Genomic DNA, 57,671 nt, shown 5'->3' on the forward strand with positions numbered 1-57,671 from the left:
CGGTCCGCTCTACGCCGTGCTGCACGAGTCGATCTACGGACAGCGCTCGGTCGATCCGGGCCCGACCGGCTGGGCCGCCGAGCAGGTGCGCAAGGAGTTCCCCGAGTTCGACGCGGCACGGTCGCTGGAGGACGGCGCACCGGTGCGCTTCACCGGGGAGATGATCTACTCCTGGATGTTCGAGACCGACCCGGCGCTGCGCCCGCTGCGCGAGACCGCCGAGCTGCTGGCCCAGCGGACCGAGTGGCCCGACCTGTACACACCCGAGGTGCTGGCGGCCAACCAGGTTCCGGTGGCGGCGGCCATCTACCACGACGACATGTACGTCGACACGGCCGACTCGCTGGCGACGGCCGCCGCCGTGCCGGGGATCCGGACCTGGGTGACCAACGAGTGGGAGCACGACGGCTTGCGGGCCAGCGGCGGGCAGGTCCTGGACCGGCTGATCCGGATGGTCCGCGGCCAGCTGTAGCAGCCGCCCACGGCCCCAGCGGCGGGGCGCCCGGTGCCGGGCGCCCCGGTGGCGCCGCCTCCGGTGGCGCCCCCGCGAGCCGCTGCGCAGCATCCGGCGGATCCAGCCCCGGAAGCAGGCCTGCGCCGCAAGGTGCCTCGGTGACGGACTTCGGATCGGCCGAGCGATGCTGCGGGACGCCGTCATGTCAGGCTCCGATCGTTGGCGTACGGGTGCGGTGACCACCCCGGCGACGACCGCGCTGGGCGAGCCGCGCGAAGCGGCCGGGTGCGGTGGACTCGCACGACGCGGCCGGCCCGTCGGAAGGCGGTGCGGCGGACGGGGAAGCGTCGGGGTCGGACGGGAGCTGCGGGCCGGGCTGGAACGGTGCCGGGCCCGGCTCGCCCCGGCGGCGCTGGCGGGGAAACGGGCGCGGGGTTCCCGGGCTCGGCGGATCCGCCGGCGCACCGGAGGCGACGCCGGCCTCGGGGCGCGGGCGACGGCGCCTGCCGCTCCGGGCCGAGCTCGACTTTCGTGCCCGGCCAGCGGTCGGCTCGCCCGGCTTCCCGGGCTCCGGCTCGGTCCGGGGCCGTCGGGCATCACGGCCCGAGGGCTCACCGGGAGCGCCCGGCGGCGGGCCGTCAGGGCCGGGCGCATCGTCCGGCCTCGGCCCCGGCCCCGGCTTCGGCCCCCTTGTCGGCGACCGACGGGCTCCGGCGCGCCGCCGGGCACGCTCAGCACGGACCGCAGCGAGCAGGACGTCCGGTTCCAAGCCGGCGTTGACCGACTCGTGGAGCAGCTCGGCCAGCGTGTAGCCCGGATCGAGGTCGAACACCTTGGCCAGCACGATCCGGGTGATCGCGGTGTCACCGGCCAGCCAGGACGTCCACCCGAGGAGGGTGAGCGGCGCCTTCGCGTGTTCTTCGAAGGGCGCGACGCAGCGGCGCGCCAGGTAACGCCAGAGGCGCTCGGCGGCGGCCAGTTCGTCCGGTTCGGCGTACTCCGCGGCGCGGTCCCGGCTGACCCGATCCTGCAGGCCGAGAATCAGCCGGGCGCAACGGTCCTCGTCCAGTTCGGGTACCGCGACGGCGGACTCGGCCATCGCCTCGGCGATCAACCGGTCCGTCTCCTCACGCATTCGGTCGGGACCGCCGGGCCCGGCGAAGTCCTTGGCCAGCTGGGCCTGCCGGCGGCGCAGAGCCTTCCGCTGGCTGTCGGCGACGGGCCCGTCCACCGGCATCAGCGCGGCCGCGATGGCCTTCCGGCTGCCGCGCGGCGCGAGGCCGGCGAAGGTCGCGGCAGCCACCACGGCACGCGGATCGCGCTCCGCCCGCACCGGCGTGCCGTCAGGGGTGCAGCAGCCGGGATCGGAGCACAGGAACGACCACCAGCTGCCGTCGGAGACGCAGAGCGACTCCTTCACCGGCAGGCCCAGCTCTCGGAAGGCCTGGAGCAGCTGGCCGGCCAGCGGGCGCAGGCCGGCCAGCGCCGGGGGCGCACCGGGCTCGGGATCCCGGCACAGGTAGAGCAGGATCGCCTCCGGACGCTGGTCCCGCTGCTCGGAGAGCTCGACCATCAACCGCGCGGTCTCCGCCGCGATGAGCGGCCACAGGCGCGGATCCTCCGGAATGTCGAGGCGGATGACGCCGCCCTGCCGACCGGCCGGACCGTGCAGGCCGACCGCCACGATGCTGTCGTCCGGATAGAAGCCCAGCAGGTAGGGGAGCATGGCCGCCATGTCGGCGGGGCCTCGCATCCGCAGCCGCGGCTCCTGGGGGAACCGGCTGCGGGACGAGAAGGGCGAGCTGCTGAAGTCGTCGTGAGTCATGGCCGAAGCGTGCGGCCTGTTCCGACCCTGCGGGCGAAAATTCTCTGCGCCTGTGGATAACCCCGCACCTGTGGATAACACGGTGCGCCCGAACGGGTGAACTGGCGCTACCGGAAGCCGAGTTGTCCACAGGACGGGAAGCAGGTTCGCCCGGTGTCGGCCTCGCAGGGTTACATAGGGGCCATGAACCAGCCAACGCCCGCTCCCGCCGCAGTCTCCGGTTCCGGCCACGACGGCACCGGCTCCGCTCACAGCACCGCCGACCGTGCAGCGGTACGTGCCCGCGCCGAAGCCGTACTGCGGGAGCTCGCCGGCCCGAGCGCCCGGCTGCGCGAGGACCAGTGGCTGGCCATCGAGGCGCTGGTCGTCGATCACCGCCGGGCCCTCGTCGTCCAGCGCACCGGCTGGGGCAAGTCCGCCGTCTACTTCATCGCCACCGCGCTGCTGAGGTCCGGCGGTGCCGGGCCGACGGTGATCGTCTCGCCGCTGCTCGCGCTGATGCGCAACCAGGTGGACTCCGCCGCGAAGGCCGGGATCCAGGCCCGCACGATCAACTCCGCCAACCCGCAGGAGTGGGAGGAGATCCAGGCCGAGGTCGCCGCCGGGACGGTGGACATCCTGCTGGTCAGCCCGGAGCGACTGAACAATCCCGACTTCCGCGACCAGGTGCTGCCCAAGCTCGCGGCCTCCACCGGCCTGCTGGTGGTCGACGAGGCGCACTGCATCTCCGACTGGGGCCACGACTTCCGCCCCGACTACCGCCGGCTGCGCACCATGCTCGCCGACCTCTCCCCCGGTGTCCCCGTGCTGGCGACCACCGCCACCGCCAACGCACGGGTAACCGCGGACGTCGCAGAACAGCTCGGCACCGGGGGCTCCGACGAGCGCGCGCTGGTCCTGCGCGGCCCGCTCGACCGGGAGAGCCTCAGCCTGGCCGTCCTCCAGCTCCCCGATCCGGCCCACCGACTCGGCTGGCTCGCCGACCACCTGAACGAGCTGCCGGGCTCGGGCATCGTCTACACGCTGACGGTGGCCGCTGCCGAGGAGGTCACCGACTTCCTGCGCGGGCGCGGCTTCGCGGTCGCCTCGTACTCAGGACGCACCGAGGACGCCGAGCGCCGCACCGCCGAGGCCGATCTGCTGGCGAACCGGGTCAAGGCACTGGTCGCCACCTCGGCCCTCGGCATGGGGTTCGACAAGCCCGACCTCGGCTTCGTCGTTCACCTCGGCTCGCCGGGCTCGCCGATCGCGTACTACCAGCAGGTCGGCCGAGCCGGCCGTGGGGTGGACCGGGCAGAGGTGCTGTTGCTGCCCGGCCGGGAGGACGAAGCGATCTGGCGCTACTTCGCCTCCCTCGGGTTCCCGCCCGAGGAGCAGGTCCGCCGCACCCTGGACGCCCTGGCCGAGGCCGGCCGACCGCTCTCCACCGCCGCGCTGGAGACCCGGGTGGACCTGCGTCGGGCCAGGCTGGAGATCATGCTCAAGGTCCTCGATGTGGACGGCGCCGTCCGTCGGGTGCGCGGCGGTTGGCTCGCCACCGGTGAGAACTGGGCCTACGACGCCGCGCGCTACGCCAAGGTCGCCCAGGCCAGGACCGACGAACAGCAGGCCATGCGCGAGTACGCCACCGGTGCGCAGTGCCGGATGGAGTACCTTCGCCGCCAGCTGGACGACGAGGAGGCAGCCGCATGCGGGCGCTGTGACATCTGCGCCGGCCCCCGGCACAGCGCAGAGGTCTCGGCGGAGGCGCTGGACGCCGCCCGCGCGGCGCTCGGCCGCCCTGGTGTCAGCTTCGAACCGCGCCGACTCTGGCCCACCGGCATGGAAGCCCTCGGGGTGCCACTGAAGGGCAAGATCCCGGCCGGCGAGCAGGCGCAGTCGGGCCGGGCGCTGGGGCGGCTCTCCGACATCGGATGGGGTGGGCGACTGCGCACCATGCTGGCCGAAGGCGCGCCTGACGCCGCCGTGCCGGGGGACGTGCTGGATGCGCTGGTCAGCGTGCTCTCCGACTGGGCACGCGGCGCCGGCGGCTGGGCGGGGAGCAGCCCGGAAACCGGCCGACCGGTCGGGGTCGTCACCATGACATCGGCCTCGCGGCCCCAGCTGGTCGGGAGTCTGGGGGCGAGGATCGCGGAGATCGGTCGGCTGCCGTTGCTCGGCCGGATCGAGTACGCGGGCGGTCAGCCGCCGTACGGCGCGCGGAGCAACAGCGCCCAGCGACTGCACTCGCTCGCCGGGTCGCTGGTGCTACCGCCCGAGCTGGTGGCCGCGTTGAGTGCCAGCCCTGGACCGGTGCTCCTGGTGGACGATCTGGTCGACAGCGGCTGGACGGTCACCGTGGCCGCGAGGCTGTTGCGCACGGCCGGCGCGGAAGCTGTGCTCCCCCTGGTGCTGGCGCTCCAGGCGTGATCGCCGAGGCCCGTACGGACTGAGGAGGACAGGAGAGGACGGAGGAGAACAAAGTGTGGAGGTGAGGCGAAATCGGGTCACCCGCACCTGAAGGAGTCTGCACCGCAGTCTCGGCCATCCGGGGAATATATCCGGCAGATCCCAAGCTTTCGGGCGTTGTTTCTCCTTTCATCGTTGCCGCCCCAGCCATCTGACGTGAGAATTGCAGCGTACCCAGGCATCGGTCCGCAGGACCCGGCTTTCGGCGTACACACGTGCCCGCATGTTCGGCGGGCCGGGGAAGGAGGACCATGATCCACGGTGCAGACCGCGGTCAGCTTTCCTCCGTCACAGGTCGGAGCATCGATCTGGAGAGCTGGTCGAGCGCCGGCGTACCGCTGCTGCGCGACCCGCGCGACCTGATCACCGAGTTGCACCAACGGCATCTGCCGCCGCCGGGCACGAGTGTGATCGCGGTAGTGGACATCGACCACCGCGTGGTCGCCTCCGCCTCCTTCGCGCCGCGACCGCACGTCACGGACGGCTGGCACCATCGCAACGCCCTGCTCGACCAACTGCGCCGAGTCATGCCGCACGACCTGCGGCTGGCCTCGCCACGCCGAACCGCCGTACTGCTGCGCTGTCGCGACGGCGCTGCGGGCTGGACTCCGCAGGACGGGTCCTGGATGTGGGCGCTGCGCGACGCCAGCGCGCTGCACGGGCTGCGCTGCGGCGCGTACGTCGCGCTGACCCCGGTCGGCTGGCAGGTTCTCGGCGAGGGTCGCTCCGGCAGAACACCGCACGCGGCTTCCTGGACCGACCGGCCGGTGCACACCGTGTCCGAGCTCCCGCCCCGTGCGGCCGCGGGTGGGCCGGGGGTCGCCGAGCTCACCCATCCGGTCCGACCGTGGCTCGCGACGACCGCGAGCCCCGTGCAGGCACGCCAAGCCGCCCGCTGACGCACACGCTCGGAGGCCGAGCCGACCAGGAGAACCGGCGGCAGGCGAGCAGGCGAGCAGGGAACGGCCGGTGGGCAGGGAACGGCCGGTGGGCAGGGAACGGCCGGTGGGCAGGGAACGGCCGGTGGGCAGGGAACGGCCGGTGGGCAGGGAACGGCCGGTGGCCCGAAAACCCGAGCACCCGGTCGCCAGGGCGACCGGGGCGGGGCGGCGTGAGGTCAGCAGCCGTGGGGGCGGCTGCCGGCTCGGTGTCAGGCGTGTACCGGCTGCCCGTTGGCGACCCGGGTGACAGCGGGGTCGGCCAGCTGAGCGGTGGAGCCGCAGACCACGAGCAGCGACACCGCGCGGGTGAGTGCCTGCTCGAGAGCCTGTCCGGCACGGTCGGCCATGGCGGCGTCGAGCACCAGGACGACGACGTCGCGGCGGGCCGGGCGGGTCAGCGCCAGGTCGGCGTAGAAGACATCGGTCCCCTCGGCGAGTTGCGCCCAGTAGCGCTCCGCACCGAAGGACAGCTCGTGCTGCTGCCACGGGTGGGGCTCGCCGGTGGTCAGCACCAGGACATCGCCGGGGTTGCGCCCCGACTCGAGCAGCTGGTCCACCGTCTCGTCGGCACGCTCCAGCGCCGTGCCGGGCTCGGCCGACACCAACTGGATCGTCGGTCCGACGGGCGCGGGCCGCGGGCCGGGCTTGGGGATCTGGGTCGGTCGCGGACCGGGACGCGGCGCGGCCGGACGCGGCGGCCCGGGCCGGGGGCCGGGAACCGCGGCGGACGGCGCTGCGGGACGCGCCGGGCCACCCGGCCGGACAGCCGTCTGCACGGCAGCCTGAACGGCAGTCCGGGCAGCGGCCTCGGTGGAGGTGTGAGTGGTGGGGCTGACAGGGGACGCGCTGCGCATGGCAGGCGTGCTGAGGGCTTGTGCGTCCGACTCGCGGGGGAAGGGAACGCCGGGGCCCGGGATGCTTTCGTGAATCTCCGGCTCCTCGGGGATGACAGGCATACCCGGATATCTATCAAATGCCGGTCGGGTGCGCACGGGCGCCCCACCTGTTGGGCATCACGACACCGACCCGATCAGCGGAACGTGCTCCCGAGGAGCACTTGTGATGATCCGTCAGGAATCCGGACAGACACCCCGCCGGATGCCTCGACTACGCCCCGGAAAAACGCGCCGAGACACCGTCGGGAGACCTTTCAGAAGCCGAGCGTGAGCTGTTCGCCGCTGTCCGCAACATCTGCGGATGTGCGCGAGCGCTTCAGATGACTCCATTTCGGTAGCGCATCGAGATACGACCAGGAGAGCCGGTGGTGCTCGGTCGGTCCGAACTCCTCCAGCGCCGCGCGGTGGACCGGCGACGGGTAGCCCGCGTTGTCCTCGAAACCGAAGGCAGGGTAGTCCGGTGCCAACTCGGCCATCTGACCGTCGCGGTGGACCTTGGCGAGTACCGAGGCGGCGGAGACGCAGATGCAGCTCTGGTCTCCCTTGATCACCGTGCGGACCCGCCACGGACCGCCCAGGTAGTCGTGCTTGCCGTCCAGGATCACGGCGTCCGGCTGAACCGGCAGCGCCTCCAACGCACGGATCGCCGCGAGCCGGAGCGCCGCCGTCATGCCGAGCTCGTCGCACTCCAGCGCGGACGCCTCGCCGAGCGCGTAGGCGGTCACCCAGTCGGCCAGCACCGGCGCCAGCTCGGTCCGGCGGCGCGGGGTGAGCAGCTTGGAGTCGGTCAGCCCCTCCGGCGCTCGGCGCAGGCCGGTCACCGCGGCCCCCACGGTCACCGGGCCGGCCCAGGCGCCGCGGCCGACCTCGTCGAGGCCGACGACGAGGGTGGCCCCCGCCCGGCGCAGTGAGCGCTCGACGCTGTGGGTCGGCGGCTGGTACGGCATGCGCGGAGTTCCTTGGTGAAGAGCGAGGGACGGCAGAGGGGCGGCAGGAGGAGGAATCACGGACGCCTCGCCTCCCGCCGGCCGCGCCTCCCACCTTACGGCGGCGCCCGGCCTTGCCCGAACCCCCGCTCAGCCCTTGACCGACCCCGCCAGCAGCCCGCGCACGAAGTACCGCTGAAGCCCGAAGAAGACCAGCAGCGGAATGATGATCGACAGGAACGCCCCCGCCGTGAGCAGCTCCCAGCGGCCACCGAACGAGCCGGAGAGCTGGGCCAGCCGGACCGTCATCGGCGCGACCTCCGGAGTGCCACCGGCGAAGGTCAGCGCCACCAGCAGGTCGTTCCAGACCCAGAGGAACTGGAAGATCGCGAACGAGGCGAGAGCCGGCGCGCACAGCGGCAGCACGATGGACCGGAAGATCTTGAAGTGCGACGCGCCGTCCACCACCGCCGCCTCCATCAGGTCCCGCGGCAGCTGGGAGATGAAGTTGTGCAGCAGGAAGGTGGCCAGTGGCAGCGCGAACATGGTGTGCGCGAGCCAGACGGGGGCGTACGTACCGCTGAGGTGGAACTGCGGGATGATCGTCAGCCCGCCGAGGTGCGCACCACCGGAGAAGAGCTGGAGCAGCGGGATCAGTGCCATCTGCAGCGGCACCACCTGCAGCGCGAAGATCAGGAAGAAGAGCGTGTCGCTGCCCCGGAACGGCACCCAGGCGAGCGCGTACGCGGCCATCGCCGCGAGCACCAGCGGGAAGAGCGTGGCCGGGATGCTGATCGCCAGCGAGTTGACCAGGTAGGGCATCAGCCCCCCGCTGACGCCGAAGCCGCCCTCGAAGAGCACCGTGTGGTAGTTGGAGAGGATCAGATCGGGGTGGGCGAAGACGTTCCACCAACCGCTGGTCGCCACATCCTCCTTGGGGCGCAGCGAGGTGGCCAGCAGGCCGAACGTGGGGATCGTCCAGAGCACGGTGACCACGATGACGAAGAGCGAGCCGAGCGGGCCGCTGAACGACCGCCGCACCGCTTTCGCCGCAGGCAGTGGAGGCCGACCGTCCGAAGGCCCCCTGGAGACGGCCCGGCCAGGGCCGGGCTGGCCAGGTTCGGGCCGGGCGGGGTCCGGCTGTTGCGGTTGGTCGGCGATCTGACGGCTCATCGGGTGGCTCGCTCCCTGCGCAGCTGGACGATGTTGTAGCCGACCAGCGGGAGCACCGCGAGGAAGAGGATCACCGCGAGCGCGCTCCCCCGGCCGACGTTGAACTGCACAAAGGACTGCGAGTACATCTCGTTGGCCAGCACCTGGGTACCGAAGTTCCCCCCGGTCATGGTGCGCACGATGTCGAAGGCCTTCAGCGTGACGATCATGACGGTGGTGAGCACCACCACCAGCGTGGTGCGGATCATCGGGACCGTGACGTACCAGAAGAGCCGCAGGCCGCGCGCGCCGTCCAGCCGGGCCGCCTCGGTCACCTCGTCCGGGATCGCCTTGATCGCCGCGGAGAGCACCACCAGGGCGAACCCGGTCTGCACCCAGACCATCACCGCCATCAGCAGGAAGTTGTTCAGCGGGTGCGAGAGGATCCAGTTCGGTGGGTGCTTCCAGCCGAGCCAGAGCGCCAGTTGGCTGAGCAGGCCGATCTGCCGCTGCGACGGATCACGGGCCTCGTAGACGAACTGCCAGATGATGCTCGCGCCGACCAGCGAGATCGCCATCGGCATGAAGATCAGCGACTTGTAGAGCGCCTGCCACTTCATCCGGTCGACCAGCAGCGCGAGCACCAGGCCCAGGCCGGTGGCCGCCAACGGGGCGATCACCAGCCAGAGCAGCGTGTTGAGCAGCACCTGGTGGATCGAGTCTGTGGTGAACGCCCAGCCGTAGTTCTTGCCGCCGAGGAACCGGCTGCTGTCGTCACTGCGGAAGCTCAGGTAGACCGTCCGGACCAGCGGCACCACCAGCCCCACCAGAAGCAGCAGCACCGCCGGTCCGAGGAAGACCGTGATGGCCAGCGGACGGCCGAAGCGGCCGTTCGCCCGGCCCGCCGCGAAGAAGACCACCAGCAGAATGCCCAGGAAGCCGGCGATCGCGCCGAAGCTGTTGCCGAGCTTGACCGCGGCATCACTCCACTCGGAGCCGGCGAGTTGGGCGCCCATGACGGACATGCGGGCAGCGTCCTTCCTGAGGGCAGAGAGCGGGGAGCCGAAAGTCGGGAGCAAGGGCCAAGGGAGAGCAGTGCGGTGACCGGATGGGCCCCGGGCCTACTGCGGCCAGGCGGCGTCGATGTCCTTGGCCACCTGCTGGATCGACTGCCCCTCCGCGAACCAGGCGGTGAACGACTTCCACTCCTGCCCCGACCCCACCGCGGCCGGCATCATGTCCGAGGCGTCGAAGCGGAAGGTCGCGGTCGGGCTGGTCAGCGCCTTGGCCGACAGCTGGTCGATCGGGTCGGTGTAGAGACTCTGGTCAACCCCCTGGTTGGCCGAGACCCAGCCCGGCGCGACCTTCACCCGGCTGCTGGCCCAGTCCGCGGTGGACAGGTAGTTCTGCACCGCCTGCACCTCGGGCCGGCTGGAGAAGGCGGCCAGGAACTCGCCACCCCCCTCGACCGGTTCGGCGACCGCGGGGTTCACCGCCGGCAGCTGGAAGGCGAAGATGTCGCCGTCCGGGGCCACCTTGGTGCCCTTCGGCCACTGCGCCTCGTAGAACGAAGCCTGTTGCAGCATCCAGCACTTGCCGGTCAGGATCGGTGCGCCGGCGTCCTGGAAGGTGGTGGTGGCGATCGACTTGACGTCACCGATACCGCCGTTGACCCAGGCGGGGTTCTGCATCCAGCCGGCCACGGTGTGCATCGCGTTGATGATCTGCGGGTCGCTGAACTTGATCTGGTGGCTCACCCACTGGTCGTAGACGTCACCGCCCTGACCGCCCAGCACGACCTCCTCCAGCCAGTCGGTGGCCGGCCAGCCGGTCGCGGTGCCCGATGCGATGCCGCCGCACCAGGGCTTGCTGCCGTTGGTGCCCGCCTTGGCGATCTTGTCGCTGAGCGCCATCAGGTCGTTCCAGGTCGTCGGCACGGCGTACCCGGCCTGCTGGAACGCCTTCGGCGAGTACCAGACCAGCGACTTCATGTTCGCGCTCATCGGCGCGGCATAGAACGTCCCGTTGACGGATCCGTATGACTTCCAGACCGGATTCCACTTGTTCTCGTTCTCGACCGTCTGCGCCGGCGGCTTGACGACCTTTCCGGTCTTCACCATCTGCGCCAGCAGACCCGGCTGCGGGATGATCGCGAAGTCGGGGGCATTGCCGCCGCTGACGCGAACCGGCAGCTGCGACTCGAAATCGTTCGAGCCTTCGTACGAGATCTTGATTCCGGTGCAAGAGCTGAACTCGGCCCAGGACTTCTCCAGCGAGTCCGACTCAGGGCTGAGGATGGACGCGAACATCGTGACCGTCGTACCGGCGTGGCCGGCATATGGCTGGTACTTGGCGCAGTTACCGGTCAGCGTCGGCATCGCGGCGCTGCCGCCACCACTGCCGCCACTGCCGCCACTACCCGAGCCGTTGGAACAGGCAGCGGTGAGAGCCAGCCCGAGGACAGCCGGAATGATCAGCAGACGATTCCGGCGGCGGCGGCCTCCGGCGGCGTTCACAACGTTCAACACGTTCAACACGTTCTCCTGCGGCCTGGGACGAACGACATGGCGCTGCGCTGAACCGGAGATCGAAAACGGGCTGCGTGGCTACTGATTTTGAAGACGTTAACGCACCCGCCAACCGGAGCCAAGGGATACGTTCGGCTTTTGTCAGTGGCAATCTCGCCTTCCGCCCACCCTTCCACGGTCCGTTGATCCCTACCCCGAGCGGAAGCCGGAAAAGCCCCGGCCGGATAAGTCGGACTGACCGACCTCCCCACCGGGGCCCACCAGCGGCTAAACCCGAACCGCCGTACCCGAATCGCTGATCCGGGTCCGAAACAGCGCCTCAGCGCAGCCGCACCGGCAACTCCCGAAGGCTGTTGATCACGATCGAGGCGGTCGGCCGCAGCTCCGCATCCGGCACGGCGAGCGCCAGGTCCGGGAAGCGCGCGAAGAGCGCGGGCAGCGCGACCTGTGCCTCCAGCCGGGCCAGCGGCGAACCGGGGCAGACGTGCGGGCCGTGTCCGAAGGAGAGGTGCCGGATCGGGTCACGGGTGACGTCGAAGATCTCCGCGGTGATCCCGTGCTGCGCCGGGTCGCGGCCGATCGCGTTGTACGAGATCAGCACCGGATCGCCGGTCGGCACCACGACCTCGCCGACGGCGATCGGCTCGGTCGCGTACCGGAAGAGGAAGTTGCTGGTCGGCGGCGTCCAGCGGAGCGACTCCTCGACCACCGCCGACCACCCCACCTCCCCCGAACGGACCAGCGCGAGCTGCTCCGGACGCTCCAGCAGCGCCCGCACCGCATTGGTGATCAGGTTGACGGTGGTCTCGTGGCCGGCCGCGATGATCACCCGCAGCGTGGCCGCCGCCTCGACGTCGCTCAGCTCGCTGCCCTCGACGTCGGCGGCCAGCAGCGCGCTGGTCAGGTCGTCACCCGGCTCGGCCCGGCGGCGGCGCACCAGATCCCCGACGAACGCGTTCAGCGCCTTGATGGTCGCCTGGATCCCCGCCGGGTCGGGCACGCTGCTGAAGAACCGCGCGTACAGCTCACGCAGGTACTCGTGATCCGCAGGGTCCACCCCGAGCAGCGAGCCGATCACGGTCATCGGCAGCGGGAAGGCGAACGCGGCCTTCAGGTCCACCTCCGGCTCCCCCGCGGCCAGCGCGTCCAGCAGCCCGGTCGTGATCCGCTCCACCTGCGGCCGCATCAGCTCCACCCGGCGCGGCGTGAACGCCTGCGCGACCAGCGCCCGCAGCCGCCGATGCTCCTCGCCGTCGGTGGTGACCATGCTCGGCCCGGGTACCGCCAGCCCGATCAGCGGCCAGTCGGCGGGTATCTCGCCGCGCTGGTAGGCCGCCCAGTGCCGGGCGTCCTTGACCAGCCGCTGGTCCGTCAACAGCGCCCGAGCGGCCGCGTGCCGAGTGACCGCCCAGGCGCGCACGCCACCCGGCAGCTCCACGGCCGCCACCGGGCCGGCCGCGCGCAGCAGCGCCCCCTCCGCGGCGGTGTCACGGGCGAGCGGGTCGAGCGCCAGAGTGGTGGTCATCCGAATGCTCCTCCGGTAGTGATCGTCGACGGGGTGAAGCCGACCGGCAGCGCCACCAGGGCGCGCACCCAGGCCGACGGCCGCCAGACCAGGGCGTGCTCGGCCACGGCCAGCCGCAGATCGGGCAGCCGGTCCAGCAGCACCTCGATCGCGGTGGCGGCGATCACCTCGGCCGCCTCCTGGGCGGGGAACGGACAGCGGTGCTCGCCGTGCGAGAAGCTCATGTGCGCGTGGTTGCCCTCGGCCGCCTCGCCGTTCGGCTGCCGCACCGCCGGGTCGGCGTTCGCCCCGGCCAGGCCGAGCAGCACCATGTCGCCGGCGGCGAGCTGCTGCCCGGCCAGCTGGGTGTCCCGGGTCAGCCAGCGGCCGGCGAAGATCTGCGTCGGCGTGTCCTCCCAGAGCGCCTCGGTGAGCGCCTGCCCCACGCTGCGGCGGCCACCGGAGAAGGAGGCGGCGAACCGGTCGTCGGTGAGCATCAGCCGCAGCGCGTTGGCGATCCAGTACGCGGTCGGCTGGTGGCCGGCGGCCAGCAGCACCCGCAGGTCGCGGATCACCTCGTCGTCGGTCAGCCCGGCCGGGTGGACCAGCAGTCGCGAGGTGATGTCGGCGCCGGGGCTGTGCCGCTTGGCCTCCACCAGCTCCCCCATCACCCGCAGCAGCGTCTGCGAGCCCTGCTGGGCGTCCGGGCCGCCGTCCATCATGTCCAGCAGGGCCCGGATCAGCACCGGGGCCTGCAGCGAGTCGAGGCCGAGCAGCCAGCAGAGCACCAGCAGCGGCATCCGGTGCGCGTAGTCGGTGACCAGGTCGGCCTCGCCGCGGCCGGCGAACTCGTCGATCAGCCGGTCGGCGACGTGCTCGCAGTACATCTTCAGCTCGTACGGGTCCACCCCGGAGAGCGCGTCGGTGACCGCCGCCGAACGGCGCTGGTGCTCGGCGCCCTCGGTGTAGAGGATCGACGGCACCGGGGTCATCATCGGCCGCAGCGGCCACTCCGGTGGGATCTCCGTCCAGGCCGTCCACCGGCTGGAGTCGCGCCCGAACAGCTTGGGCTGGCTGGTCACCAGCTGGAGTTCGCGATAGCCGATCACCAGCCAGGCCGGCACGCCGCCGGCCAACTCGACCGGCGCGACCGGGCCGTGGGCGGCCCGCAGCTCCCGGTAGACCTGCGCCGGGTCGGTCTGGAAGCGCGGGCCGTACAGCGGGGCCGCCTGGCGGTGCGCCGGGCAGCCTGGCGGTGGGGTGGTCGCCGGCTCGGTCACGAGTCGCTCTCCTTCTCGGCTTCGGTACGGGCGTGCGCGGCGGGGGCGCCTACGACGGCGGGTGCGGGGGCGGCTGCGGCACGGGGTGTCCCGGCCGCCTCGGCGAGGTCGTGCAGGTGACGGACGAGTTCGATCAGCACCTGCTTGCTCGACTCCCGGTCACGCGCGTCGCAGTCCACCAGCGGGACCCCGGGCGCCAGATCGAGCGCCTCGCGCAGCTGCGCCAGGCTGTGCTTGGGCGGCTCGAAGTTGTTGCGGGCCACGATGAACGGCGTGCCGTGGTGCTCCAACCGGTCGATCGCGTACCAGGAGTCGGCCAGCCGCCGGGTGTCCACCAGCACCACCGCGCCGAGCGCGCCGCTGAACAGCCGGTCCCAGAGGAACCAGAACCGCTCCTGCCCGGGTGCGCCGAACAGGTACAGCACGCTCTCGGCCGAGAGCGTGATCCGGCCGAAGTCGAACGCGACCGTGGTGGAGCGCTTCTCCCGGACGGCTGACGGATCGTCGACCCCGACGCCCGCCCGGGTCATCAGCTCCTCGGTGTTGAGCGGCCGGATCTCGCTGACCGAGCCCACCAGGGTGGTCTTGCCCGCGCCGAAGCCGCCGACCACGACGATCTTCAGCGCGTTCGCCGCCGTGCTGCGCAGCGGTGTCCGGGCGGTCACCTCACAGCTGTTGGAGTCCATGCAGTACCTGCTTCAGGGTGTCGAGGTCGGGCAGCTGGGCCCGGGCGGGGACGAACCGTGGGTGGCGCGCCGTGATCCGGCCGGCCTCCAGCAGATCGCCGAGCAGGATCTTGACGATGCTGATCGGCAGCCCCAGCTCGGCCGCCACCTCCACCACCGCGGTCGGCCGCTCGCAGAGCCGCAGGATCCGCACGTGCTCCGACTGCATCCCGGGCACCGGCTCGTGCTCCGAGACGATCAGCGTGACCACGTCGAAGGCGTGCGCAGGCGCTTTGCTGCGCCCACCGGTCACCGTGTACAGCCGGTCCGGGCCGTCGTCCGGACCGGGCCGCCGCGGCGTCGTCATGCCGTCGGGGTGTCGTCCGGATCGGCATCGTCCTCGCGCGGCGGCGCGCTGAGGAACTCGCCGATCTGCTCCACCAGGCCGTGCATGTTGTGGCCGACCAGGCCGACGTCGGTGCTCTCCTCGGTCACCACGGCGAGGTGCGCGCCCTGCCCCGCCTCGACGATGCACAGGATGCCGCCGTGGAACTCGGTCATCGACTGCCGCACCCCGCCGGTGCCGTCGCCGAACTCGATCGAGGCGCCGTGCGCCAGGCTCTGGATGCCGGAGGCGATCGCGGCCAGCTGGTCGGCCTGGTCGGCGTTCAGGCCGGCGCTGTGGCGGAGCTTCAGTCCGTCGGCCGAGAGCACCAGCGCGTGCCGGGAGCCGGGCGTGTCGGCCAGCAGGTTCTCCAGCAGCCAGTCGAGGTCGCGGTCGGTGGTGCTGCTCATCAAGCGTCGTCCTTCGCAGGGTCAGGAGAATCGGCAGGGTCGGTGTGCAGGGGCCGGGGGCCGCGGACGGCCTGCCGGAACGCGCCGAACCGGCCGACCGTGCCGGCCCGGTCAGCGGACCGATCAGCGGGCCGCGCGCGGTCCGCGACGTCGGCGGCGTCATCGGCAAGGTCAGCGGTGGGAGCGAGGTCAGCGGGGTCAGCGGCCGGAGTGGCGTCGGCCGACCGGCCGGTCCGCTCGGCGGCCGCCAGGGTCTGGCCGCGCCGGCGCTTGGGCAGTTCGTCCCCGGTGGCGGCCGCCACCGGCGCGGCCACCGGCGGCCCGGCCGGCACGGACGTGACGGCCGGCGCACGCAGCGCCGTGGCAGGCGCGACGGTCGCGGCGGGTATGCCGGTCGCGGCGGGCGCTGCGGGCGTCGCAGCGAGGTCGTTCGCCTCCCGGGCCGTCGGGTGGGTGATCAGCTGCTCCGGAACGAGCATCACCACCCCGGTGCCGCCACGTGAGGAAGGCCGGAACGAGATCGACAGCCCGTGCTTGCGGGACAGCGCGCCGACCACCGCGAAGCCGAGCCGGGTGCCCGCCGAGAGCGTGGTGAGGTCCAGCGGCTCGCCGGAGACGGCCTGCTCGGCCCGGCGCAGCCAGACCTCGGAGAGCCCGAGCCCACCGTCCTCCACCGTGATCGCCAGCCCGGAGTGCAGCTCCTCGACGTACACGTGCACCTCGGCGGGCGGCGCCGAGAAGTTGGTCGCGTTGTCCAGCAGCTCGGCCAGCGCGTGCATCACGCCCTCGGCCGCGTAGCCCGCGACCGCGACGGTGCTCGCCGAGTGCAGCCGCACCCGCTGGTACGCGCCGATCCGACCGAGCGCACCGCGCAGCACGCTCTCCACCGGGATCGGCCGGGACCAGCGGCGGCCGCTGCGGGCGCCGGTGAGCACCGCGATGCTGTCCGCCAGCCGACCGGCCTGGGCCGTGCTGTGGTCCAGCCGGAGCAGGTCGCCGAGCACCTCCTCGCCGTGCCGGTGCTGCATCTCGCGCAGCTCGGCGTGCATGCTCGTGGCCAGTGCCTGGACGCGGCCGGCCGCGGTCGCACAGACCGCGAGCGCGGCGGCGCGCTGCCGCTCGCCGTGCGCGATCTCCCGGGCCAACAGCCGCAGCAGGTCCTCGTTCGCGGTCTGCCGGTGCTCGACCAGCACGGTGTCCACCGAGGCACCCGCGCGCAGCCGGCGGACCACCTCGGGGATCGCCTGCTCGGTCAGCCGGGCCAACTCGGCCCGTTCGTCGGCGGCCGCGCCCCGGGCGGCGGCCGCCTCGGACCTGGCCTCGACCGCCTCGGAGCGGGCCGCGAGCATCTCGCTCCGGGCCGCCTCCGCCTCGGCGTGGGCGGCCGCGGCCCGTGCCGTGGCCGCCTGGGCCTCGGCCACCGCCTCGGCCGTTCCGGCCTCCGCGCGCAGCACTGCGGCGAGCGCGGCCTCGCCACGGGTCTGTGCCTGTGCCAGCCGGTCGGCCAGTCGCCGGGCCCGGCGGCGCTGCTGGAGCGCCCCGGCCACCACGGCGCACCAGGCCACGGCGGCCACCGAGGACCAGAGTGCGACCACCGAACGATCGGCGGCCGGCGCCCGGTCTACGGCGACCAGTACGGCGCCCGCGGCGGCTGCCACCGCCAGCACGGCGGCGAGCAGCACGGCCGGTCTACCGGAGAGGCGGAGTCGTGCTGTCATGTGCTGGTCCTCGGCGGGCATCGGCGGCAGGGCAGGCGACAGCGCGCCGGCCCCCCGAAGCCGGGACATACATGATCAGTTCACGCGGTCAACAGATCATATCGACTCAGATAAGCCGCTCAAACGGACAGTTGACACTCTGTCCAGCAATCGGAGTGCCGTGATCGGCTATCGGACCACAGCGGCCGGGTCGGCGCCCGGAAACGGCGAAACCGGCGGCGCCGGTGGGCGACCGAAGTCACCCACCGGCGCCGCCGGTTCAAGACGTCAGCGGTGGAGCCTGCCGTCGGCTCAAGACGTCAGCGGCAGTCCCGGCCGTCAGCTGCAACCGCTGGTGGAGCCGCAGCCCTCGCAGAGGTAGCAGCTGCCCGCGCGGCGCATCTTCGTGCCGCAGGAGAAGCAGAGCGGCGCGTCCGCGTTCATGCCGAGCTGGATCTCCAGCAGCTCGGTCGAGTTGTGCGCCTGCGCGATGGCCGGCTTCGGGGCCTCGACCGGCGCCGGCTGCTCGACGGCGCGCGGGGCGGACTGGGCCAGGCCCTCGACGTCCACGTCCTCCTCGAGCGGCTCGTACGAGCCGGTCTCCAGGTGGCGCTGGCGCTCCTCGACCGAGTGGATACCCAGCGCCGAGCGGGTCTCGAACGGCAGGAAGTCCAGCGCGAGGCGGCGGAAGATGTAGTCCACGATCGACTGCGCCATCCGCAGGTCCGGGTCGTCGGTCAGACCGGCCGGCTCGAAGCGCATGTTGGTGAACTTCGAGACGTAGGTCTCCAGCGGGACGCCGTACTGCATGCCGACCGAGACGGCGATCGAGAAGGCGTCCATCATGCCCGCGAGGGTCGAGCCCTGCTTGGACATCTTCAGGAAGACCTCGCCGAGGCCGTCGTCCGGGTAGGAGTTGGCGGTCATGTAGCCCTCGGCGCCACCGACCGTGAAGGAGGTGGTGATGCCCGGACGGCCCTTGGGCAGGCGCTTGCGGACCGGGCGGTACTCGACGACCTTCTCGACCTTGGCGGCCGGCTCGACCGCGGTCGGCTCCACGGCAGCCGGCGTCTTGGCCTTGGCCGACAGCGGCTGGCCGACCTTGCAGTTGTCGCGGTAGATGGCGAGCGCCTTGACGCCGAGCTTCCACGCCTCGAAGTAGATCTCCTCGATCTCCTCGACGGTGGCGACCTCGGGCATGTTGACGGTCTTGGAGATCGCGCCGGAGATCCACGGCTGGATCGCGGCCATCATCCGCACGTGGCCCATCGCGGAGATGACCCGCTCGCCCATCGCGCAGTCGAAGACCTCGTAGTGCTCGGGCTTCAGGCTCGGCGCGTCGAGCACGTTGCCGTGCTCGGCGATGTGGGCGACGATCGCCTCGATCGCCTCACCGTGGTAGCCCAGGCGCTTGAGCGCGCGCGGCACGGTGTTGTTGACGATCTGCATCGAGCCGCCGCCGACCAGCTTCTTGAACTTGACCAGCGCCAGGTCGGGCTCGACGCCGGTGGTGTCGCAGTCCATCATCAGGCCGATGGTGCCGGTGGGGGCGAGCACCGATGCCTGGGCGTTGCGGAAACCGTTCTGCGCACCGATCCGCAGCACGTCCTGCCAGGTCTCGGTGGCGGCGGCCCAGACCGGGGCGTCCAGCTCGTCCACCGCGACGGCGGCGGTGCTGGCGTCGGCGTGCTGCTTCATGACCCGCTGGTGCGGGGCCGCGTTGCGGGCGTAGCCGTCGTACGGGCCAACCACACCGGCCAGCTCGGCACCGCGGCGGTACGCGGTGCCGGTCATCAGCGAGGTGATCGCACCGGCCAGCGCGCGGCCGCCGTCCGAGTCGTAGGCGTGGCCGGTGGCCATCAGCAGCGCGCCGAGGTTGGCGTAGCCGATGCCGAGCTGACGGTAGGCGCGGGTGGTCTCGCCGATCTTCTCGGTCGGGAAGTCGGCGAAGCAGATCGAGATGTCCATCGCGGTGATGACCAGCTCGACGACCTTCGCGAAGGTCTCGGCGTCGAACGTGTCGTCGTCGCGCAGGAACTTCATCAGGTTCAGCGAGGCGAGGTTGCAGCTGGAGTTGTCCAGGTGCATGTACTCGGAGCAGGGGTTGGACGCGTTGATCCGGCCCGACTCGGGGCAGGTGTGCCAGTGGTTGATCGTCGAGTCGTACTGGATGCCCGGGTCGGCGCAGGCCCAGGCCGCCTCGGCCATCTTGCGGAACAGCTTCTTGGCATCGACGGTCTCGATGACCTCGCCGGTCATCCGCGCCCGCAGACCGAAGTCGGTGCCGTTCTCGACGGCCTGCATGAACTCGTCGGAGACCCGGACCGAGTTGTTGGCGTTCTGGTACTGGACGGAGGTGATGTCGTCCCCGCCGAGGTCCATGTCGAAGCCCGCGTCACGCAGCGCGCGGATCTTCTCCTCCTCCTTCACCTTGGTCTCGATGAAGGCCTCGACGTCCGGGTGGTCGACGTCCAGCACGACCATCTTGGCGGCCCGGCGGGTCGCGCCACCGGACTTGATGGTGCCGGCCGACGCGTCGGCGCCGCGCATGAAGGAGACCGGGCCGGAGGCGTTGCCGCCGGAGGAGAGCAGCTCCTTGGAGGAGCGGATCCGGGAGAGGTTCAGGCCGGCGCCGGAGCCGCCCTTGAAGATCATGCCCTCTTCCTTGTACCAGTCGAGGATCGACTCCATGGAGTCGTCGACGGCCAGGATGAAGCACGCGCTGACCTGCTGCGGCTGCTTGGTGCCGACGTTGAACCAGACCGGCGAGTTGAAGCTGAACACCTGGTGGAGGAGGGCGTGGGTCAGCTCGTGCTCGAAGACCTCGGCGTCGGCGGCGGAGGCGAAGTAGCCGTTCTTCTCACCGGCGGCGCGGTAGGTCAGCACCACCCGGTCGATGATCTGCTTGAGGCTCCACTCGCGCTGCTCGCTGCCGACGGCGCCGCGGAAGTACTTCGAGGTGACGATGTTGACCGCGTTCACCGACCAGAAGTCGGGGAACTCGACGCCGCGCTGCTCGAAGTTGATCGAGCCGTCACGCCAGTTGGTCATGACGACGTCGCGCCGCTCCCAGCTGACCTGGTCATAGGGGTGCACCCCGGGGGTGGTGTAGATGCGCTCGATCCGAAGACCGCCCTTGGGAGCCTTGCCGGCCGCCTTGGTCGTCTTGTCGGACTTCGACCCACGTGCGGAACCGCTCGTCGTGTCTGTCACTTCTTCTCCTCCTCCTGGGCAAACGCCCGAAGTGCCCCGTTTAGTTCATCTCTGAACCGCACGCCGAGGGGCACCGCTGTGTCGCTTCTCCTGAGATGCGGGCAGGCCGGGATCGCCGACCGGTTCGCACTGATTGTGGTGGTTTGCGCGCCGTTTTCGGGCACGCGTCAGCCCTGGGAAGGCTGCTGCACTGCCGCCCTAGGGGGCCGCTGCGGGGACCGGGACGACGGCGGAGCCGTCGTCGTCCTCCGCACCGGGGGGCCGCTCGGCGCCACGCAACTCGGCGATGGCGGCCTCGAAGTCGGCCAGTCCGTCGTACGCCTGGTAGACCGAGGCGAACCGCAGGAACGCGACGACGTCCAGGTCCTTGAGCGGACCGAGTATGGCCAGTCCCACGTCGTGCGTGCTCAGCTCCGCACTGCCGCTGGCCCGCAGGCACTCCTCGACCCGCTGGCCGAGCAGCGCGAGAGCGTCCTCGGTGACCGGCCGGCCCTGGCATGCCTTGCGGACACCGGAGATGACCTTCTCCCGACTGAACGGCTCGGTCACCCCGCTGCGCTTGATGACCATCAGCGCCGCGGTCTCCACCGTGGTGAAGCGCCGGCCGCAGTCGGGGCACTGCCGACGACGGCGGATCGAGCTGCCGTCATCGGTGGTCCGACTGTCGACCACGCGGCTGTCTGAGTGCCGGCAGAAGGGGCAGTGCACGGAACGAATCCCTCCTGACGGGCGGTACGCGGGTTGCCGCCCACCAGGCCTGGCCGACCCCGTGAGCAACGTTCAGTCTAGGCGACGCCGCAGTGATCAAAATACCGGGGGACCACAACCTGTGGGCTGTGAACACCAATGTAACCACTAGATCTAGGTTGATGTCGCGATCGGACACACCGTCTTGCGGTATCCCGGGAGTCACCCGCCGCAATCGCCGCTGGTCAGTCCGCGAGGCGTGGGCCCGGCCCACCCGGACGGCCGGAGGGAGACGTTCGCCACGCGCCCGCGACGAGTTCGGCCCTCTTCCGGCGAGGTCGCCGATCGCCCTCTAGAATCAACTCGATCGAACACTTAATCGACTGGCCCATACACCCGAAGCCTTGATCAAGTCAGCAGAATCCCGCGAACTTCACTCGAACGTGTGTTTGGCGCAACCTTTCGATAGGTGCTGCCGTTGGGCTGGGCAGGCAAGGGAGAACGCCCGTCGAGAGGGGCCGCCGTGAGCACCGTAAAGACCAGCACCAGTACGACCGCCATCCGGAACAGCGCAGGCGACAGCCGTGGCATCCCGGGGCAGGACCGTTCCCAGCACCTCGGAGCCCTTCACCCGGGCGATCGTGGCGCCGCGGACCAGCAGAGCATGGACCACAGCATGGATCGCAGTGACAGCCAGCGCCCCGCCGCCGCGCCGGGCATCCTCCCCGAGCAGCCCGTCGAGCACTCCTCGGTCCGGGACGTCCCGATCGGCCTGCCGGACGGCCAGGTCCGCGCGCTGCCGGGCCGCCCGCCCGGGATCCGGACCGACGAGGCCGGCCTGACCGAGCGCCAGCGCCGGGTGATCGACGTGATCCGGGACTCCGTGCAGCGGCGCGGTTACCCGCCGAGCATGCGGGAGATCGGCCAGGCGGTCGGCCTCTCCTCCACCTCCTCGGTGGCGCACCAGCTGATGGCCCTGGAGCGCAAGGGCTTCCTGCGCCGCGACCCGCACCGCCCGCGGGCCTACGAGGTGCGCGGCGTCGAGGTGGCCCGCCCGAACACCGCCGAGGCGGCCGGGCGACCGTCCACCTCCTACGTGCCGCTGGTCGGCCGGATCGCGGCCGGTGGGCCGATCCTCGCCGAGCAGACCGTCGAGGACGTCTTCCCGCTGCCGCGCCAGCTGGTCGGCGAGGGCGAGCTGTTCGCGCTCACGGTCCGCGGCGACTCGATGATCGAGGTCGGCATCTTCGACGGCGACTGGGTCACCGTGCGCCGCCAGCCGGTCGCCGAGAACGGCGACATCGTGGCCGCGATGATCGACGGCGAGGCCACCGTCAAGCGGCTCAAGCGCGAGGACAACCGGATCTGGCTGATGCCGCACAACGCCGCCTACGAGCCGATCCCGGGCGACAACGCGACCATCCTGGGCAAGGTCGTCGCGGTGCTGCGCCGGCTCTGACCGGGCCCGAGCACCGAGCGCCGGGCCGTCGAGCACGGGGCACCGAGCGCTCAGCCGGACTCAAGGTCCCCCCTGCCCAACCGGGCCGGGGGGACCTGGCGCATGCCGTCAGCCGGAACGGCCAGCCGCTCAGCCGCGCTTCGCGACCGGCCGCACCGGCGGCGCCGACTCCGCGATGGCGGCCAGCGAGCGGCGCACCTGGTTGCGGTCGGTGGTGTACCAGAAGTCCGGCATCGAGGACCGGAAGAATCCGCCGTAGCGCGCGGTGGCGAGCCGGGGATCGAGCACCGCGACCACCCCGCGGTCGTCCGCCGCCCGCACCAGCCGCCCGGCTCCCTGCGCCATCAGCAGCGCCGCGTGGGTGGCGGCCACCGCCATGAAGCCGTTCCCGCCGGCCTCCTCGACCGCCTTCTGCCGGGCGCTCATCAGCGGATCGTCCGGACGCGGGAACGGGATCCGGTCCATCACCACGAGCTGGCAGGCCGAGCCCGGCACGTCCACCCCCTGCCAGAGCGAGAGGGTGCCGAAGAGACAGGTCTGCGGATCGCTCGCGAAGTCGCGGATCAGCTCGCCCAGGGTGTCCTCGCCCTGCAGCAGGATCGGCACGTCCAGCCGCTCGCGCAGCTGCTCGGCAGCCGTCTGGGCGGCCCGCATCGAGGAGAAGAGGCCGAGCGTGCGCCCGCCGGCCGCACCGATCAGGTCGGCCAGCTCGTCCAGCATCTGCGGCCGGTCGGCGTCCCGCCCGGGCGGCGGCAGGTGCTTGGCCACGTAGAGGATGCCCTGCTTGGGGTAGCTGAACGGCGAGCCGACGTCCAGCGCGCGCCAGTACGGCGGGGCGTCCTCGCTCTCGGCGCGCGCCGGCTCCTGCTCGCCGCGGACCTCCGGCAGCCGGCCCTCGCCCGGCAGCCCGACCGAGGCGGCCACGCCGTTGAAGTCACCGCCCAGCTTGAGCGTGGCGGAGGTCAGCACGACCGACCGCTCCTTGTAGAGGTTCTCCCGCAGCAGCCCGGAGACGCTCATCGGCGCCACCCGCAGCGAGGCGGTGCCGGGGCCGAAGCGGTCGTTGCGCTCGATCCAGACCACGTCGTACGGCGACTCGGAGAGCAGCCGCTCGGTGGTGTCGTGCAGCGTCTCGGCCGAGGCCATCGCCTGCTTGCGCACCGCGTCCTCGTCGGTGAGCGCCTTGTCCCTGGTCTCACCGAGCGAGGTGATCACCTGGCGGGCGGCGTCCCGGATCGCGGCGACCGCATAGCCGAGGTACTCGGGCAGCTCGTCCAGCTTGCCGGGCTGCGCGGTCTCCATCAGCCCGTGGTAACTCTCCGCGGCGGCCTGCAGCGCGTCCACGGCCTTCTCGTTGGCGAGCCGGGCGGCACGCTTGACCGCCCGGTTGACCGCCCCGACGGTCAGCTCGGCGGTCGCAGCGCCCGTCACCCGGTTCACCAGCTCGTGCGCCTCGTCGATGATCAGCAGCTCGTGCTCGGGCAGCACCGGGGCGCCCTCGATCGCGTCGATCGCCAGCAGCGCGTGGTTGGTGACCACCACGTCGGCGAGTTTGGCGCGCTCCCGGGCCTGCTCGGCGAAGCACTCCTGGCCGTACGGACACCGCGTGGCGCCCAGGCACTCCCGGGAGCTGACCGAGAGCTGGGCCCAGGCCTTGTCGGAGACACCAGGGGTGAGGTCGTCGCGGTCGCCGGTCTCGGTCTCGTCGGCCCACTCGCGCAGCCGGAGCACGTCCCGGCCGAGCTTGCTGCTCGGGCCACCGAGCGCCTCGGCGGGGTCGAACAGGCCCTCGCCCTCCTCGCTCGGAGTGCCCTCGTGCGCGCGGTGCAGGCAGAGGTAGTTGGAGCGGCCCTTGAGCATCGCGAACAGCGGGCGGCGGCGCAGCGTCGGATGCAGCGCCTCCACGGTGCGCGGCAAGTCCCGCTCCACCAGCTGGCGTTGCAGGGCGAGGGTGGCGGTGGCCACCACCACGCGGTCGCCGTGCGCGAGCGCGGGCACCAGGTAGGCGAGGGACTTTCCGGTGCCAGTGCCGGCCTGCACCAGCAGATGCTCGGCGCTGTCGACGGCCTCGGCGACGGCCTCGGCCATCCTGACCTGCCCGGGGCGCTCGACGCCGCCGACCGCGGTGACGGCGGCGTGCAGCAACTCGGGAATGCGGCCGGCGGGAACCTGCGGGTGGTCCTCGGGCAGCAGCTGGGGTGCGGAGTCGTTCGTCATGACCCTCCCAGACTACGGGGCCGGACTGACAGCCCGGTCCCGCGGACCGGGCAGCCGGGACGGGACGGTCGCCAACGGGTTCGCGACCTGCCCGAAGACCGCCGCGTGCGGCCGCTTCGGCCGGTCCCGGTAGCCGTCCAGCAGCAGCCGGTTGCGGTTCAGGCAGAGTCGGTCGATCCGCGGCGTGAGCAGGTCGAAGAGCTCGAACCGGTCGGCGAGTTCGGGGAACCGCGCCTGGTGGCGCAGGATCTCCTCCCGCAGCAGCGCCCAGAACTGCGGCTCCGGCAGGCCGGTGCGCCGCTCCAGCAGCGGCGCGAGGTAGCGGTAGACGCCGATGAAGAGCCCGGCGTGCAGGAACTGGCAGAGCCCGGCGGGTGTTTCGCGCAGCAGCACGCCGGCCACCTCGGCCGGCAGCGCGCGCAGCTCGGGCAGCTCCTGGTCGCTGATGTTGACGTCGTCGACGAAGTCCTTGACCGCGAGCCGGACCGGGACGTCGCGCTCGTCGAAGAGCAGGATCGCGTTCTCGCCGTGCGGCGAGAAGACCGTTCCGTAGCGGTACAGGAAGTGCAGCAGCGGCGGCAGCATCACGGCGAACAGCCGGGCCGTCCAGTCCCGCGCGGAGAGTCCGGACCGGGCGATCAGCTCCTCGGCCAGGCTGCGCCCGTCCGAGCCGGTCTGCAGCAGCGCGGCCAGCGTGCGGCCGCGCTCCCCCGGCTCCAGCTGCGCGCCGAGCGGCTCGCGCCAGATCGCGCCGAGCAGCTCCTGGTACTGGTACGGCGCCTCGGGCAGCTCGGCGTAGTACGGGTGCTCGACGGTGACCGAGGCGACCTCGCCGAGCAGCACCACCCGGCACTCCTCGCGCAGGAACGGGTCCTGGTCGCGGATGCCGTGGATCCAGCCGGTGACGGCCGGCGCGGCCAGCGTCCGCTCGGTCGGCAGGCCGCGCCAGACCAGGGTGTTGAGCACCGAGAGCGGCAGCTTGACGGTCCGCCGGCTCGGCGTCGCGGCGTTGAAGAAGGACCGGACGGACTGCTGCGGCAGCCGCAGGTCGCCGTCGGCGGGCAGCAGGACGATCCGCCCCTGCGCGATCCACGGCGCGAAGAGCGGCAGCACGACCTCGTCCCACTGCCAGGGGTGGACCGGCAGCAGCAGGAAGTCCTGCGGCTGCTCGCCGCGGTCGGCGAGCAGCCGCCGGTAGCCGGCCAGCACCCCGGGGTCGAGCTCGGAGCGGTAGAGCGCCTCGGCGTCGGCCAGCTCGCCGAGGCCGCGGTACCGCGCCAGCTCGCGGTGCACGGCGAGCCAGCCGAGCGCGCGCGGCTCGCGCGCCTCGGGCGCCCACCCGGCCGCGTCACTCGCGGAGAAGCCGATCCGGCCCTTGTTCGGCACGATCCACGGGTGCCCGCCCTGGTGGCCCTCCAGCTCGGTGTGGTCCAGCCCGGCCAGCTCGGCGGCGGCCAGCGCGCCGGCCGCGAGCCGGACGTCGGCCAGCAGCGTGGCGGTCAGCTCGCGGACCAGGTGGCCGCTGGTGTCACCGGAGAGCCCGAGCAGCCGGCGGGCGGCCAGCAGGAAGGCGAACGGGTCCCCGGTCGGCCGGCCGTCCCTGAGCACCGAGTCGGGGGCGACCTGCCAGCTGCCGTAGGCGCCGCGCCGGGCGGTGAAGCGGTACTCCGGACCGCCATCGGGCAAAGCCAGGCGGTACCCGTCCGCCACCGGTTCGGGGTGCAGCAGCTCCTCGTAGCTGAACTCGGCGAGCATCTTGGCGAGCAGGGCCCGGCAGGCCTGCTGCCAGCGTTCGGGGGTGAGCAGCTCATCGGCGGGCGGCTGGGGCACGGTTCCACTCCTCTGGGTCGGCGACGTCGGAGTCGGCAGGGGCAGCGGCGGGTGCGGCGCTCTGCGCGGGCACCGGAGCCGGAGCCGGCGCGAAGCTCGTCCAGGCGGTCCGGGCCGGCAGCCGGTGCACCGTCCGCCCGGTCAGCGCGTTCAGGATCACGGCGGCCCGGTGCGCGCCGAGCCCGAGGTCGGGGGTGCCGACGCCGTGCGTGTGCAGCTCGGCGTTCTGCACGTACAGGCCGCCGGTCAACTCGGGTGCGGTGGCCACCCGGTGGTCCAGGTCGACCCGGAACCGGCCCTGCTCGTCGAAGTCGATCAGCTCGGCCAGCGGCTCCAGGGCGGCCGGGCGGCCGGCCCGGTAGCCGGTGGCCAGCACCACCGCGTCGGTCCGCACCACCCGCCGGGCGCCGGAGTCACGGTGCAGGCAGCGCAGTTCGAGGCCGCCGCACGGACCGGGCAGCGCGGCGGTGACCTCGGAGCCCGGGGTGATCTCGGCGTCCAGCGCGCCGATCGGCCGCCCGATCGTCCGCTCGTACAGCAGGTCGTGGATCTCGGCCAGGGTCTCCGCGCTGGCCGCCTTGTGCAGCTGCCACTGCTCGGCGACCAACCGCTCGCGGACGGCGGCCGGCAGCGCGTGGAAGTACCGGGTGTAATCCGGCGTGAAGTGCTCCAGGCCGAGCTTGGAGTACTCCATCGGCGCGAGCGCGCGGGTCCGGGTCAGCCAGCGCAGCCGGGTACCGGCGCCGGCCCGGGTGCGCAGCAGGTCCAGGAAGATCTCGGCGCCGGACTGGCCCGAGCCGACCACGGTGATGTCCCGGGCACCGGCCAGGTCCGCCACCCGCTCCAGGTACTCACCGGAGTGGAAGACCCCCCGGTGCCCGGCCAGTGCGGCGAAGGCGGCCGGGCGGACCGGCTCGGTACCGACGCCGAGCACCAGGTTGCGGGCCCGCACCCGCCGCTCGGCGCCGCCCGAGCGCAGCACGGCGGTGAACGCGCCGGCCTCCCAGTGCACCGCCGCGACCTCGGTGCCGAACCGGCAGGCCGGCAGCCGCTCGGCGACCCACCGGCAGTAGTGGTCGTACTCCTTGCGCGGCAGCTGGAAGCGCTCGGCGAAGTAGAACGGGTAGAGCCGGTCCTGCGCGCGCAGGTAGTTCAGGAAGGACCACGGGTTGGTCGGGTCCACCAGCGAGACCAGGTCGGCCAGGAACGGCACCTGCATCCTGGCGCCGTCCACCAGCATCCCCGGGTGCCAGCGGAACTCCGGCTTGGCGTCGCAGAACAGCGTCCGCAGGCCGGCCTCCCGGTCGGCCAGCGCGGCCAGCGAGAGGTTGAACGGGCCGATGCCGACGCCCAGCAGATCGAGCGGGCCGTCCATCGGCCGTCCGTCCGTCGACTGGCCGTCGGCCGGCCGGCCGTTCAGCAGGGCGGTATCCATCAGCTCTCCCTCTCACGCATCATCAGCGCCGCGCGCTTCTCCGGCAGCTCGATCTCGCCCGCGGCACTGAAGCCGGCCCGCCGGAACGCCCGCAGCGACGGCGCGTTGCGCACGTCGGGCTCGGCGACCACCCGCGGGCTGGTGCGCAGCAGGTGTTCGGCCATCGCGGCCAGCAGCACGCTGCCCAGGCCCCGCCCGCGGCTCTGCGGCGGGCCGAGCAGCAGGTGCAACCCGATGTCGCCCGGGTCGGCCGGGTAGTACCCGGCCAGCCGGTCGGCCTCGACCCGGTAGACCTCCCAGTAGCTCACCGGCACGCCGTCGAGCAGCCCGAGCTGCGGGACGCTGTGGCTGTCGGCGTCGAGCTGGGGCAGCACGTGCCGTTCGGTCCGCTCACCGGGTCCGGCCAGCTCCCAGAACGCGTCCACCGCCGGGTCGTTCATCCACTCGGTGATCAGCGGCAGGTCGGCGGGCTTGACGACGCGCAGCCGCAGCTCCCCGGCCGGGGTTCGCAGCGCGGTCACCCGGCCGCCACCGGATTGGGAATGCCGACGTAGACGGACTGCGTCTCCACCGGCCCGACCAGTTCGTCCAGCCCGTGCAGCCGGGTCAGCAGGTTCGCCTTGCAACGCAGCATCGGCGCGTCCAGCAGCAGGGCCGGCAGGCCGGAGCGGGTGGCGGTGGCCGCCGGTCCGGTCAGGAAGCGCCGCAGCGCCGCGAGCAGCACCTGCTCGTCGGCCAGCCGCTGCGAGCCGAAGGCGCCGATCAGGCCGAGGATGTGGTTGATCCCCAGGTAGTAGGCGAAGCGCTCGTCGGCGACCGCGTCCTCGACGAAGGTGTCGCTGGCCTTGCCCAGCCCGGGCAGCCGGCGCTCCAGCCGTTCGGCGTGCGAGGCGCGGAAGTAGTAGCCCTGGTTGTCGCGAAACCGGCCACCGCTCGGCCAGCCGTCGGCGTCCAGCAGCACCAGGCTGTTCTGCTGGTGCGCCTCCAGCGCGATCCCGGCCCGGCCGTCCAGCCAGAGCACCGGCAGTACCACGGCGTCCAGGTAGCGCAGGAACCACTCGGCGGCCACCATCGGCAGCGGGCGGCCGTTGCGCCGGGCCAGTGTGCGCAGCACGTCGCCGAGTTCGGACGGCACGCCGGACCCGGGCTCGCCGAGCGGGCGCTCGGCGACCAGTCCGGCCACGCACAGCGCCCGGTCGCCGTCGGCGAACGGCTGGTGGCGCAGCACGGTGTCCAGGCCGCCGGCGCTGTTCTCGTCGACGCCGGGCAGGTCCACGCCGATCCAGGCCGGGTCCCGCACGATGTCGAAGCCGGGGTGCGCTGACTGCCACTCGGCGCCGAGGCCGCCGGCCAGCAGCCGGTGCACCTCCAGGCCCCGGTGCAGCTCCTTGCGCAGGTTCTCTCGGCGGGAGTTGGTGATCCGCAGGCCCAGCGAGAGCTTGAGCATCCACGGGGTGCCGGGGCGGAAGACGGTCCGCACCGAGGAGGTCGGGTGCCAGGGCTCGCCGTGCCGGCCGAGGTCGTGCAGCAGTCCGTCGGCGAGCAGTCCGGCGATCTGCGGGCGCCGCTCCAGCTCCTGGGCCTGCCAGGGGTGCAGCGGCAGCGCCGCGGTGCCGGGCGGCAGCAGCTGCGGGGCGCCGAGCAGCCTGGCGGTCAGCTCGGCGGCGTCCACCGGCAGCGCGGAGCCGGAGGCGAGCAGCTCGCGGCTCACGGCGTACCAGTGCAGTGCGAAGGAGCCGCGCAGCTCGGGCGAGTACACGGCGCTCTGCGCCGGGCCGAGGCCGTCGCGACTCTTCGGGGTCGGGTGCATCGGGTGGCCGAGCAGCAGCGACTGCTCGGCGCGCAGGAACGCGGAGTCGGGCGTGGGGCTCGGGTGGCGCCGGCGGTACGCGAGCAGGTCCGCGGTGCGGCGGACCGAGTCGGCGACCCGGGCGGCCAGGTCGGCGATCTGCTCGGGATCGGGGTGCGCGCCGGCCGCGCGGGCGAGCAGCGCGGCGGCCGTGACCGGGTCAAGTGCGGCACCGTTCGACTCCCGGGCGGGCGCCAGCCGTGCGGGCCCGAACCGGTGCCAGCCGCACGGCGACCAGTACCGGACCTCCGCGACCAGCCTGGCCGCGCCGTCCAGCACCGGGATCCGCAGCACGCCGTCCCGCTCCGGCCGGGCGCCGGTCTCCCGGCACCAGCAGCGCAGCAGTGCCTCGACCGCGGCCTGTTCGGCGGCGACCGCGGGATCCTGGTGCAGTAGCGGGTCGGACTCGCCGGTCTGGCTCAGCTGACGGGGGACGGTGGCCGGGGCTCCGGTCAGGGCGGTGCTCAAGGCTGCTCCTCGATACGCAAGGGGACGCCGGTGCGCCGTTCGGGGCACCTGCCCCCGGTCGATGGCATCCGATTGGTCTAACGAGCCGTCGGCCCGGGAATCACGGTCCCCTCGCGGATCGGGGTCGCCGTCGGTCACGAATCGGTGACCCTTCATCAGCCTGTGCAACCGGGGGGCAAAGCGGGCAGTCCTGGCCACATGGGAGACTCCCTGAGTCCCGGCGGCGCCTCGCGCCGCGGGACGCGATACGCCGACCGGGGGAACTGAAGGAATGTCAGCGAAGGGGAGCACGGGCCGAGCAGGCGTGCGGACCCGGTTCGCGCGCCGTGGCGCACGAGCCGCAGCGGCCGCGCTCCTGCCAGATCCCACGGCGCCCGATCGCTCGGCGCCTGATCCGTTGGCGCCTGAATCCCTGGTCACGCCGACGGTCGCACCGATCGCACGGCTGCGCGTCAACCCTCAACAGATCTTCATACGGGGAACCGAACACATGTCACCTCGCATTTCCACCGCCCGCCGAGCCGGCCTGACCGCCGTCGTCGCCGGAGCCCTGGTGCTGAGCGCCGCCGCCTGCGGGCCGGACGAGACGAAGAGCACCGACGCCTCGTCGCCCGGTGCGAGCGCCGCGGCCTCCACCGGCACGGCCGACGCCACCGGCAAGCCGAACGGCCTGGCCGGCGCCCTCAAGGACCTGAAGGGCTGGAAGGCCGCCGACTGGGCCGACTGGGTCAAGCAGCACGTCTTCAAGAACGAGATCGTGAAGGACTTCTGGACCGTCGACTCGATGAACAAGGCCACCCCGGCCGCGGCGATGAAGCCGACCGACAAGTCGGCCGTCGACGACACCGAGAACGACCCGCTGCCCGCCAGCATCCCGGCCCAGGCCGAGAAGCACCCGTACAACGGCAACATGGCGGTCTTCGGCAAGCTCTTCATGAAGAGCCCGCAGGGCACCTACGTCTGCTCCGGCACCGTGGTCAGCGACCCGCAGCACCCGGGCAAGAGCAACCTGGTGTGGACCGCCAGCCACTGCCTGCACGGTGGCAAGGGCGGCGACTGGCTGAAGAACATCGTCTTCGTCCCGGACTACAACAAGACCGGTGCGGCCAGCGGCAACAAGCAGGTCGCCCTCGACCAGGTCGCGCCGTACGGCCGCTGGTGGGCCGACCACGCGATCGTCGCCCCGCAGTGGGTGGAGGAGGGCGGCGAGACCGGCGGCGCGGTCAGCCAGTACGACTCCGGCATCATCCAGGTTTCCAACCCGGACATGCCCGGCAAGTCGCTGGAGGAGACGGTCGGCGGTTCGGTGCCGGTCTGGTTCGACGCTCCGCGCGACCAGATCAAGGCCGTCACCGCCTACGGGTTCCCGGCCGCCCCACCGTTCAACGGCCAGGAGCTGGAGTACTGCGACGGCAACAAGCCGAGCCGGCTCTCCTTCGACTCGACCCGGCCGACCATGCTGACCATCGGCTGCACCATGACCGGCGGCTCCAGCGGTGGCGGCTGGCTGGCGATCGGCCCGAACGGCAAGGCGGCGCTGGTCAGCAACACCTCGATCGGCCCGAACCCGTCCGCCTGGCTGGCCGGTCCCGCGCTCGACGACCAGGCCAAGGGGATGTTCGACCACATGACGAACCTGCCGGTGCCCCCGCAGCAGTAGCCGCGGCACAGCAGACGAGCGGGCCCGGTCTCCCCGATGGGGGGACCGGGCCCGCTCGACAACGCGGCGGCTCGACAGCCGGCGGTCAGTACTGGACGGTCAGTGCTGGACGGCCACCGTGTAGCGCTCCAGCTCGGCGGCCAGCTCGGCCGCCACCTTGGCGCGCAGCAGCGTTCCGTCGCCGGTGTGCTCGGTCTCCAGCAGCTCACCCTCGGCGTGCACCCGGGAGACCAGGTCGCCGCGGGTGTACGGAACCAGCGCCTGCAGCTCGATGGCGGGACGCGGCAGCTCGTCGTCGATCAGCTTGAGCAGCTCGTCGATGCCCAGGCCGGAGCGGGCCGAGACCACGATCGCGTGCGGCTCGCGGCGCAGCAGCCGCTGCAGCACGTGCGGGTCGGCGGCGTCGGCCTTGTTGATCACCACGATCTCCGGCACGTTCTGCGCGTCGACCGAGACGATCACCTCGCGGACCGCCGCCAGCTGGGTCTCCGGCTCGGGGTGCGAACCGTCCACCACGTGCAGGATCAGGTCGGCGTCCGCCACCTCCTCCATGGTCGAGCGGAACGCCTCGACCAGGTGGTGCGGCAGGTGCCGGACGAACCCGACGGTGTCGGCCAGCGTGTAGATCCGGCCGCCCGGGGTCTGGGCCCGCCGAACGGTCGGGTCCAGGGTGGCGAACAGCGAGTTCTCCACCAGCACGCCGGCGCCGGTGAGGCGGTTGAGCAGTGAGGACTTGCCGGCGTTGGTGTACCCCGCGATGGCGACGGAGGGGACCTGGTGACGACGGCGCTCCTGGCGCTTGGTGTCCCGGCCCTTCTTCATCTCGGCGATCTCCCTGCGGAGCTTCGCCATCTTCTCGCGGATCCGACGCCGGTCGGTCTCGATCTTGGTCTCACCGGGACCACGGGTGGCCATGCCGCCGCCCGAGGAGCCGGAGCCACCGCCACCCATCTGCCGGGAGAGCGACTGGCCCCAGCCACGCAGCCGCGGCAGCATGTACTGCATCTGGGCGAGCGAGACCTGGGCCTTGCCCTCGCGGGACTTGGCGTGCTGGGCGAAGATGTCGAGGATCAGCGCGGTCCGGTCGACCACCTTCACCTTGACGACGTCCTCCAGCTGGATCAGCTGGCCGGGGGTCAGCTCACCGTCACAGACCACCGTGTCGGCCCCGGTGGCGGCGACGATGTCGCGCAGCTCCTTGGCCTTGCCGGAGCCGATGTAGGTCGCGGCGTCGGGCTTGTCGCGGCGCTGGATCACGCCGTCGAGCACCTCGGAGCCGGCCGTCTCGGCGAGGGCGGCGAGCTCGGCCAGCGAGTTGTCGGCCTCCTCGGCCGTGCCGTCGGTCCAGACACCGACGAGCACCACGCGCTCCAGGCGGAGCTGGCGGTACTCGACCTCGGTGACGTCCTGCAGCTCCGTGGACAGGCCGACGACGCGGCGCAGCGCGGCGCGCTCGCTGCGGTCGTACTGGTCACCGTCGTACTGCTGGGCGAAGTCCTCGTCGATGGCCGCGAGGTCCTCGTCCATCAGGGCTTCGGCCCGGAGGTCAGCGGGACGGCGGGCGCTGCGGCCGGCGGTCTCGCTGGAATCGTCGCGGTCTTCGAACGTGGAGGTCATCTCGTCCTTAATGGGCTACTGCCTTTGCGGGCTTCTGGGGTCGTTACTGGCGGAAATCGGGAGATCCGTCCACTGCGGTGAACGCGGCGGACCGGCCCCTCATTCCCTTCGATGGTCGCACGTGGGCGGGGGCCTGGTCACCCGCATTTGCCGCGGACCGGGCGTGCGGGCGCAGCCGGGGCGGCCGGGGGGCCTCCAGACCGGGGCGGCGGACGTCGTAGACGCCGGAGACCCGCAGCATCGCGCGCATCACGACCGGGAGCGTACCGGCGTCGGGCAGCTCGACCGTATAGGTGTGCCGCACCCGGAGTTCCTGCGGCGGTTCGACCACGGCCGAGACGATGTCCAGGCCGGTCGCGGACATCGCGGCGGTCAGGTCGGCGAGCAGCCGGGGCCGGTTCAGCGCCTCGGCCTGCAGCGTGACCCGGAACCCGGTGGCCGTGCCGGCCGGGGCGGCCGCCGCCTCCGGCGCCCAGTCCAGCTGGACCGGGCCGCGGCCGTCCTCGCGCATCCGCTCGCCGGTCGGGCAGTCGGCCCGGTGCACCGCGATCGAGCCGCCGCGGATCTGGAAGCCGGTCACCCGGTCCGGCGGCACCGGCGTGCAGCAGCGGGCCAGCCGGACCGCCGCGCCCGGGTGCCCCGGGGCGATCACCAGCCGGCCGCGGCCGCCGCCGGGGCGGGCCGGGAGCAGCCGCCCGTCCCGTGCGTCCCGTCCGTCCGGGCGGCCGGTGCCCGTCGGGTGCGCACCCGGCCGGGGCACTGCGGCGCCGGGTCCGCCGTGCGGCGCGAGCGGCCCGGCCCCGGGTCCGGACCGGTCGGGGGCGGGGGGCCGGGGGGCCGGGCCAGGGGCGTCGGGCTCCGGTGCGACGACGGCCGGGTGGCCGGCCAGCCAGCGCTCGATCGCGATCCGCGCCCCGGGAGTGCGCGCGAACTCCAGCCACTCCGGGCTGGGGCCGGAGGGCTCGGGGCCGCCCGGCGGCCCGGCCGGTTCGGTCAGGATGCCCACCACGTCACCATCGGCGAGCGTGGTGGCCAGCGCCACGAGCCGCCCGTTCACCCGGGCGCCGATACAGCGGTGACCGGTCTGCTCGCCGAGCTGGTAGGCGGCGTCCACGCAGGAGGCGGCGGCCGGCAGCACCAGGGTGGCGCCCTCCTCGGTGACCACGGTGATCTCCCGGTCGTCCGAGAGGTCGGCGGTCAGCGTGGACCAGAACGCGTCCGGGTCCGGGGTCTCCTGCTGCCACTCCAGCAGCCGGCTGAGCCAGCCGGGGCGGGCGGGGTCGGTGCCGTCCAGCTCGTCCCGGCCGGCCGGCTCGGCGCCCGGCTGGTGCGGGCTGCCGAGCGCGACCACCCCGAACTCGGCGATCCGGTGCATCCTCGGTGTGCGGACCAGCACCTCGACCACGGCGCCGTCCACCGCGACCGCGGTGTGCAGCGACTGGTACAGGTTGAACTTCGGCGCGGCCACGAAGTCCTTGAACTCGCCCGGCAGCGGGGTCCAGCAGGTGTGCAGCTCGCCGAGGACCGCGTAGCAGTCGGCGTTCTCCTCGACCACCACGAGCAGCCGGCCGAGGTCCGCCGGGTGCAGCGCGGCCGGATCGGCCGGCCCGGCCGCCGCAGCGCGGCGCAGCAGCAGCCGGTGCACCGAGACGCAGTGCCGGGGGCGGACCGTCACCTCGGCCGCCACCCCGGCCTCGGCCAGCTGGCGGCCGAGCGCCTGGGCGAACGGGACCAGCAACCGGTCCTGCTGCGCCTCGTGCGCCGAGATCAGCTCGCGGGTGAGCGTGTACTCCTCGGGGTGCAGGGTGGCGAAGGCGATGTCCTCCAGCTCGGTCTTGACCACCTGGATGCCGAGCCGCTCGGCCAGCGGGATCAGCACGTCGCGGGTCACCTTGGCGATCCGCAGCCGGCTGGCCGGCTTCATGTGGCGGATCGTGCGCATGTTGTGCAGCCGGTCGGCGAGCTTGATCGCCATCACCCGGACGTCGTCCCCGGTGGCGACCAGCATCTTGCGGAACGTTTCCGCCTCCGCCGCGGCGCCGAAGTCCACCTTCTCCAGCTTGGTGACACCGTCCACCAGGTACGCGACCTCCGGGCCGAAGTCGGCCGCGACCTGATCGAGCGTCACCTCGGTGTCCTCGACGGTGTCGTGCAACAGCGAGGCGACCAGCGTGGTGGTCTCGGCGCCGAGCTGGGCCAGGATCAGCGTGACCGCGAGCGGGTGGGTGATGTACGGCTCGCCGCTCTTGCGCTTCTGGCCGCGATGGCTGGCCTCGGCCGTCCGGTAGGCGCGGCCGAGCAGCGCGAGGTCGGCCTGCGGGTGGTGGCGGCGGTGCACCTGGACGATCGGCTCGATCGCGTCCGGCACCGGGGCGCGGCCGGTGGCGAGCAGCGCGGCCCGGCCGGCCCGGCCCAGTGTGGCCCGGCCGAGCAGCCGGCGGGCCGGCTGCTGGCTGCCGGGTGGCGGGGCGGCCTGCGGTGTGCCGGCCTGCGGCGGGCCGTCGGGCCGGGGATTCGGGCTCTGCGGGTCGACTGACTGTGGATCAGGCGTGGGTCGGCCGGTGGGCCGGCCGGTTTCGACGGTCATGGCAACCTCCGGCAGCGAGCACCGGGCAGCCCCGGTGGTCCATGCTACCGAGCACAGCACGTTCCGCGACGCCCCGCTTCCGCTCTGTTGCCGGGATCACCCTAACGGGCGGATTCGCGGCCGCACAGAACGGGCAAAGCGGCCCGGCGCCACGGCCCCTGACCACAGCTCAGAACCGGACGGGCCCTAGGCCGTGTCTCATAATTCCCGCCGGGCGCGCGACGCCGGGCATCCCGCCTGGACGCACCGGCGAAACGCCCAAGTACGGCCCAGTACGAGGACGCTTCGCCGGCACGCCCAGCCGGGCGCCCAACGCCGCGCGCTGATCCGACGCGAATTATGAGACACGGCCTAGCGCCGGGCGGCGCGGACGGTCGGTCAGCGCCAGCCGGGTGCCAGCCGCCCGCTCGCGACGATCACCGCGGGCCCGGTCATCTCGACCCGGCCGTCCGGGTGCTCGGTGATCACCAGTCGCCCACCCGGCACATCGACCGTGTGCGTCACCGGCTCGCCGGTGACCGCCGGGTCCAGGCCGTCCCGGCGGGCGGTGGCCACCGCCACCGCGCAGGTGCCGGTGCCGCAGGACCGGGTCTCGCCCGAGCCGCGCTCGTGCACCCGCATCGCCACGTGCCGCTCGCCGCGGTCCACCACGAACTCGACGTTGACGCCGTCCGGATAGACCCCGGCCGGGCTGACCGCGGGCGCGTCGTACAGGTTTCCGGCCTCGGCCAGGTCGGCGACGAAGACCACCGCGTGCGGGTTGCCCATGTTCACGTTGCGGGCCGGCCAGTGCCGCTCCCCGACCGCGACCTCGATCCCGTCCGGACCCGGCAGCAGCGCCCGGCCCATGTCCACCGTGACCTCGCCGAGCGTGCCGTCCGGCCCGTCCGGTGCGATCACCACCCGGCGCACCCCCGCCCGGGTGGCCACCGCGAGCGGGCCGGGCTCGGCCAGGCCGGCGTGCACCAGGTAGCGGGCGAAGACCCGCACGCCGTTGCCGCACATCTCGGCGATGCTGCCGTCGGCGTTGCGGTAGTCCATGAACCACTCGGCCTGCCCGGCCATCGCCGCCGAGGCCTCGTCCCTGGCCGAGCGGACCACGCGCAGCAGGCCGTCGCCGCCGATGCCGGCCCGGCGGTCGCAGAGCCTGGCCACCTCGGCCGGGCCGAGCAGCAGCTCGCCGTCCGGGTCGGGGACGATCACGAAGTCGTTCTCGGTGCCGTGGCCCTTGAGGAAGGCGAGGCCGGAGGTCTGCGGGTCGATAGCGCTCACGCCATTGATCGTACTGATCCGGGCCGAGCGGCGAACGGCGGGCGGCTGCCGACAGGCGACTGACGGCTGACGCCGGACGGCGTGGACCGCGGGCGGTGCCCGACAGACGGCGGCGTCAGCCGCGGAGCTGGATGACCCGCCAGACGGCGAGGCCGAAGGCGGCGCAGGCGATCAGCGTGTACACCGCGATGGCCCGCCAGCCGGCCCGGCGGCCGGAGCCGCGCCGGGGCAGCCCGGGCCAGGCGTAGCCCGCGTGCCGGGCCGCCATCGCGCCCCAGCCGACCGAGGCGGCGGTGAGCAGCAGACCGAGCATCGCGACCATCGCACCGCCGTCGCCCTGGCCGAAGGCCAGCGGGAACGCGAACATCAGCGAACCGGCGATGCCGATCAGCACGATCGGCAGCAGCTGCCACCAGCGCAGTCGGCGGCGCGGCCGGATATCCCGTTCGAGCACCAGCGGATCGCTCGGCGGACCGAGCGGGGCGTCCGGGTCGATGTCCAGATCCACGGGCAGCAGCAGCTCGTCCGGCGGCAGGACGTGCGGCAAGGCGATGGGCTCCTCGGCCAGGCCGGTGACGGCCGTGTGGCCGCCCTCCAGCTCGTGCGCCCCGGCCGGCCGGCTCAGGGCACGGTGCCGGAACTGCTCGGTCTCGGGGCCGGGACCCGTGGACACGCGGCCTCCCCTGACAGTTCGACACGAGTACAACTCGCGAACGGTGGGACCGGCCCGCGCGACTGATCCCTCATTGCCTCCGATAATGGCATGTCCCGCTGCGCTCACAGCGCGTAACGCGGGTCCCCAAGTGATCCGTGGCCAGGACGTGATCCGGCCGTGACCGCTGCTTCCTCGTGCACCTGCAGGTGCCGTGTGAGAGTGCACCGGCCGATGGCCGGATCCCGCCGCCACACCGTCCGGATCAGTTGTTCAAGTGCCGCTCAGCCTGCGCCCAGGCCTTGCTCAGGCGCCGCTCAGGATCAGCTTGAGCGAGCTTTCCAGCAGGTCGGCGGGGTCGGCACCGGCCGGCCGGGAGAGCCAGTGGATCCGGTCGTCGCGGCGGAACCAGGACTCCTGACGGCGCGCGAACCGACGGGTGGCGCGCACCGTCTCGTCCCGCGCCTGCTGCTCCGTGCACTCGCCCGCGAAGTACGCCAGCACCTGCTGGTAGCCGAGCGCGCGACCGGCCGTGAGCCCCTCGCGCAACCCGACCGCCTCCAGCGCGCGGACCTCGTCCAGCAGTCCGGCCTGCCACATCCGGTCCACCCGCAGCTCGATCCGCTCGTCGAGTTCGGGGCGCGGCACCGCCACGCCGATCTGCACCGCTGGGTAGACCGCGGTGTTGCTCGGCAGGCTCGCGGTGAACGGGCGGCCGGTCAGCTCGATCACCTCCAGCGCCCGGACGATCCGCCGCCCGTTGCCGGCCAGGATGGCGGCCGCGGCGGCCGGGTCGAGGGTGGCCAGGCGCCGGTGCAGCACGGCCGGGCCGTGCTCGGCCAGCTCCGCCTCCAGCTGGGCGCGGATCGCCGGATCGGTGCCGGGGAACTCCATCTCGTCGATCGCCGCGCGGACGTACAGCCCCGAGCCGCCGACCAGCACCGGCGGCCGGCCGGCGGCGAGCAGCCGGTCGATCTCGGCCCGGGCCAGGCGCTGGTACTCGGCGACGCTGGCGGTCTCGGTGACCTCCCAGACGTCCAGCAGGTGGTGCGGGATCCCGCCGCGCTCGGCCTCGGTGAGCTTGGCGGTGCCGATGTCCATGCCGCGGTAGAGCTGCATCGAGTCGGTGTTGATCACCTCGCCGCCCAGCTCACGGGCGATCGCGACGGCCAGATCGGACTTGCCGGCCGCGGTCGAACCGACCACCGAGACCACCGGGACGGGGGGAAGAGAGCTGCTCACACCGCCAAGTCTCGCAAAGATCGCGCCCCCACCCGAACGGGGGACGTGACCGGCCACCGTCCGGCTCGTTCCCCGGATGGGCGGCACCCTGCACCGGCTCGCCGCAGAACCGGCCGGGTCCGCCGCAGACCGCGTAGCTTGGGAGAAGATATGGGTGTATTCAGCTGGTTCCGTCGCCGTGAGACCGGGGCGCGGGAGACCGGGGCAGCGGCGGGCGGCCCGACCGCAGTCGCCGTCCTGGAGCCGGCGGACGGGACGGCGCAGCAGCCGACCGAGCGGTCGGAGCAGGAGCTGTCGGCTGGCGTCCCGGCCGCCCGGACCGCACCGGACGCCGACCCGGCGCCCGCCACCGACCCGGCTGCCGACTCGACGGCGGGCGCCGCGGCGGACCCGTCGGCCGGGCCCGACCTGCTGGCGGGGCTGGACGTCGCGGCGCTGGAGGCCGCGGCCCCGGACGTCGCCGAGCTGCTGGCCGCCGCGGTGGCCGCGGTCGCGCAGGCGGCGGGACAGGTCGAGGACAGCCAGTCGGAGAGCCGGTTCGAGCGCACTGACACAGGAGACGAAGCCATGGGCCTGATGGACAACCTCAAGGGCAAGGCCGAGGAGCTCAAGGAGAAGGCGGGCCAGCTGGCCGGCCAGCACAACGAGAAGATCGACGAGATGGTCGACAAGGCCGGAGAGACGCTCGACAAGGCCACCAAGCACAAGTACACCGACAAGATCAGCACCGGCACCGAGAAGGCCAAGGGCGCGGTGGACGGCTTCGCCGTGAAGCCGTCCGGCCAGGAGGACGACGGCGCGGCCGACGACGGGACCGCTCCGGGGGCTTCCGACGGCCCGCGGCCCGCGGATTCCTGAGCCGCCCTGAGCCGTTCGGGGCCGCCCCGAGCCGTTCTGAGTCACGCCGCCGCCGGTCCGGGTCCGCCCCGGGCCGGCGGCGGCGTCGGTTTCCGGTCGGCTCCGGAACGGATCAGCTCCGGAAGGAAGGGCCCAGGCTCAGCTCCAGGAGGCCACGAAGTACCCGACGCCGTACGGCGCCTCGTCGTAGCGCAGCCGCCCGCCGAGCCCGACGCCGCGCGCCGCGCCGGCCAGCACCTGCCAGGGCGCCCGGCCCGCGGCCAGCAGCTCCTCGGCCAGGCCGGGATCGAGCGCGGCCAGCGCCTCGGTGTCCGCCGCGCCCAGCGCCCGGGCCAGTGCGGCGTCGTACTCCTCGGCCCGCTCGTCCAGATAGCCGGGTGCCTTGAGCGTGCGGCGCGCGCTGCCGTCGCCCAGCACCAGCAGGCCGACCCGGTCGGCGAGACCGGCCAGCCCCTGGCCCAGGCCCAGCATCCGCTCCACCGGCGCATCCGCCGGCACCGCGCAGGCGTGCGTCGGCAGCGCCGCGCCGGCCTGGTCGAGCAGCCAGGCGCCGACCGTCAGCGAGGGGCTCAGCTCCGGCCCGTCGACGCCGCCGGACGGCAGCCGGACGGCGAGGTCCACGCCGTAGCGGTGGAACGAGCCGGCTCCGCCGTCCGTCCAGACCTCGGCCTGCGGGCCCTCGCCGACCACCACCAGCAGCTCGGGCCCGGCGGCCAGCAGCTCGCTGACCGCGGCGGCGCAGGCGTCGCGCAGCCCGTCCAGCTCGGCGGCGGCACCCGCGGCGACCTCGGGCACGAGCAGCGGCGGACAGGGGCAGACGGCGGCGGCGACCAGCATGACGATCACTCTAGCCGCCGCCTGTGCAGGCCCCGATCAGTCGCAGCCGCAGCCGCTGCCGCTGCCAGGCGTGGCGGTCACCGGCGCGGGCGCCGGGGCGCCGATGGTCGGCAGGCCCAGCATCACGCCGGCCGGCTTCGCCGCCGGGGCCGCGTTGCGCTTCTCCCACGCGTCGCCCGCGCGGGTGCGCCGGACGCCGAGCGTCGCGCCCTCGGCGAGCAGGTGGTGCGGGGCGGCGTAGGTGATCTCGACGGTCACCACGTCGCCCGGGCGCACCGGCTCGGCCGGCCGCGTGAAGTGCACCAGCCGGTTGTCGGGCGCCCGGCCGGAGAGCCGGTCGGTCTTGTCGTCCTTCTTGCCCTCGCCCTCGGCGACCAGGACCTCCAGCCGGCGGCCGACCTGCTTCTTGTTCTCGTCCCAGGAGATCTCCTCCTGGAGCGCGATCAGCCGCTCGTAGCGCTCCTGGACCACGGCCTTCGGGACCTGCTGGTCCATCTCGGCGGCCGGGGTGCCGGGGCGCTTGGAGTACTGGAACGTGAAGGCGTTGGTGAACCGCGCCTCGCGGACCGTGTGCAGGGTCTGCTCGAAGTCCTCGTCGGTCTCGCCGGGGAAGCCGACGATGATGTCGGTGGAGATCGCCGCGTCCGGCATCGCCTCGCGGACCTTGCGGATGATGCCCAGGAACCGCTCCTGCCGGTAGGAGCGCTTCATCGCGCGCAGCACGCTGTCCGAACCGGACTGCAGCGGCATGTGCAGCTGGTGCATCACGTTCGGCGTCTCGGCCATCGCGGCGATCACGTCGTCGGTGAAGTCGCGCGGGTGCGGGGAGGTGAAGCGGACCCGCTCCAGGCCCTCGATCTGGCCGCAGGCGCGCAGCAGCTTGGAGAACGCCTCGCGGTCGCCCAGGTCGGAGCCGTAGGCGTTGACGTTCTGCCCGAGCAGCGTCACCTCGATGACGCCCTCGCCGACCAGCGCCTCGACCTCGGCGAGCACGTCGCCGGGGCGGCGGTCCTCCTCCTTGCCGCGCAGCGCGGGGACGATGCAGAAGGTGCAGGTGTTGTTGCAGCCGACCGAGATGGCCACCCAGGCGGCGTACGCGGACTCGCGGCGGGTGGGCAGCGTGGAGGGGAAGGTCTCCAGCGACTCCAGGATCTCCACCTGGGCCTGCTGCTCGATCCGGGCCCGCTCCAGCAGCGCCGGCAGGTGGCCGATGTTGTGAGTGCCGAAGACCACGTCGACCCACGGCGCCCGGCGCACGATGGTGTCGCGGTCCTTCTGGGCCAGGCAGCCGCCGACGGCGATCTGCATGTCCTTCTTGGCGGTCTTGGCCGGCGCGAGCTGACCGAGGTTGCCGTACAGCTTGTTGTCGGCGTTCTCGCGCACCGCGCAGGTGTTGAAGACCACCAGGTCGGGGTCTCCCCCCTGGTCGGCCTTCACGTATCCGGCGTCCTCCAGCAGCCCGGCCAGCCGCTCGGAGTCGTGGACGTTCATCTGACAGCCGTGTGTGACGACCTTGTAAGTTCGCAAGCTCTCTCCCATACCCACAGAGCCAAGGGTACGGGCAGCCGGGAAACCCTCTTTCCGGCCACCTGCCCCTCCCCCGGGCCGCTCGGGCCTGGCAGGATCCCCCCATGACTCCTGGCTCCGCCCGCCTGCGCGCGCTCGCCGGCAGCCGCCTCGGCCGGACCGCCGCGGCCCTGCTGCTGCTGGTCGGCGCGCTGGGCGGCTGGTGGCTGAGCAGCGCCCGCGCGGCGGCGTATCCGAAGGGGATCAGCGGCTTCTCCACCGGCGTGCCGGACGGGGTCTACGACCGCTACGGGCAGATGCTCAGCGTCTGGCTGGGCAGCGCGATGCCCGGCGTTCAACTGCGCCTCGACCGCTCGCAGGGCTCGGTGGAGAACCTGGACCGGGTGGCCTCCGGCCAGGACAGCTTCGCGATCGCCACCGCCGACGCGGTGGCCGCCTTCCACGGCACGGGCAAGGGCGACCTGCGGGCGATCGCCCGGCTCTACGACGACTACCTGCAGCTCGTGGTGCCGGCCGACTCCCCGATCCACCGCACCGCCGACCTGAGGGGCAAGCGGGTCGGCGTCGGGCAGCAGCTGTCGGGGGTGAACCTGGTGACCCGTGAGCTGCTCACGGCTGCCGGGATCGACCCGGACACCGGCATCACGCCCGCGCCGGTCGAGGTCGGCGACGCGGCCACCGAGCTGGCCGACCACCGGCTGGACGCGTTCTTCTGGTCCGGCGGGCTGCCCACCGCCGCGCTCAGCACGCTCTCCGACCACATGGCGATCCGGATCGTGCCGCTCGACGACCTGACCGACAAGCTGCACGAGGAGAACCCGGACAGCTCGGCCTACCGCCCGGCGCTGCTGCCGGCCGGGATCTACCGCAACGGCCAGGCGGTGGCGACGATGGCGGTGCCGAACCTGCTGATCACCCGGGCCGACGTGGACCCGCGGCTGGTCGAGGGGCTGACCAAGGCCGTCATCGACAGCCGCGACCCGATCGGGCACGTCGTGCACTCGGCGCAGCTGGTGGACCTGCGCACGGCCGTCTACACCGATCCGCTGAAGCTGCACGCGGGCGCCGAGCAGTACTACCGGTCCGTCAAGCCCTGACGGTCCGGCCGGCGGGGTTCAGCCCTGACGCTGGCGCGGGACGGTCAGCGTGACGGCCAGGCCGGCCGGCTTGGCCGGCGCGAAGTCCAGCGAACCGCCGCCGGCCATCAGCAGCGTGCGGGCGATCGACAGCCCGAGGCCGGAGCCGTCCACGTTCTGGTGCCGCGGGCTGCGCCAGAAGCGGTCGCCGGCCCGGCCCAGCTCCTCCTCGGTCAGACCTGGCCCGTTGTCGGTCACGGTGACCGCGACCTCGCGCCGGCGCACCTGCACGGTGACCTCCACCCGGCCGTCGGCCGGGCTGAACTTGAGCGCGTTGTCCACCACCGCGTCCAGTGCGCTGCCGAAGCCGATCGGGTCGGCCCAGGCCCGGGCGGTCGGCGGCAGGCCGCAGGAGAGACTGACGCCCCGGCTGGCCGCCAGCGGCTGCCAGGAGTCGACCCGGGCCAGCACCAGCCCGGTCAGGTCGACCGCCTCCGGCTCGGGGTGGCCGCCCTCGGCGGTGGCCAGGCCCAGCAGGTCGTCCAGCACCCGGGTCAGCCGGGTGCCCTCCTCGCGGACCGCCGTCAGCACGCCCTCGTGCCGCTCGGGCAGTTCCAGGCCGAGCAGCTCGACCCGCAGCAGCAGCGCCGACAGCGGGTTGCGCAGCTGGTGCGAGGCGTCGGCGACGAAGTCCCGCTGCTGGTCCATGGCGAGCACCACGTGGTCGGCCATCTCGTTGAACGAGTCGGCCAGCCGGCGCAGCTCGGGCGGACCGCCGGCCGGCGCGACCCTGGCGTCCATCCGGCCGGTGGCGATCGAGTGGGTGGCCCTGTCCAGCGTGCGCACCGGGCGCAGCACCCACTCGGTCAGCCGGACCGCGAGGAGAACGGCGGCGATCATCGCGACCGCCTCACCGGCGCCGAGGGTCAGCCAGCGGTGCAGGATCCGGGCGCGCAACGGGCCGGTCGGCGACTCGGTGACGACCAGGGCCACCACGTCGCCGTCCCGGACCACCGGGGAGGCGATGGTCAGGGTGCGGTTCGGCGTCCACGGCCAGACCTGCGGCGGGTGCTGGCTGCGCCGGCCGTCCCTGGCCTCCTGGACCGCCTGACCGGCCGGGCCGGAGACCGGCGGGCGCCAGCCGGCCGGGGCGACCGCGAGCGCGGTGGTGTCGCTGAGGAAGAGGCCGGTGTGGACTCCGTAGAGCTCCTGGTAGCGGGTCACCTCGGTCTGCAGGGCGTGCAGCTGCGAGGAGCCGGGCGCCGGGGCGGCGTCCACGGCCAGGTCAGAGGCCGGACCCGGACCCGAGCCCGAGCCCGGATCCGAGCCCGGATCCGAACCGGTGCCCGCGACGGCGGATCCGGTGGCCGGGCTGGTGGGGCTGGTGGCCGGGCCGGTGGGGCCGTGCGAGGGCAGACCCTGGGTGGGCAGCTCCTGGGCGAACCTGGCCACGTCGTCCATCCGGTCGACGACCACCCGGCTCTGCTCGGCGGCGGCGTCCGCAGCGGCCAGCTGGATGCCCAGCGCGGCGAGCACACAGGCCATCAGCGCGAGCAGGATGCCGAGGAGGCGGGTGCGCATGCCTCAGGTCGTCCCGCGGCCGGTGGCGGCCCCGGCGCCGTCCGGCGACTGCGGGAGCAGGCGGTAGCCGACCCCGCGCACCGCCTCGACCAGCCCGGGCAGCGCGAGCTTGGTGCGCAGCGAGCCGATGTGCACCTCCAGGGTGCGCCCGTTGCCCTCCCAGCCGCTGCGCCAGACCTCGCTGAAGATCTGCTCGCGCCGGTAGACCACGCCCGGGCTCTGGGCGAGCAGTGCGAGCAGGTCGAACTCCTTGCGGGTGAGCGCGACCTCCCGGCCGGCCACGCTGACCCGGCGGCGCTCGCGGTCGATGCTGATCCCCCAGGACTCCAGCGAGCCCAGGCCGGCCGCCGTCGCCGTGCCGTCCGGCGCGGGCGCCGCGGCCGGCGGCTGGAACCGCCGGGCCACCGCGTGGATCCGGGCCAGCAGCTCGCCCATGTCGTACGGCTTGGTGATGTAGTCGTCGGCGCCCAGGTTGAGGCCGTGGATCCGGGAGCGGATGTCGGCCCGGGCGGTCACCATGATCACCGGGATCCCGCTGCCGGCCCGGATCCGGCTGCACACCTCGAAGCCGTCGCGGTCGGGCAGCCCGAGGTCGAGCAGCACCACCCGGTAGGGGTCGGAGCCGTCCGGCACCAGCGCGTCCAGCGCCTCGTGCCCACTGCGCGCGTGCCGGACCTGGAAGCCGTGCCGACTGAGCACGGCGACCAGCGCCGCCGCGACCCGGTCGTCGTCCTCGACGAGGAGCAGCCGCATCGCACACACCTTCCCGCTGACCACATCGTTGCGCGCCGGCCGCACCGGCCGGCGAAGCGCTCATCCTCCCGCACGGCCCACCGGTCCGGCCAGCCCCGACGGGGGCCGAGCGCGACCGTGACCGAACCGAGGCGTAGCCGTTCCGTGACCTCAAGTTCTGCTCAGATCGACAGACGCGGCCTCACCCGCCGCCCTACCGTCGCCGTATCGGGGGCCACGGGCTCCGCCGGCTCGGGCCCCCGGTATCCAGCAGCCGCGCCGCGCCTCCTTGCCGCGCGTCCTGATCGGCCCCGCGCCGACCGCGCTCACCCGGTGAATCGAGTCCCGTGGGCGCCGCGGCGCGAACCGGCGCACACCGATCGCTGCTTGACGGACACCCAGGTGATCTGTTGCATTGCTCTTCGTGACACCACCCGGGACCTGCTCCGCCGACTCCGCAAAGTCGGCTCCGACCTGCCCGAACCCGCGGCGGGCCGATTCGCGATGGGCAGGCCGACCGTGGACCCGGTGATCATCGTCGGGGCCGGCCCGGTGGGCCTGGCGCTCGCCCTGGCGCTCGCCCGGCACGAGGTCCCGAGCATCCTGCTGGACCAGGGCGGCGGAGTCTGCCCCGAAGGGCCGCGCAGCACCGTGCTCGGCACCGAGTCGATCGCCTTCCTGGAGCGGCTCGGCTACGTCCGCGCCGCCTCGGACTCCGCGCGCTGGCAACGCCTCGGCATCTGGCGCCGCCGCCAGCAGGTACTCGACCTGGATCTGACGGACCACCCGGTGCTGCACCTGCCGCAGCACCGGATGCAGCGCGGGCTGCGCGACGCGGCCACCGCGACCCCACTGATCCAGCTGGTCCCGCACTCCCGGGTGGAGGAGCTCAAGCAGGACCGGGACGGGGTCAGCGTGCGCAGCCGCCACCCGCAGGACGGCACCGACACCTGGTGGCGGGCCAGCCACCTGGTCGGCTGCGACGGCGCCCGGTCCACGGTGCGCAAGCTCCTCGGCATCCGGTTCCCCGGGCGGCCGGCGGTCGACCGGCACGCCATCGCGACGGTCCGGGTGGACCTGCCGTTCCCCGGCGAGGCCCGGCTGCACCGCGAACCGCCGTGGCGCGGGGACCGCGAGGTCTCGGCCCGCCCGCTGCCGGACGGGCTGTGGCGGCTCGACTGGCGGCTGCCGATCGGCCGGCCGGCACCGACCGAACCGGTCGATCCGCATGCCACCTGGCCCGGCCTCGTCACCGGCGACACCCTGCTCACCCGGGTGAAATCCACGTTGACGGGCTGGTGCGGGGAACTACCCCGCTACGACCTGCTGGCCGCCGCCGACCACACCGCCCAGCAGCGGCTGGCCGCCCGGTTCCGCAGCGGCCGCTGCTTCCTCGCCGGCGACGCCGCGCACCTGCACGGCGCGCTCGGCATGCAGAACCTCGCCGACGGCCTGCGGGACGCGGACAACCTCGCCTGGCGGCTCGCGGTCGCCTGGCACCTCACCCCGGTCCCCGGCCGGGGTGACACCGAGCTCGCCTCGCTCGCCGGCGGCTCGCTGCTGGACGGCTACGAAGCCGAGCGGCGCGGTGCGGTCGGCGCCCGGCTGCGCGCGGTGGACCAGTCGATGCCGCTGCTGCGCCCGCTGCGCGGTTGGCAGCAGACCCGGCGCTCGCTGCTCACCGGCTCGTTCCGCAAGCACGCGCCGCTGCTCGCGGACGGGCTGCTCGGCACCGGGCGGTTCGGCGGCGCGCCCGCCTACCCGGCCGCGCCGTCCGGCGTGCCCGGCCGGGCCGCCGGGGTGCCGGTGCAGCGCGGTCCGGCCCGCGGGACCACGCTGACCGAGAACCTGCCGGCCACCGCGCCCGGTGTGCTGGTGCCGAACGTGCCGGTGGTGACCACCGAGGGCGTGCCGGACCAGTTGTACGCACGGCTGGGCGCGACGTTCCTGCTGCTGCTGGTCGCACCGGGCACGGCGGTCTGGTCCGCCGCGCGCTGGACGGGGGCCGGGCTGATGCCGCGGCTGGCCGAGGTGGCGGCGGCGCTGCCGGTGCCGACGGAGGTGCTGGTCGCCGAGGAGTACCCGGGCGCCGGGCCGCACACGGTGCTGCTGGTCCGGCCCGACGGGCACCTGGTCGGCACCACCCACGGCGTCCGGCCGGAGGACCTCCAGGCGCTGGCCGACGGAGCGCGCGGCGGGCCGAGCTCGCTGGCCGGCCCGGGTGGCACGGGCGGCACGGGCGCGGGGCCCGCGAAGGCGGCTGCCGCTGATCCGGCGGCCGCGAGCACCGGAACGGCCGGCGGGCCAACCGCCGACGCGCCGGCGGCCGACGCCGGGGAGGCGGGTGCGGCGGAGCCGGCGGGTGCGGAGCGGTCGGGCTGACAGGTGACGGGCTGGCGGCGTTGACCCGTTCAACTGCTGATCGGGTGGCTGATCACCTGATCGGCTGAACCGCACGTGCCGACGGCGGATCACCTGATCAAGGGTCAGTCCAGCGGCCAGTCCGCCGGCTCCTCGTCGCTCTCTCCCCCCGCGTCCAGCGCCTCGCGCACCACCCGGAAGGCCAGCCCCTCCGAGTAGCCGCGGCGCGCCAGCATGCCGACCAGCCGGCGCATCCGCGCCTGCCGCTCCAGACCCGCCGTGGCGCGCAGCTTGCGCTCCACCAGGGCGCGCGCGGCGTCCGCCTCGTCCTCGGGATCGAGCTGGGCGACCGCCTCCTCGACCACCGGGCCGGCCACGCCGCGGGTGCGCAGCTCCTGGGCCAGCGCGCGCCGGGCCAGCCCGCGGCCGGCGTGCCGGGACTCGACCCAGGCCGCGGCGAAGGCGGCGTCGTCGATCAGGCCGACCTCCTCGAAGCGGGCCAGCACCTCCTCCGCCACCTCGTCCGGGATCTCGCGCTTGCGCAGCGCGTCGGCGAGTTGCTTGCGGGTCTTGGCGGTGCCGGTGAGCAGGCGCAGGCAGATGTCCCGAGCCCGGGTCGCGGGGTCGGCTTCGGGCTGTGGGGCGCTCGGGCCCGGCTCACGCCCGGGCTGCCCCACGCGCCGCCGGCGGCCGCGTCCGCGCGCGGACGCGGCGGCCAGCTCGGCCTCGGCCTCGGCGACCCAGTCCGGCTCGGCCCCCTGGTCAGCCGGCGCAGGCTGTTCCCGGCGAGTCGGCCGGTCCGGCCGAGCCCACCGGTCGGACCGCACCGGCCGCTCCTGCCGGTCCGGCTCGGTCGGCTCGGCAGGACCGTCCCAGCGGCCGGACCGGTCCGGCTGCGGCGGACGACCGCCCCGGCGGGAGCCGCGCGGGCGGGCCCGCTCGGCGGCCGGCTCGACCTCGGCGGCCCGACTCGGCCCCTTCGCGTCCACCACCCAGTCGGGGCGCTCCCCCTCCTCCTCGCCCTTGACGTCGACCTCGGCCATCCAGTCCGGGCGCCCCCCGCCGACCGGACCCCACTCACTCCTCATCGACTGCTCAGGCCTTGGCCGCCGCAGCCTTCTTCGCCGGCGCCTTGGCCGCGGTAGCAGTGATCGGCTTCACCGCACCGTCCGTCTCGGCCACCGGCGCGGCGCCCTCGACCGGGGCGTCCGGGTCGACGCCGATGCCGAGCTTGACCTTGATCTTCTTCTCGATCTCCTCGGCCAGCGCCGGGTTGTCCCGCAGGAAGTTGCGGGCGTTCTCCTTGCCCTGGCCCAGCTGGTCGCCCTCGTACGTGTACCAGGCGCCGGCCTTGCGGATGAAGCCGTGCTCGACACCCATGTCGATCAGGCCACCCTCCCAGCTGATGCCGTGGCCGTAGAGGATGTCGAACTCGGCCTGCTTGAACGGCGCGGCGACCTTGTTCTTGACGACCTTGACGCGGGTCCGGTTGCCGACCGCCTCGGTGCCGTCCTTCAGCGTCTCGATCCGGCGGATGTCGAGGCGGACCGAGGCGTAGAACTTCAGCGCGCGGCCACCGGTGGTGGTCTCCGGCGAGCCGAACATCACACCGATCTTCTCGCGCAGCTGGTTGATGAAGATCGCGGTGGTGTTCGACTGGTTGAGCGCACCGGCGATCTTCCGCAGCGCCTGGCTCATCAGACGCGCCTGCAGACCGACGTGCGAGTCGCCCATCTCACCCTCGATCTCGGCGCGCGGCACGAGCGCTGCGACCGAGTCGATGATGATCAGGTCGATCGCGCCGGAGCGGATCAGCATGTCGGTGATCTCCAGCGCCTGCTCACCGGTGTCCGGCTGGGAGACCAGCAGGGCGTCGGTGTCGACGCCGAGCTTGCGCGCGTACTCCGGGTCGAGCGCGTGCTCGGCGTCGACGAAGGCGACGGTGCCGCCGAGCTTCTGGGCGCTGGCCGCCGCGTGCAGGGTCAGCGTGGTCTTACCCGAGGACTCCGGACCGTAGATCTCGACCACCCGGCCGCGCGGCAGGCCGCCGACGCCGAGCGCGACGTCCAGCGCGGTCGAGCCGGTCGGGATCACGTCGATCGGAGCACGGGACTGGTCGCCGAGGCGCATCACCGAGCCCTTGCCGAACTGCCGCTCAATCTGGGCGAGTGCGGTCTCAAGAGCCTTCTCGCGGTCCGTAGCTGCCATGGCTTCCACCCTCGGGTTCTGTGCTGTGCGCTTCATCGTCCTCGACGCTAGCGCGTCCCACCGACAATCGGCCCCGGACAGTCTCCGCCTGTGGAAAACTCCGTGGGGTTTTCAGTATAGGGAACACCAGTTCGAATCAATCCCCGGCAGAGAGGCCGACCCCCGCCCCCGGAGCCGGCCCAAGATCGTCCGTCGGTCACCGCAGCCGAGCCGTTCGGCGCGCGGCGGAGCCGGTCAGCGCAGCAGCGCGGAGACGCCCATCACGTCGCAGACCACCCGCCAGACGTCCTTGGCCTCCCAGCCCGCGTCCAGCGCCTGCTGCACGGTCCGGCCGCCGAGCTCGCTCATCACGTGGTCATGCGCGAACGACTGCGCGTACGCCCCGCCGAAGTGCTCGTCCATCCGTCGCCAGAACTCGGTCAGCCTCATGCGCCCCAGTATCCGACACCGTCCCGCCCCCGCTGAAGCGACTCGGAGCGGCCGGTCTCAGTGCGGCAGCGCGACGACCCCGGCGCCGTACGTCCGGCGATCCCGGCACAGGCCGGGGCCGACCGGGCAGTTCGCCTGGGCCTGGGTCAGCAGCAGCTCGCGCAGCCGGTCCGCGGGCCAGTCGGGGTGCTGTGCGGCCGCCACCGCGATCGCTCCGGTGACCTGGGCGGCGCTCATCGAGGTGCCGGCCAGTGCGGCGTAGTGACCGCCCGGCCAGTCCGAGACGATCGCGTCGTCGGGGCCGCCGTCCGGATCGCCGCCCGGCGCCGACAGCGTGATCCGGCCGTCACCGTAGTTCGAGTAGGACGCGATCAGGCCGTTGCGGGTGACCGCGCCGACCGAGAGCACGCCGGGCAGCTCGCCGGGCAGCCGCAGGCACTCGGTGCCGACCCGGCGGTTCTGGGCCGGCCCCGAGGTGCGGTCGTTCGGGCTGCGCTGGTCGACCCGGAGCCCCCCGAGGTCCTGCCCGTCGTTGCCGGCCGAGGCGACCACCAGCGCGCCGCGCCGCTGCGCGTAGGCCACCGCGCGGCCGACCGCCTGGATGATGGCTCCCTGGTCCGGATCCTCCGGGCAGTTGTACTTCCACGGGTCGGCGAAGTAGCTGTCGTTGACCGCGACCGCGCCGTGCTCGGCAGCCCAGAGCAGGCCGCAGACGATGTTCTCCGGGTAGTACTGACCGAGCGGACCGAGCAGCCGGACGGCCGCGATCCGCACGCCCGGCGCCACGCCGACGATCCCGTGACCGTCCCGGGCGGCGCCGATCAGGCCGGCCACGTGGGTGCCGTGACCGCTCTCAGTGACGCTGGCGTCCGGTCGCCAGGAGCCGTAACGGGCGTCCGGCCGGCCGTCGGCACAGGAGACCGAATCACCCGGGCTCACGGCGTCCCGCAGGTCGGGGTGGGTGTCATCGACCCCGGAGTCAAGCACCGCGACCAGCACCCTGCGCTGCGCCGCCTCGCGCCGGGCGGCCTGCGCGGCGGCCGTGCCGGGCAGCACGGCGGGCGGCTGGGCGGCGCTGTCGGCCCCCAGCATGGTGAGGTTCCAGCTCGGCCGCTCCCCGGGGTCGGGCACCGTCGGCGTACCGTCCGCCTCGGCGCCCTGCGCCCGGGAGGCGGCCTCCGAGGCGACCGGGTGGAAGTCCCCGGCGCCCGCCACCGCCCCCGGCGGCCCGGGCACCGACGCGGTCCGGCTCGCGCCGACCGCCGCGATCCCCGGCCGGGCCCGCAACCGGGCGGCGAAGAAGGGATCGGACGCGTAGGCGAGCACCGCCCCGATTTGCGGATAGCCCTGCACCACCTGCCCGCCGACCGCGCGCACCGCGTCCTGGGCCGTGCTGCCGCCCTGGGCGTCGGCCCGGTCGGCCAGCACCAGGTAGCTGAGGTAGCTGCGCCCGGCACCGGCCACGTACGGCACCGCGCCGCCCAGCAGCAGGACCGCCGCGAGCACGGCCGGCACGCCGCGCAGCAGCGCGGACCGCCCCCGGCCCGGACGGCGTGAGACCAGCCGCACCTCTGCCATGGCCAGACCTCCGCTCCTCGGGCACGCACGGTGAGCGCGCGAGCACGCAGCGCACGAGAACTCACCATATGAGCTGAATGTCGGATGTGACCATTTGTGCGAAGCCGTCCGCCCGCCATCCGGCCGCACCACCGCCGCCGGTCACCCGGCTGTCCACACCCCTGCTGTCCACGCCCCCGGCTGTCGGTGCCCCGGCTGTCAGTACCACCGGGCACCATGGGGGCATGGCGGACCAGCAGCTTCCTTCCGACCCCCTGGCAGGCTTCGCACCGGCCACCCGGGCCTGGTTCGAGGGCGCCTTCGACCGGCCGACCACCGCCCAGGCCGGCGCCTGGGCCGCGATCCGGCAGCGGGACGACGTCCTGGTGGTCGCGCCGACCGGCTCCGGCAAGACGCTCGCGGCCTTCCTCTCCGCGCTCGACCACCTGAGCAGCACGCCACCGCCCGCCGAGCCCCGCCGCCGCTGCCGGGTCCTCTACATCTCGCCGCTGAAGGCACTCGCGGTCGATGTCGAACGCAACCTGCGCGCCCCGCTGACCGGCCTGCGCCAGGCCGCGGTGCGGCTCGGCCTGCCCGAACCGCAGGTCCAGGTCGGCATCCGCTCCGGGGACACGCCGCCCGCCGAGCGGCGCAAGTTCCAGAGCCACCCGCCGGACATCCTGATCACCACCCCGGAGTCGCTCTTCCTGCTGCTCACCTCGGCCTCCCGGGAGTCGCTGCGCGGCATCGACACGGTGATCCTGGACGAGGTGCACGCGGTGGCCGGCACCAAGCGCGGCGCCCACCTGGCGCTCAGCCTGGAGCGGCTGGACGAGCTGCTCGAGCGCCCGGCCCGCCGGATCGGCCTGTCCGCCACCGTCCGCCCGGTCGAGGAGGTGGCCCGCTACCTGAGCCCGCAGCGCGGCGCGACGATCGTCCAACCCCCCTCGGCGAAGCGGTTCGACCTCTCGGTGGTGGTCCCGGTGGCCGACCTCGGCGAGCTCTCGCCGGCACCGGCCGCCGACGATCCTGCGAAGAACACCTCGATCTGGCCGCACGTCGAGGAGCGGATCGTCGATCTGGTCCAGGCGCACCGCTCGACCATCGTCTTCGCCAACTCCCGCCGGCTGGCCGAGCGCCTGTGCAACCGGCTGAACGAGATCGCGCACGAGCGGGCCACCGGCGCGCCGCTGCCCGAGCACCACACCCCCGCGCAGCTGATGGCCGAGTCCGGCGTCGCCAAGGGCGCACCGCAGGTGCTGGCCCGGGCCCACCACGGCTCGGTCTCCAAGGAGCAGCGCGCGGTCGTCGAGGAGGAGCTGAAGGCCGGCCGGCTGCCCGCCGTGGTCGCCACCTCCAGCCTCGAACTCGGCATCGACATGGGCGCGGTGGATCTGGTGATCCAGGTCGAGTCGCCGCCCTCGGTGGCCTCCGGCCTGCAACGGGTCGGCCGGGCGGGCCACCAGGTCGGCGCGGTCTCCACCGGTGTGGTCTTCCCCAAGTACCGCGGTGACCTGGTGCAGTCCGCCGTGGTCACCGAGCGGATGCGGGCCGGGCGGATCGAGGCGCTGCGGGTGCCGCGCAACCCGCTGGACGTGCTGGCCCAGCAGCTGGTCGCGATCACCGCACTGGACACCTGGGACGTGGACGAGCTGCTCGCGCTGGTCCGCCGGGCCGCGCCGTTCGCCGCGCTGCCGCAGTCCGCGTTCGACTCGGTGCTCGACATGCTGGCCGGCCGCTACCCCTCGGACGCCTTCGCCGAGCTGCGCCCGCGGCTGGTCTGGGACCGGGTCGCGGGCACCGTCACCGGTCGCCCGGGAGCCCAGCGGCTGGCCGTCACGTCCGGCGGCACCATCCCCGACCGCGGGCTCTTCGGCGTCTTCATCGTCGGCTCGACAGGGTCTGATTCAAAAGGGGGCAAGAAAGGCGGCGGCCGGGTCGGCGAGCTGGACGAGGAGATGGTCTACGAGTCCCGGGTCGGCGACGTCTTCACGCTCGGCACCAGCTCCTGGCGGATCCAGGAGATCACCCACGACAAGGTGATGGTCACCCCGGCTCCCGGCGTGCCCGGCCGGCTGCCGTTCTGGAAGGGCGACTCGCTCGGCCGCCCGCTGGAGCTCGGCCGGGCGCTCGGCGCGTTCGTCCGCGAGCTCGGCTCGCTGCCGCAGCCGCAGGCCGAACAGCGGCTGGCCGAGGCCGGACTGGACGACTGGGCGGCCGGCAACCTGCTCGGCTACCTGGCCGAACAGCGACAGGCCGCCGGCCACCTGCCCGACGACCGGACCATCGTGGTCGAGCGGTTCCGGGACGAGCTGGGCGACTGGCGGATCGTCATCCACTCCCCCTTCGGCGCACAGGTGCACGCGCCCTGGGCGCTGGCGCTCGGCGCCCGGCTGCGCGAACGGCACGGCCTGGACCCGCAGGTGATGCACGGCGACGACGGCATCGTGCTCCGGTTGCCGGACGTCGATCTCCTCGACTTCCCGGTGGCCGACGGCCCGTCACCCGATGAAGCGCCGGTCGGCGCCGATGCCGCGCTCTTCGACCCGACCGAGATCGAGCAGCTGGTCACCGACCAGGTCGGCGGCTCCGCACTGTTCGCCTCCCGCTTCCGCGAGTGCGCCGGGCGTGCGCTCCTGCTGCCCCGGCGCAGCCCTGGCCGGCGCACGCCGCTCTGGCAGCAGCGCCAGCGCGCCTCCCAGCTGCTGGAGGTGGCGGGCGAGTTCGGTTCGTTCCCGATCGTGCTGGAGGCGGTCCGCGAGTGCCTCCAGGACGTCTTCGACGTCCCCGGGCTGGTCGAGCTGATGCGCGACCTGGAGTCGCGCGCCGTCCGGCTGGTCGAGGTCACCACCCCCGAGCCGTCCCCGTTCGCCCGCTCGCTGCTCTTCGGCTACGTCGCCCAGTACCTGTACGAGGGCGACTCCCCGCTCGCCGAGCGCCGGGCCGCCGCGCTCGCGCTGGACTCCCGGCTGCTCGCCGAACTGCTCGGCCAGGCCGAGCTGCGCGAGCTGATCGACCCGGCGGTGCTCGCCGAGCTGGAGGCCGAGCTGCAGCGGCTCACCCCGGACCGCCGGATCAAGGACGTCGAGGGCCTGGCCGACGCGCTGCGCCTGCTCGGCCCGCTGAGCGAGGCGGAGCTGGCCGTCCGGGGCGCGGATCCCGGCTGGCCGACCGAACTCCAGGCGGCTCGCCGGGCCATCCAGGTGAAGATCGCCGGGGAGCCGCGCTGGGCCGCGATCGAGGACGCCGGGCGGCTCAGCGACGCGCTCGGCACGCCGCTGCCGGTCGGCATCCCGGAGGCCTTCACCGAGCCGGTCAAGGACCCGCTCGGCGACCTGCTGGCCCGCTACGCCCGCACCAACGGTCCGTTCACCGCGCAGCAGGCCGCCACCCGGTTCGGGCTCGGCGGCGCCGTGGTGGCCGGCGCGCTGCAACGGCTGACCGCCAGCGGGCGGCTGGTGCACGGCGAGTTCCGCCCTGTCGAGGCCGGCGGCTCCGGTGAGCCGGAGTGGTGCGACGCCGAGGTGCTGCGCCGGCTGCGCCGCCGCTCGCTGGCCGCGCTGCGCCAGGAGGTGGAGGCCGTGCCGCCGCGCACGCTGGCCGCCTTCCTGCCGCAGTGGCAGCACCTGGGCGGCCATCAGCTGCGCGGTCTGGACGGTCTGGTCCGGGTGGTCGAGCAGCTCCAGGGCGCCGCGCTGCCGGCCTCCGCGCTGGAGAAACTGGTACTGCCCGCCCGCTTGAAGGACTATCAGCCCGGCATGCTCGACGAGCTGATGGCAGCCGGCGAGGTCGGCTGGTCCGGCGCCGGCGCGCTGCCCGGCAAGGACGGCTGGATCAGCCTGCACCTGGCGGACTCCGCCGAGCTGCTGCGCCCGGACCCGATCCCGCTCACCCGCACCCCGCTGCACCAGGTGCTGCTGGACGCACTGGCCGGTGGCTACGGGCTGTTCTTCCGGCAGCTCGTCGAACAGGTTCCGGACGCGGCGCAGTCCGAGGTGGTCGCCGCCCTGTGGGACCTGATCTGGGCCGGCTGGGTCACCAACGACACGCTCGGCCCGGTGCGCGCACTGCTCGGCTCCGGGCGGACCGCCGGTTCGACGGCGCACCGGGCGCCGCGCGCGGTGCCACGCGGGCGGTACGGCGCGGCGGTGAGCCGCGCGCCCCGCCCGGACCCGACGGTGGGCGGCCGCTGGTCGCTGCTGCCCGAGCCCGCCGAGCCGACCGCGAGGGCGGCCGCGCAGGCGCAGGTGCTGCTGGACCGGCACGGCGTGCTGACCCGCGGCACCGTGCAGGCCGAGCGGATCCAGGGCGGCTTCGCCGGCGTCTACCGGGTGCTCTCCGCCTTCGAGGAGCGCGGCCGGGCCCGTCGCGGCTACCTGGTCGAGGGCCTGGGCGGCGCACAGTTCGCGCTGGACGGCGCGGTGGACCGGCTGCGCTCGGTCAACGCCCAGCTGGAGCGGAGCACGGCCGCCGAGTGGCCGGCCGGCGGGCCGAGCCGCTCCGCCGAATCCCAGGTGCAGGTGCTGGCCGCCGCCGACCCGGCCAATGCCTACGGAGCCGCGCTGCCCTGGCCCGAGCCGCCGGGCGAGCAGGCCAAGGCGCACCGGCCGGGCCGCAAGGCGGGCGCCCTGGTGGTGCTGGTGGACGGAGAGCTGGTGCTCTACGTGGAGCGCGGCGGCAAGTCGCTGCTCTCCTGGGCCGAGGCGCCGACTGCGGCCGACGGGGCGAACGAGCAGAACGAGCAGTTGGAGGCGGCCGTGCGGGCGCTCGCCGAGGCGGTCCGGCGAGGCCTGTTGAGCGGCGTGACGGTCGAGCGGGCGAACGGCGAACCCGCGCTCACCTCAGCGCTCGGCGCCGTCCTGGAGGGCGCCGGGTTCCATGCCACCACCCGCGGGCTGCGGCTGCGCGGCTAGCCTGGCGGCCAGAGTGCGGCGCGCCGGGCCGGTCGCCCGGCGGTCACACTGCACCGGAAGCACGCCGAGCCCCCAGCCGCCGAGTGTCAGCAGAGCCAGTGCCGCGTCCGAACCACCGAGCCGTGGCCCGCCGTACGGCAGCAGCCACGAGCAGAGCAGACCGAGCAGCGCGGTGCCGAGCAGCACACCCGCGGCTATTCGCCGTGCCGGGCTCGGGGCGAGCCGAAGCGACACGGCACGACGTAACCCGGATCGGCGTCCGGACTCCAGCGATATTCGACCCAGACTCGTGG

The 57,671-nt window shown here is 73.3% G+C and carries 42 protein-coding genes (1 of these 42 only partly in view); 9 read left to right on the top strand and 33 right to left on the bottom strand.

Annotation, left to right across the window (positions count from 1 at the left end):
* Window positions 1-472, top strand: the 3' portion of a protein-coding gene (locus AC060L_RS26515) for an alpha/beta fold hydrolase (protein ID WP_483801436.1). It extends 839 nt beyond the left edge of the window; only the last 472 of its 1,311 coding nucleotides appear in the window; its start codon lies off the left edge, out of view; the stop codon is at window positions 470-472.
* 187 nt (window positions 473-659) lie between these two features.
* Here AC060L_RS26515 and AC060L_RS26520 read toward each other — a convergent pair whose 3' ends face one another.
* The gene (locus AC060L_RS26520) at window positions 660-2,279 is read right to left on the bottom strand and encodes a DUF4192 domain-containing protein (RefSeq protein ID WP_483801437.1); all 1,620 of its coding nucleotides are present in this window, start codon (window positions 2,277-2,279) and stop codon (window positions 660-662) included.
* Between the two features lie 183 nt (window positions 2,280-2,462).
* Between AC060L_RS26520 and AC060L_RS26525 the strand changes: the two genes are divergently transcribed.
* Both AC060L_RS26525 and AC060L_RS26530 read left to right on the top strand, forming a co-directional pair.
* A complete protein-coding gene (locus tag AC060L_RS26525) occupies window positions 2,463-4,688 on the top strand; it encodes a RecQ family ATP-dependent DNA helicase (RefSeq protein WP_483801438.1) in 2,226 nt (741 codons plus the stop codon).
* 290 nt (window positions 4,689-4,978) lie between these two features.
* Window positions 4,979-5,626: a hypothetical protein gene (locus AC060L_RS26530; RefSeq protein ID WP_483801439.1), complete on the top strand. Its 648-nt coding sequence runs from the start codon at window positions 4,979-4,981 to the stop codon at window positions 5,624-5,626.
* 251 nt (window positions 5,627-5,877) lie between these two features.
* On the opposite strand, the gene AC060L_RS26535 is transcribed toward AC060L_RS26530, so the two are convergent.
* The 13 genes from AC060L_RS26535 to nrdR all read right to left on the bottom strand — a co-directional run bounded on the left by AC060L_RS26535 (window position 5,878) and on the right by nrdR (window position 21,032).
* A complete protein-coding gene (locus AC060L_RS26535) occupies window positions 5,878-6,270 on the bottom strand; it encodes a hypothetical protein (RefSeq protein ID WP_483801440.1) in 393 nt (130 codons plus the stop codon).
* Between the two features lie 548 nt (window positions 6,271-6,818).
* A complete protein-coding gene (locus AC060L_RS26540) occupies window positions 6,819-7,511 on the bottom strand; it encodes a ribonuclease HII (protein WP_483801441.1) in 693 nt (230 codons plus the stop codon).
* 129 nt (window positions 7,512-7,640) lie between these two features.
* Window positions 7,641-8,531, bottom strand: a complete 891-nt coding sequence (locus AC060L_RS26545; protein ID WP_483801442.1) for a carbohydrate ABC transporter permease — start codon at window positions 8,529-8,531, stop codon at window positions 7,641-7,643.
* Between the two features lie 128 nt (window positions 8,532-8,659).
* Window positions 8,660-9,667, bottom strand: coding sequence for a carbohydrate ABC transporter permease (locus AC060L_RS26550; RefSeq protein WP_483801443.1), 1,008 nt, complete (start codon window positions 9,665-9,667; stop codon window positions 8,660-8,662).
* Window positions 9,668-9,763: 96 nt separating this feature from the next.
* On the bottom strand, window positions 9,764-11,170 hold the full coding sequence (locus AC060L_RS26555; protein WP_483801444.1) for an ABC transporter substrate-binding protein: 1,407 nt from the start codon (window positions 11,168-11,170) through the stop codon (window positions 9,764-9,766).
* Window positions 11,171-11,489: 319 nt separating this feature from the next.
* Entirely contained in the window at window positions 11,490-12,695 is a 1,206-nt protein-coding gene (locus AC060L_RS26560) for a cytochrome P450 family protein (protein ID WP_483801445.1), read from the bottom strand.
* Entirely contained in the window at window positions 12,692-13,954 is a 1,263-nt protein-coding gene (locus AC060L_RS26565; protein WP_483801446.1) for a cytochrome P450, read from the bottom strand. The genes AC060L_RS26560 and AC060L_RS26565 overlap by 4 nt, the downstream gene beginning before the upstream one ends.
* Complete coding sequence (locus AC060L_RS26570; protein WP_483801447.1) at window positions 13,951-14,640, bottom strand: GTP-binding protein; 690 nt, start codon at window positions 14,638-14,640, stop codon at window positions 13,951-13,953. The genes AC060L_RS26565 and AC060L_RS26570 overlap by 4 nt, the downstream gene beginning before the upstream one ends.
* Entirely contained in the window at window positions 14,621-14,986 is a 366-nt protein-coding gene (locus AC060L_RS26575) for a DUF742 domain-containing protein (protein ID WP_483801448.1), read from the bottom strand. The genes AC060L_RS26570 and AC060L_RS26575 overlap by 20 nt, the downstream gene beginning before the upstream one ends.
* On the bottom strand, window positions 14,983-15,414 hold the full coding sequence (locus tag AC060L_RS26580) for a roadblock/LC7 domain-containing protein (RefSeq protein WP_483801449.1): 432 nt from the start codon (window positions 15,412-15,414) through the stop codon (window positions 14,983-14,985). Before AC060L_RS26580 ends, AC060L_RS26575 begins: the two co-directional genes overlap by 4 nt.
* On the bottom strand, window positions 15,414-17,132 hold the full coding sequence (locus AC060L_RS26585; RefSeq protein WP_483801450.1) for an ATP-binding protein: 1,719 nt from the start codon (window positions 17,130-17,132) through the stop codon (window positions 15,414-15,416). Before AC060L_RS26585 ends, AC060L_RS26580 begins: the two co-directional genes overlap by 1 nt.
* 318 nt (window positions 17,133-17,450) lie before the next feature.
* Entirely contained in the window at window positions 17,451-20,324 is a 2,874-nt protein-coding gene (locus AC060L_RS26590) for a vitamin B12-dependent ribonucleotide reductase (protein ID WP_483801451.1), read from the bottom strand.
* Window positions 20,325-20,522: 198 nt separating this feature from the next.
* Window positions 20,523-21,032 (bottom strand): transcriptional regulator NrdR, encoded by a 510-nt coding sequence (nrdR, locus tag AC060L_RS26595; RefSeq protein WP_483801452.1) that lies wholly within the window; start codon window positions 21,030-21,032, stop codon window positions 20,523-20,525.
* 655 nt (window positions 21,033-21,687) lie between these two features.
* Here nrdR and lexA point away from each other — a divergent pair.
* A complete protein-coding gene (lexA, locus tag AC060L_RS26600; RefSeq protein WP_483801453.1) occupies window positions 21,688-22,470 on the top strand; it encodes a transcriptional repressor LexA in 783 nt (260 codons plus the stop codon).
* Between the two features lie 129 nt (window positions 22,471-22,599).
* On the opposite strand, the gene AC060L_RS26605 is transcribed toward lexA, so the two are convergent.
* From AC060L_RS26605 to AC060L_RS26625, 5 genes are read right to left on the bottom strand one after another with little or no spacing between them, the layout of a single operon-like run.
* Complete coding sequence (locus AC060L_RS26605; RefSeq protein WP_483801454.1) at window positions 22,600-24,687, bottom strand: ATP-dependent DNA helicase; 2,088 nt, start codon at window positions 24,685-24,687, stop codon at window positions 22,600-22,602.
* A 12-nt stretch (window positions 24,688-24,699) separates the two neighbouring features.
* Window positions 24,700-26,517, bottom strand: coding sequence for an IucA/IucC family protein (locus tag AC060L_RS26610; protein ID WP_483801455.1), 1,818 nt, complete (start codon window positions 26,515-26,517; stop codon window positions 24,700-24,702).
* Window positions 26,495-27,952, bottom strand: a complete 1,458-nt coding sequence (locus AC060L_RS26615) for a lysine N(6)-hydroxylase/L-ornithine N(5)-oxygenase family protein (RefSeq protein WP_483801456.1) — start codon at window positions 27,950-27,952, stop codon at window positions 26,495-26,497. The genes AC060L_RS26610 and AC060L_RS26615 overlap by 23 nt, the downstream gene beginning before the upstream one ends.
* Window positions 27,952-28,473 carry a GNAT family N-acetyltransferase gene (locus tag AC060L_RS26620; RefSeq protein ID WP_483801457.1) on the bottom strand — a complete coding sequence of 174 codons (522 nt, stop codon included), beginning with the start codon at window positions 28,471-28,473 and terminating at the stop codon, window positions 27,952-27,954. Before AC060L_RS26620 ends, AC060L_RS26615 begins: the two co-directional genes overlap by 1 nt.
* Complete coding sequence (locus tag AC060L_RS26625) at window positions 28,470-30,425, bottom strand: IucA/IucC family protein (protein ID WP_483801489.1); 1,956 nt, start codon at window positions 30,423-30,425, stop codon at window positions 28,470-28,472. Before AC060L_RS26625 ends, AC060L_RS26620 begins: the two co-directional genes overlap by 4 nt.
* Before the next feature lie 334 nt (window positions 30,426-30,759).
* On the opposite strand from AC060L_RS26625, the gene AC060L_RS26630 reads away from it, so the two are divergent.
* Window positions 30,760-31,929, top strand: a complete 1,170-nt coding sequence (locus tag AC060L_RS26630) for a trypsin-like serine peptidase (protein ID WP_483801458.1) — start codon at window positions 30,760-30,762, stop codon at window positions 31,927-31,929.
* A gap of 99 nt (window positions 31,930-32,028) precedes the next feature.
* On the opposite strand, the gene hflX is transcribed toward AC060L_RS26630, so the two are convergent.
* The 5 genes from hflX to miaA form a co-directional block, all read right to left on the bottom strand.
* Window positions 32,029-33,546: a GTPase HflX gene (gene hflX, locus AC060L_RS26635; RefSeq protein WP_483801459.1), complete on the bottom strand. Its 1,518-nt coding sequence runs from the start codon at window positions 33,544-33,546 to the stop codon at window positions 32,029-32,031.
* A gap of 43 nt (window positions 33,547-33,589) precedes the next feature.
* Window positions 33,590-36,133 (bottom strand): RelA/SpoT family protein, encoded by a 2,544-nt coding sequence (locus tag AC060L_RS26640; protein ID WP_483801460.1) that lies wholly within the window; start codon window positions 36,131-36,133, stop codon window positions 33,590-33,592.
* Between the two features lie 378 nt (window positions 36,134-36,511).
* Window positions 36,512-37,396: a diaminopimelate epimerase gene (gene dapF, locus AC060L_RS26645; protein ID WP_483801490.1), complete on the bottom strand. Its 885-nt coding sequence runs from the start codon at window positions 37,394-37,396 to the stop codon at window positions 36,512-36,514.
* Between the two features lie 124 nt (window positions 37,397-37,520).
* Window positions 37,521-38,078, bottom strand: a complete 558-nt coding sequence (locus AC060L_RS26650) for a hypothetical protein (protein ID WP_483801461.1) — start codon at window positions 38,076-38,078, stop codon at window positions 37,521-37,523.
* A 285-nt stretch (window positions 38,079-38,363) separates the two neighbouring features.
* Window positions 38,364-39,299 (bottom strand): tRNA (adenosine(37)-N6)-dimethylallyltransferase MiaA, encoded by a 936-nt coding sequence (gene miaA / locus AC060L_RS26655; protein WP_483801462.1) that lies wholly within the window; start codon window positions 39,297-39,299, stop codon window positions 38,364-38,366.
* Window positions 39,300-39,449: 150 nt separating this feature from the next.
* On the opposite strand from miaA, the gene AC060L_RS26660 reads away from it, so the two are divergent.
* Window positions 39,450-40,157, top strand: a complete 708-nt coding sequence (locus AC060L_RS26660) for an antitoxin (protein ID WP_483801463.1) — start codon at window positions 39,450-39,452, stop codon at window positions 40,155-40,157.
* Window positions 40,158-40,295: 138 nt separating this feature from the next.
* Here AC060L_RS26660 and AC060L_RS26665 read toward each other — a convergent pair whose 3' ends face one another.
* A complete protein-coding gene (locus AC060L_RS26665) occupies window positions 40,296-40,994 on the bottom strand; it encodes a class III extradiol dioxygenase subunit B-like domain-containing protein (RefSeq protein WP_483801464.1) in 699 nt (232 codons plus the stop codon).
* A 36-nt stretch (window positions 40,995-41,030) separates the two neighbouring features.
* Window positions 41,031-42,533, bottom strand: coding sequence for a tRNA (N6-isopentenyl adenosine(37)-C2)-methylthiotransferase MiaB (gene miaB, locus AC060L_RS26670; protein ID WP_483801465.1), 1,503 nt, complete (start codon window positions 42,531-42,533; stop codon window positions 41,031-41,033).
* A 92-nt stretch (window positions 42,534-42,625) separates the two neighbouring features.
* Here miaB and AC060L_RS26675 point away from each other — a divergent pair, with 92 nt between their 5' ends.
* Window positions 42,626-43,618, top strand: a complete 993-nt coding sequence (locus AC060L_RS26675) for a TAXI family TRAP transporter solute-binding subunit (protein ID WP_483801466.1) — start codon at window positions 42,626-42,628, stop codon at window positions 43,616-43,618.
* Between the two features lie 18 nt (window positions 43,619-43,636).
* On the opposite strand, the gene AC060L_RS26680 is transcribed toward AC060L_RS26675, so the two are convergent.
* Together AC060L_RS26680 and AC060L_RS26685 are read right to left on the bottom strand one after the other, a co-directional pair.
* Window positions 43,637-45,178 carry a sensor histidine kinase gene (locus AC060L_RS26680; RefSeq protein WP_483801467.1) on the bottom strand — a complete coding sequence of 514 codons (1,542 nt, stop codon included), beginning with the start codon at window positions 45,176-45,178 and terminating at the stop codon, window positions 43,637-43,639.
* Window positions 45,179-45,181: 3 nt separating this feature from the next.
* On the bottom strand, window positions 45,182-45,931 hold the full coding sequence (locus AC060L_RS26685; RefSeq protein ID WP_483801468.1) for a response regulator transcription factor: 750 nt from the start codon (window positions 45,929-45,931) through the stop codon (window positions 45,182-45,184).
* 498 nt (window positions 45,932-46,429) lie between these two features.
* On the opposite strand from AC060L_RS26685, the gene AC060L_RS26690 reads away from it, so the two are divergent.
* On the top strand, window positions 46,430-48,292 hold the full coding sequence (locus AC060L_RS26690; protein WP_483801491.1) for an FAD-dependent monooxygenase: 1,863 nt from the start codon (window positions 46,430-46,432) through the stop codon (window positions 48,290-48,292).
* 104 nt (window positions 48,293-48,396) lie between these two features.
* Here AC060L_RS26690 and recX read toward each other — a convergent pair whose 3' ends face one another.
* The 4 genes from recX to AC060L_RS26710 all read right to left on the bottom strand — a co-directional run bounded on the left by recX (window position 48,397) and on the right by AC060L_RS26710 (window position 52,486).
* The gene (gene recX, locus AC060L_RS26695) at window positions 48,397-49,314 is read right to left on the bottom strand and encodes a recombination regulator RecX (RefSeq protein WP_483801469.1); all 918 of its coding nucleotides are present in this window, start codon (window positions 49,312-49,314) and stop codon (window positions 48,397-48,399) included.
* A gap of 52 nt (window positions 49,315-49,366) precedes the next feature.
* On the bottom strand, window positions 49,367-50,479 hold the full coding sequence (gene recA / locus AC060L_RS26700; protein WP_483801470.1) for a recombinase RecA: 1,113 nt from the start codon (window positions 50,477-50,479) through the stop codon (window positions 49,367-49,369).
* Between the two features lie 234 nt (window positions 50,480-50,713).
* Entirely contained in the window at window positions 50,714-50,908 is a 195-nt protein-coding gene (locus AC060L_RS26705; RefSeq protein ID WP_483801471.1) for a DUF3046 domain-containing protein, read from the bottom strand.
* A 57-nt stretch (window positions 50,909-50,965) separates the two neighbouring features.
* Window positions 50,966-52,486, bottom strand: coding sequence for a S8 family peptidase (locus tag AC060L_RS26710; RefSeq protein ID WP_483801472.1), 1,521 nt, complete (start codon window positions 52,484-52,486; stop codon window positions 50,966-50,968).
* Window positions 52,487-52,710: 224 nt separating this feature from the next.
* Here AC060L_RS26710 and AC060L_RS26715 point away from each other — a divergent pair, with 224 nt between their 5' ends.
* Window positions 52,711-57,378, top strand: a complete 4,668-nt coding sequence (locus tag AC060L_RS26715; RefSeq protein WP_483801473.1) for an ATP-dependent helicase — start codon at window positions 52,711-52,713, stop codon at window positions 57,376-57,378.
* On the opposite strand, the gene AC060L_RS26720 is transcribed toward AC060L_RS26715, so the two are convergent.
* Window positions 57,307-57,612: a hypothetical protein gene (locus AC060L_RS26720; protein ID WP_483801474.1), complete on the bottom strand. Its 306-nt coding sequence runs from the start codon at window positions 57,610-57,612 to the stop codon at window positions 57,307-57,309. The two genes, AC060L_RS26715 and AC060L_RS26720, sit on opposite strands and share 72 nt — an antisense overlap.
* Window positions 57,613-57,671: the final 59 nt, after the last annotated feature.

The sequence above is a fragment of the Kitasatospora sp. NEAU-69 genome, from assembly GCF_057158765.1.

Bases quoted from the DNA above. Each gene is read 5' to 3' on its own strand.
- AC060L_RS26680 (WP_483801467.1), bottom strand. From the start codon at position 45,178: ATGCGCACCCGCCTCCTCGGCATCCTGCTCGCGCTGATGGCCTGTGTG.
- AC060L_RS26585 (WP_483801450.1), bottom strand. From the start codon at position 17,132: ATGACAGCACGACTCCGCCTCTCCGGTAGACCGGCCGTGCTGCTCGCC.
- AC060L_RS26520 (WP_483801437.1), bottom strand. From the start codon at position 2,279: ATGACTCACGACGACTTCAGCAGCTCGCCCTTCTCGTCCCGCAGCCGG.
- AC060L_RS26560 (WP_483801445.1), bottom strand. From the start codon at position 12,695: ATGACCACCACTCTGGCGCTCGACCCGCTCGCCCGTGACACCGCCGCG.
- AC060L_RS26615 (WP_483801456.1), bottom strand. From the start codon at position 27,952: ATGGATACCGCCCTGCTGAACGGCCGGCCGGCCGACGGCCAGTCGACG.
- AC060L_RS26715 (WP_483801473.1), top strand. From the start codon at position 52,711: ATGGCGGACCAGCAGCTTCCTTCCGACCCCCTGGCAGGCTTCGCACCG.
- AC060L_RS26540 (WP_483801441.1), bottom strand. From the start codon at position 7,511: ATGCCGTACCAGCCGCCGACCCACAGCGTCGAGCGCTCACTGCGCCGG.
- AC060L_RS26575 (WP_483801448.1), bottom strand. From the start codon at position 14,986: ATGACGACGCCGCGGCGGCCCGGTCCGGACGACGGCCCGGACCGGCTG.
- AC060L_RS26625 (WP_483801489.1), bottom strand. From the start codon at position 30,425: ATGAAGGGTCACCGATTCGTGACCGACGGCGACCCCGATCCGCGAGGG.
- AC060L_RS26580 (WP_483801449.1), bottom strand. From the start codon at position 15,414: ATGAGCAGCACCACCGACCGCGACCTCGACTGGCTGCTGGAGAACCTG.
- recX (WP_483801469.1), bottom strand. From the start codon at position 49,314: ATGGCCGAGGTCGACGTCAAGGGCGAGGAGGAGGGGGAGCGCCCCGAC.
- AC060L_RS26525 (WP_483801438.1), top strand. From the start codon at position 2,463: ATGAACCAGCCAACGCCCGCTCCCGCCGCAGTCTCCGGTTCCGGCCAC.
- AC060L_RS26640 (WP_483801460.1), bottom strand. From the start codon at position 36,133: ATGACCGTCGAAACCGGCCGGCCCACCGGCCGACCCACGCCTGATCCA.
- AC060L_RS26710 (WP_483801472.1), bottom strand. From the start codon at position 52,486: ATGGCAGAGGTGCGGCTGGTCTCACGCCGTCCGGGCCGGGGGCGGTCC.
- AC060L_RS26705 (WP_483801471.1), bottom strand. From the start codon at position 50,908: ATGAGGCTGACCGAGTTCTGGCGACGGATGGACGAGCACTTCGGCGGG.
- AC060L_RS26660 (WP_483801463.1), top strand. From the start codon at position 39,450: ATGGGTGTATTCAGCTGGTTCCGTCGCCGTGAGACCGGGGCGCGGGAG.
- AC060L_RS26605 (WP_483801454.1), bottom strand. From the start codon at position 24,687: ATGACGAACGACTCCGCACCCCAGCTGCTGCCCGAGGACCACCCGCAG.
- AC060L_RS26530 (WP_483801439.1), top strand. From the start codon at position 4,979: ATGATCCACGGTGCAGACCGCGGTCAGCTTTCCTCCGTCACAGGTCGG.
- AC060L_RS26550 (WP_483801443.1), bottom strand. From the start codon at position 9,667: ATGTCCGTCATGGGCGCCCAACTCGCCGGCTCCGAGTGGAGTGATGCC.
- AC060L_RS26685 (WP_483801468.1), bottom strand. From the start codon at position 45,931: ATGCGGCTGCTCCTCGTCGAGGACGACGACCGGGTCGCGGCGGCGCTG.
- AC060L_RS26630 (WP_483801458.1), top strand. From the start codon at position 30,760: ATGTCACCTCGCATTTCCACCGCCCGCCGAGCCGGCCTGACCGCCGTC.
- AC060L_RS26570 (WP_483801447.1), bottom strand. From the start codon at position 14,640: ATGGACTCCAACAGCTGTGAGGTGACCGCCCGGACACCGCTGCGCAGC.
- recA (WP_483801470.1), bottom strand. From the start codon at position 50,479: ATGGCAGCTACGGACCGCGAGAAGGCTCTTGAGACCGCACTCGCCCAG.
- AC060L_RS26675 (WP_483801466.1), top strand. From the start codon at position 42,626: ATGACTCCTGGCTCCGCCCGCCTGCGCGCGCTCGCCGGCAGCCGCCTC.
- hflX (WP_483801459.1), bottom strand. From the start codon at position 33,546: ATGACCTCCACGTTCGAAGACCGCGACGATTCCAGCGAGACCGCCGGC.
- AC060L_RS26665 (WP_483801464.1), bottom strand. From the start codon at position 40,994: ATGCTGGTCGCCGCCGCCGTCTGCCCCTGTCCGCCGCTGCTCGTGCCC.
- miaB (WP_483801465.1), bottom strand. From the start codon at position 42,533: ATGGGAGAGAGCTTGCGAACTTACAAGGTCGTCACACACGGCTGTCAG.
- lexA (WP_483801453.1), top strand. From the start codon at position 21,688: ATGGATCGCAGTGACAGCCAGCGCCCCGCCGCCGCGCCGGGCATCCTC.